39 protein-coding genes (2 of these 39 running past the window's edge) are annotated in these 57,671 nt (G+C 35.2%); 16 read left to right on the plus strand and 23 right to left on the minus strand.

The window, feature by feature from the left end; translation table 11 throughout:
* The 12 genes from F3J23_RS00830 to F3J23_RS00885 form a co-directional block, all read right to left on the minus strand.
* Positions 1 to 709 carry the 5' portion of a T9SS C-terminal target domain-containing protein gene (locus F3J23_RS00830; protein WP_167022657.1) on the minus strand. It extends 467 nt beyond the left edge of the window, so 709 of the gene's 1,176 nt are visible here — the first part of the coding sequence; it begins with the start codon at positions 707 to 709; its stop codon lies beyond the left edge, outside the window.
* Positions 710 to 872: 163 nt separating this feature from the next.
* Positions 873 to 1,445 (minus strand): hypothetical protein, encoded by a 573-nt coding sequence (locus F3J23_RS00835; RefSeq protein ID WP_167022660.1) that lies wholly within the window; start codon positions 1,443 to 1,445, stop codon positions 873 to 875.
* 484 nt (positions 1,446 to 1,929) lie between these two features.
* Positions 1,930 to 2,958 carry a hypothetical protein gene (locus F3J23_RS00840; RefSeq protein WP_167022663.1) on the minus strand — a complete coding sequence of 343 codons (1,029 nt, stop codon included), beginning with the start codon at positions 2,956 to 2,958 and terminating at the stop codon, positions 1,930 to 1,932.
* Positions 2,959 to 3,097: 139 nt separating this feature from the next.
* The gene (locus F3J23_RS00845; RefSeq protein WP_167022666.1) at positions 3,098 to 3,808 is read right to left on the minus strand and encodes a hypothetical protein; all 711 of its coding nucleotides are present in this window, start codon (positions 3,806 to 3,808) and stop codon (positions 3,098 to 3,100) included.
* 824 nt (positions 3,809 to 4,632) lie between these two features.
* Positions 4,633 to 5,625: a phosphotransferase gene (locus F3J23_RS00850; RefSeq protein ID WP_167022669.1), complete on the minus strand. Its 993-nt coding sequence runs from the start codon at positions 5,623 to 5,625 to the stop codon at positions 4,633 to 4,635.
* A gap of 351 nt (positions 5,626 to 5,976) precedes the next feature.
* Positions 5,977 to 6,546 carry a hypothetical protein gene (locus F3J23_RS00855; protein WP_167022672.1) on the minus strand — a complete coding sequence of 190 codons (570 nt, stop codon included), beginning with the start codon at positions 6,544 to 6,546 and terminating at the stop codon, positions 5,977 to 5,979.
* 222 nt (positions 6,547 to 6,768) lie between these two features.
* Positions 6,769 to 8,394, minus strand: a complete 1,626-nt coding sequence (gene groL / locus F3J23_RS00860; protein ID WP_121489082.1) for a chaperonin GroEL — start codon at positions 8,392 to 8,394, stop codon at positions 6,769 to 6,771.
* Between the two features lie 110 nt (positions 8,395 to 8,504).
* Positions 8,505 to 8,783, minus strand: a complete 279-nt coding sequence (groES, locus tag F3J23_RS00865; protein ID WP_167022675.1) for a co-chaperone GroES — start codon at positions 8,781 to 8,783, stop codon at positions 8,505 to 8,507.
* A 115-nt stretch (positions 8,784 to 8,898) separates the two neighbouring features.
* On the minus strand, positions 8,899 to 9,690 hold the full coding sequence (locus tag F3J23_RS00870) for a TerC family protein (RefSeq protein ID WP_167022678.1): 792 nt from the start codon (positions 9,688 to 9,690) through the stop codon (positions 8,899 to 8,901).
* Between the two features lie 4 nt (positions 9,691 to 9,694).
* Positions 9,695 to 10,891, minus strand: a complete 1,197-nt coding sequence (locus F3J23_RS00875; RefSeq protein ID WP_167022681.1) for a cation:dicarboxylate symporter family transporter — start codon at positions 10,889 to 10,891, stop codon at positions 9,695 to 9,697.
* Positions 10,892 to 10,938: 47 nt separating this feature from the next.
* Positions 10,939 to 12,225: a CitMHS family transporter gene (locus tag F3J23_RS00880; protein ID WP_167022684.1), complete on the minus strand. Its 1,287-nt coding sequence runs from the start codon at positions 12,223 to 12,225 to the stop codon at positions 10,939 to 10,941.
* A 29-nt stretch (positions 12,226 to 12,254) separates the two neighbouring features.
* A complete protein-coding gene (locus F3J23_RS00885) occupies positions 12,255 to 12,947 on the minus strand; it encodes a DUF2490 domain-containing protein (protein ID WP_167022687.1) in 693 nt (230 codons plus the stop codon).
* A gap of 151 nt (positions 12,948 to 13,098) precedes the next feature.
* On the opposite strand from F3J23_RS00885, the gene F3J23_RS00890 reads away from it, so the two are divergent.
* Positions 13,099 to 14,211, plus strand: coding sequence for a sensor histidine kinase (locus tag F3J23_RS00890; RefSeq protein ID WP_228455242.1), 1,113 nt, complete (start codon positions 13,099 to 13,101; stop codon positions 14,209 to 14,211).
* Positions 14,204 to 14,902, plus strand: a complete 699-nt coding sequence (locus F3J23_RS00895; protein WP_167022690.1) for a LytR/AlgR family response regulator transcription factor — start codon at positions 14,204 to 14,206, stop codon at positions 14,900 to 14,902. The genes F3J23_RS00890 and F3J23_RS00895 overlap by 8 nt, the downstream gene beginning before the upstream one ends.
* 53 nt (positions 14,903 to 14,955) lie before the next feature.
* Here the strand turns inward: F3J23_RS00895 and F3J23_RS21695 are convergent, their stop codons facing one another.
* The 5 genes from F3J23_RS21695 to F3J23_RS00915 all read right to left on the minus strand — a co-directional run bounded on the left by F3J23_RS21695 (position 14,956) and on the right by F3J23_RS00915 (position 19,435).
* Positions 14,956 to 15,090 (minus strand): hypothetical protein, encoded by a 135-nt coding sequence (locus F3J23_RS21695; protein ID WP_262888135.1) that lies wholly within the window; start codon positions 15,088 to 15,090, stop codon positions 14,956 to 14,958.
* A 240-nt stretch (positions 15,091 to 15,330) separates the two neighbouring features.
* On the minus strand, positions 15,331 to 15,471 hold the full coding sequence (locus F3J23_RS00900) for a hypothetical protein (protein WP_167022693.1): 141 nt from the start codon (positions 15,469 to 15,471) through the stop codon (positions 15,331 to 15,333).
* Positions 15,472 to 15,622: 151 nt separating this feature from the next.
* On the minus strand, positions 15,623 to 16,345 hold the full coding sequence (locus F3J23_RS00905) for a hypothetical protein (RefSeq protein WP_167022696.1): 723 nt from the start codon (positions 16,343 to 16,345) through the stop codon (positions 15,623 to 15,625).
* Between the two features lie 56 nt (positions 16,346 to 16,401).
* Positions 16,402 to 18,789 (minus strand): M1 family metallopeptidase, encoded by a 2,388-nt coding sequence (locus tag F3J23_RS00910; protein ID WP_167022699.1) that lies wholly within the window; start codon positions 18,787 to 18,789, stop codon positions 16,402 to 16,404.
* A gap of 67 nt (positions 18,790 to 18,856) precedes the next feature.
* Positions 18,857 to 19,435: a HupE/UreJ family protein gene (locus F3J23_RS00915; protein ID WP_167022702.1), complete on the minus strand. Its 579-nt coding sequence runs from the start codon at positions 19,433 to 19,435 to the stop codon at positions 18,857 to 18,859.
* A 150-nt stretch (positions 19,436 to 19,585) separates the two neighbouring features.
* Here F3J23_RS00915 and F3J23_RS00920 point away from each other — a divergent pair, with 150 nt between their 5' ends.
* From F3J23_RS00920 to F3J23_RS00930, 3 genes are all read left to right on the plus strand, one after another.
* Positions 19,586 to 22,807: a S8/S53 family peptidase gene (locus F3J23_RS00920; RefSeq protein WP_167022705.1), complete on the plus strand. Its 3,222-nt coding sequence runs from the start codon at positions 19,586 to 19,588 to the stop codon at positions 22,805 to 22,807.
* Positions 22,808 to 22,893: 86 nt separating this feature from the next.
* Positions 22,894 to 23,412, plus strand: a complete 519-nt coding sequence (locus F3J23_RS00925; protein WP_185156417.1) for a DUF6702 family protein — start codon at positions 22,894 to 22,896, stop codon at positions 23,410 to 23,412.
* A gap of 348 nt (positions 23,413 to 23,760) precedes the next feature.
* Positions 23,761 to 24,573 (plus strand): hypothetical protein, encoded by an 813-nt coding sequence (locus F3J23_RS00930; protein WP_167022708.1) that lies wholly within the window; start codon positions 23,761 to 23,763, stop codon positions 24,571 to 24,573.
* A 111-nt stretch (positions 24,574 to 24,684) separates the two neighbouring features.
* Here F3J23_RS00930 and F3J23_RS00935 read toward each other — a convergent pair whose 3' ends face one another.
* Entirely contained in the window at positions 24,685 to 25,278 is a 594-nt protein-coding gene (locus tag F3J23_RS00935; protein ID WP_167022711.1) for an ACP phosphodiesterase, read from the minus strand.
* Between the two features lie 174 nt (positions 25,279 to 25,452).
* On the minus strand, positions 25,453 to 26,802 hold the full coding sequence (gene radA / locus F3J23_RS00940) for a DNA repair protein RadA (RefSeq protein WP_167022714.1): 1,350 nt from the start codon (positions 26,800 to 26,802) through the stop codon (positions 25,453 to 25,455).
* A gap of 138 nt (positions 26,803 to 26,940) precedes the next feature.
* On the opposite strand from radA, the gene F3J23_RS00945 reads away from it, so the two are divergent.
* From F3J23_RS00945 to yidC, 3 genes are all read left to right on the plus strand, one after another.
* Complete coding sequence (locus tag F3J23_RS00945; RefSeq protein ID WP_167022717.1) at positions 26,941 to 27,510, plus strand: YceI family protein; 570 nt, start codon at positions 26,941 to 26,943, stop codon at positions 27,508 to 27,510.
* A gap of 253 nt (positions 27,511 to 27,763) precedes the next feature.
* Positions 27,764 to 29,371, plus strand: a complete 1,608-nt coding sequence (locus tag F3J23_RS00950; RefSeq protein WP_167022719.1) for a CTP synthase — start codon at positions 27,764 to 27,766, stop codon at positions 29,369 to 29,371.
* Between the two features lie 204 nt (positions 29,372 to 29,575).
* Positions 29,576 to 31,399, plus strand: coding sequence for a membrane protein insertase YidC (yidC, locus tag F3J23_RS00955; protein WP_167022721.1), 1,824 nt, complete (start codon positions 29,576 to 29,578; stop codon positions 31,397 to 31,399).
* A gap of 121 nt (positions 31,400 to 31,520) precedes the next feature.
* Here yidC and F3J23_RS00960 read toward each other — a convergent pair whose 3' ends face one another.
* A complete protein-coding gene (locus F3J23_RS00960; RefSeq protein WP_167022723.1) occupies positions 31,521 to 32,105 on the minus strand; it encodes a ribonuclease HII in 585 nt (194 codons plus the stop codon).
* A gap of 545 nt (positions 32,106 to 32,650) precedes the next feature.
* Here F3J23_RS00960 and F3J23_RS00965 point away from each other — a divergent pair.
* The 8 genes from F3J23_RS00965 (at position 32,651) to argS (ending at position 49,685) form a co-directional block, all read left to right on the plus strand.
* Complete coding sequence (locus tag F3J23_RS00965; RefSeq protein ID WP_167022726.1) at positions 32,651 to 35,686, plus strand: SusC/RagA family TonB-linked outer membrane protein; 3,036 nt, start codon at positions 32,651 to 32,653, stop codon at positions 35,684 to 35,686.
* Positions 35,687 to 35,699: 13 nt separating this feature from the next.
* Positions 35,700 to 37,277, plus strand: coding sequence for a SusD/RagB family nutrient-binding outer membrane lipoprotein (locus F3J23_RS00970; protein WP_167022729.1), 1,578 nt, complete (start codon positions 35,700 to 35,702; stop codon positions 37,275 to 37,277).
* Between the two features lie 699 nt (positions 37,278 to 37,976).
* Positions 37,977 to 40,937, plus strand: coding sequence for a SusC/RagA family TonB-linked outer membrane protein (locus F3J23_RS00975; RefSeq protein ID WP_167022732.1), 2,961 nt, complete (start codon positions 37,977 to 37,979; stop codon positions 40,935 to 40,937).
* Positions 40,938 to 40,943: 6 nt separating this feature from the next.
* Positions 40,944 to 42,404: a SusD/RagB family nutrient-binding outer membrane lipoprotein gene (locus tag F3J23_RS00980; RefSeq protein ID WP_167022735.1), complete on the plus strand. Its 1,461-nt coding sequence runs from the start codon at positions 40,944 to 40,946 to the stop codon at positions 42,402 to 42,404.
* A 54-nt stretch (positions 42,405 to 42,458) separates the two neighbouring features.
* Positions 42,459 to 42,905, plus strand: a complete 447-nt coding sequence (locus F3J23_RS00985; protein WP_167022738.1) for a lipocalin family protein — start codon at positions 42,459 to 42,461, stop codon at positions 42,903 to 42,905.
* A gap of 379 nt (positions 42,906 to 43,284) precedes the next feature.
* Positions 43,285 to 46,353, plus strand: a complete 3,069-nt coding sequence (locus F3J23_RS00990) for a SusC/RagA family TonB-linked outer membrane protein (protein ID WP_167022740.1) — start codon at positions 43,285 to 43,287, stop codon at positions 46,351 to 46,353.
* Between the two features lie 11 nt (positions 46,354 to 46,364).
* Positions 46,365 to 47,789, plus strand: coding sequence for a SusD/RagB family nutrient-binding outer membrane lipoprotein (locus F3J23_RS00995; protein WP_167022743.1), 1,425 nt, complete (start codon positions 46,365 to 46,367; stop codon positions 47,787 to 47,789).
* Between the two features lie 135 nt (positions 47,790 to 47,924).
* A complete protein-coding gene (argS, locus tag F3J23_RS01000; protein WP_167022746.1) occupies positions 47,925 to 49,685 on the plus strand; it encodes an arginine--tRNA ligase in 1,761 nt (586 codons plus the stop codon).
* 59 nt (positions 49,686 to 49,744) lie between these two features.
* Here the strand turns inward: argS and F3J23_RS01005 are convergent, their stop codons facing one another.
* The 3 genes in view from F3J23_RS01005 to F3J23_RS01015 are tightly spaced (at most 11 nt apart) and all read right to left on the minus strand, a layout consistent with a single transcriptional unit that may run on beyond the window.
* Positions 49,745 to 50,692, minus strand: coding sequence for a YihY/virulence factor BrkB family protein (locus F3J23_RS01005; protein WP_167022749.1), 948 nt, complete (start codon positions 50,690 to 50,692; stop codon positions 49,745 to 49,747).
* An 11-nt stretch (positions 50,693 to 50,703) separates the two neighbouring features.
* Complete coding sequence (locus F3J23_RS01010) at positions 50,704 to 53,031, minus strand: BamA/TamA family outer membrane protein (RefSeq protein WP_167022752.1); 2,328 nt, start codon at positions 53,029 to 53,031, stop codon at positions 50,704 to 50,706.
* On the minus strand, positions 53,031 to 57,671 hold the 3' portion of the coding sequence (locus F3J23_RS01015) for a translocation/assembly module TamB (RefSeq protein WP_185156418.1). The gene runs 381 nt beyond the window's last position; only the last 4,641 of its 5,022 coding nucleotides appear in the window; its start codon lies off the right edge, out of view; it ends in the stop codon at positions 53,031 to 53,033. Before F3J23_RS01015 ends, F3J23_RS01010 begins: the two co-directional genes overlap by 1 nt.

The raw sequence follows: 57,671 nt of genomic DNA on the forward strand, positions 1-57,671 counted from the left end.
CTGCAATAAAAATCTTATTACCAGATACTGCTAATGAGTGGCCTGATATACCGGCTGGCATTGTATATTGCTTAATCCAGAGATTAGCGTTGAGGTCGTAAACATTAACCAGACGGGATGAGGTACCGTTAAAACCCCCAATGACATAAAGCTTATCATTCACAATTTTACCCTTTGCTTCTCTGGCTGTGGGCATATTGGGTAACGGGTGCCAAGTATTGGAAGCAATATCATAATATTGGAATCTATCAGAAAATACAGTGCTTTTGGCTCCGTTTAGTCCGCTGCCACCAAACACATATATTTTACCATTATAGATTGCAGAACCTGCATTTCCTGTATAGGAATGATTAACAGCGCCTTTCGTTATGGTATTAGTTGCAAGGTCAAAAATTTCAAGGTGGCTGTTTCCCCAACCATTAAAAATATAAATTTTATTATTGTAAGTCTCCGAGTTAGCAAATTTTTTGGGAATCAGCGTGGAATTGAGAACACTCCATTTGTTATCAGTAATATTATATTTTTCAATAAAGTTCGCATTACCGCCGTTTTCCTGGTATCCATTGCTCACATAGATATTATCATCCACAATTACACTGGTTATAGCACCTCTGCCCGCAGACATATTGGCGAGATGTTTAAAATCAAGGGTTTGTGCATGGGCTAGTAGTGAGCCCAAAAATGAAAAGAATAATAATTTTGTTTTCATTGGTGTTATTTAATCCTGCTCAATGTTACTACATTTTTTGCAATAGCAATGAAAAGTATTTCGTTGACAAATGTTCTGAATTCTTCTTTATATTTAGGCGTAAATCCGAAACTATGTTTTGTAGATATTGTTTTTTAGTAGTTTTTTAAGATGTCCTCCATTTTTATTTTATTTTTTCAGGATGTTTTTTATACCACTTGTATAAAGCTAAGCTTAATAATATAGGCATAATGATCCTATTCGTTATCAGTAAAAAAAATAATCTAATGATTTGGAACTCTGAAAGTATATTGATAAGTAGTAAATAAGGGTATTTAATAAAAGCATTAAAGGGCTCGTAGCTGGGAGCAGAATAGTCTTCACCATTGAGAAGATTTTTTAACCGATCCATATTATTCTGAGTTACGATTTTATCTGTTTCATCAATGTAATAATATTGAATGTATCCTGCTAAAAAACTAAGATTGTAAGTAACGAAAGAGATGGCTAATGATGTTACGATCAATTTCCCAAGTTTCAATTCTTTACTTTCAAGTATGGTTTTTTTCAGCGCAAAGTATATGATTAAAATATCAGAAAGCAATAATCCATACCAGTAAATAGAAAATAATAAAGTATTTCCTGTTGAAAAGCTTCCTAATTTGAAATAGCTATAATAAAAAGAAAGGACCCTATGGGAAAGAAATAAAATGATGGAAAAGATGATTACATTTTTAATGTAGATTTTATTTTTCATTTGAATGTTGCGCTCCGGGGGAGAGGTTATTAGTTTATTATTATTTACCGGTAAATTTAAGTAAAATTTGGCTTAGTTTTCCGGGATATGAATAAGGTTAGGATTTTGAGCAGTATCTTTTTCTTTCGGCATTTTTCCCCTGATGTTCTTTTGTTTGCATATTTATACGTTATAGAAACAAACATAAGTGAAAGTTGGGGGATAGGAAATGGGAGAGTAGGGGTATTCTATGTGGATAGAATTATAAAGAATCCGAAGTCGGGAGACTTCGAATTTTTTGAAGAAAGTCTTTTTCAGTGTATTAAGTTATCAAATAATCAATATGAAAATTAATTTTTCAAATGTTTCAGCTTGGGCTTTGTACATAGTTTGCAAAATCTATGTTAATTTTTAATTTTTTTCAATATTATTTCTTCAATGTTTTTAAAATCTAAATAAGAAATTCTAATTAAATCTATTTTATTATCAATAGAATATTGATTTTTTATAGCGTCTTTTCTAATTGTTGTTGAAATGATTTTTTGCCTCCGAATGTTTCAATTGGATGAAAGTGTTGAACACCATCATATTCTATAGCAAGATTTAATTTAGGAAGATAAAAGTCAAATATTAATTTTTTGATATAAACACAATCATTGAATTTTTTTTGAAATTCATATTCAATATTCAAACTTTCTAACAATAATCTAATTTTCCTTTCACCAATTGTTTCAGTACATTTTGGACATCCTTTTCTATTTGAATAAATATGATCACTTGGTGTTTGTAAAAAATAGTCATGACTTTTACAATCAATTTTTACTTTTGTATGAGCATTTTTATAATTTACTTTTGCATAGTTATAAATTTCTCCATGAGTATTTATAGCTTTTACAGTAAATTCTTCTTTTGTCATTGGAACATTGCCGGTACATTTGGGGCATTTATGTCCTTTTAAATGTGATTGTGCTGTTTGTTCCCATTCTCCATGAATAAAACAAACAATAGTTATTTTTTCATCAGCTCCGTTATAAATAGATTTTGAATAATCATATAATTCTCCATGGATTTTTTTAGCAAGTGAAATAAATTCTTCTTGTGTTCTGGAGAAATATTCTGATAATTTATTTAAATCACAATGATAACATCCTTTATAGTTATTTACATGATTATTAGGAGTTTGCTTGAAAACTCCATGTTTTTTACAAATGATCTTTATTTTTGTAAATGCACCATCATAATCTGTTTCTGAAAGAGAATAATCGTATTGATTTCTATGTGTTTTTTTGGCTTGTTCAATAAATTTTTTAAAAGGTTTGAGTCTTTTATTTCGAGCCTTTTCAATTCCGCATTTAGAACAGCCTTGCCTTCTTTTAATGTGTTTATAAGGAGTCCGTTCAAATTCTCCATGCTTTGGACAAATAATTTTTATTTTAGTATCAACATTTACATAATTAGAAAGTTTATAATTGTAAAAATTTCCATGAATCTCATTTGTTTCAAAAATAAACTTCTTAAATCTTTCTGCTTTCATGAAATTTTACTTAACGTTTTGTGGTGGATAGGAAATCGAAACACAAATATTGAATTTATTACCAATGTTTAATTAAACAATGACTGTTGAGTTCTACACTTAATTATATTTGATATAAATTCCTTGTTAGCAATAGGTCTTATTTCTTTTTTAGTATTTTAAAAATCGCAAGTGTAGTTGATGCCAATATTGCTATAATTATGCTTGATATTATTCCTATATAAAAGTCATTTTTTTGAAGAAAATCATATAATGGTTTTGATACGTTGTCATATTTTTCTTTACCAATAAATATTAATCCTGATGCTAACGCTGTCATGATACCTGCAATTATTGCAAAGCTTTCAGATGTTCTAAGGACTCTTCTATATCTATTTTCAATGCCTTTATTTATTTCTCCCCGCTTCTCGATTATTGACTTAATTTCTTTTTCGATGTTCAAATCATTTGTTTTTTTCTCACTTTCCGTTCGAGTTTCCAGTTCAATATTGTCAATACTTGTTAGTAACTCTCCTTTAAAATATATTTTCTTTAGTTCAATGATAATATTTTCTTTAATTGATTTCTCAAGAAGCGGGTTAGAAATTGTTTCAGACACAAGGTCTTCGATAATATGATTGACAGTGACTTTTTCATTGTCAATTTTTGTTTCCCTTGTTTTAGAATTAATTACTGTTTGAATTTCAAAGGTTGTTAATTGTCTTCTGTCTCCAATTTGATGAGATAAGATTCGCACAATGTCTCTTTTTACTTTATCAATATTATTTTCTTTACTTTTTATAAAGATGTATATTGATAAGGGAATTGAACCTATTGAGGCAATTGTTCCTATAATTGAAAAAAAGTCCACTTGTTTATTATTGGTGTTTTAAAATTGCTATTTATATTCAAATTTACATATTGCGTAAATATAAGATATATACAATTGCTTAATGTTGTTTTTGGTTTTAGCTATCTATTTGTTAGTCGCTAAATATAGAATATAAATATAATATTTCCTTACGGGAAACCATAATCTAACAAAAAAAAACACTCTGCAAGAAGTAGAACGGTTAGCATATTAATTTGCCACTCAGCTACCATATGAGTTCTTTGGTGTTGTTTTTTAGTATTGTAAATTCTAAAAACAGCCTTCTGTCTTTTTATTTTAACCTTACTTCGCGGTTCCAGAATATTCTTTTGAGGTTCTAAGCCCATCCGAAGCTATATAAAACCTATCCGGTGGGGTTCGCCAACCGGAAATTTAATATTGTAAACCTATCAACAGAACCTTAAGACCTAAAAGGAATATTTCAGAACCCCAAAATAGTGTTTCAAGACCTCAGCTTAGATATCCGGAACCTCAGAGGATGAGGTAAGGGAACTTTTTTTCATCTGAAGTAATCGTAATTTTATAAAAAACTGGATCTTTTAAAAGAAGCTCCTCACTATCTAGTGAATCCTTTCATATGGTTTAGTATTATGAATTAAATATTCTAACAACAATATGATCTAAAGGACCTTTTTCATAAGCAGAATTTATTGTATTGTTGTATTTAAATATCCTTGTCAAGGTTTTAAACCTTGACAAGGATGTCAATCCAGGCTCCTGTCCCTAAAACTTAAACCTTGTAAATAAAAACCGCTCTAGAAAGTAGAACGGTTAGTATATTAAATTACTTCGGTCGCCGACCGTTATTCTATTTCAATTTTATGGTACGCGATCCATCGTTTTAAATTCCCGACCATTCGTTTTAAATGATCTTCATTCAGGAAAATATTGGTCCAATATTCAAACCTGTCACACTGCACACTAATGTAATAGGTCATAATGGCTAAACAGGCGAAGGGTAAAAACTGCTTTTCTTCGTTGCTGATTTTAGTTACTGTTTCATAACCTTTCAAGAAGCTTTCTACTTTTTCTTGATATTCTTCTTCGTTTAAATGAGTGGCAAGTAGTTGGAACATAAAATAAGAAATGTCAAAAGATAAATAGCCGTTGCCACAAAAATCAAAGTCAAAAAATGTTATTTCCTTTTCCTCATCAATGTGTAAATTATCAAACCAAACATCAAGATGAACACTTCCATGTCTCATTTTCGATAGGTCAGCATTCTGGATTTTCAGCGTTAAAAAAGCAGAGAGTTTTTCTAAAAAATCAATTTCGCTGTTGGTTGTATTAAAGAACTTTTTTATTCTTAGAACAGGATCATGAAGCAGGTTTTGAGTAGTGTAAGATATTCTCGATAGTTCAAAATTCTCTGTCGATTGATGAACTTTGGCTAATGCTTGTCCGATGAGAAAACTTGTCTGGGGTGAAAATTTTGCGGTCTTTGTGCCTTTGGCAAATGAAAATAAAACACCAAATCTTTTTCCTTCCGGTGCTTCAATTTCCTGTACATATTCGCCCGATTTGTCGGCAATTGGATAAGCAACCTGTTTGTTGTTTTCTTTTAAGTGAATCAATAATCTTAATTCTTCTTCAATTTCTGATTTGGTCCGCCAATTGTGAGTGTAAACTCTGAAAACATATTTCTGTTCGTCATCCTGAACAATATATAAATGGTTCATTGCCAATCGGAAAATGCGGCATTCGGTTTTGTTGCTTAGTTTGTATTTTTGTTGAATAAGTTGGCTAAGTTCATTGGGTGAAAGAGTGCTGTTTATGGTTGGGAATTTAGTGGTCATTAATTCTTGGTTTGTCTTTGGTTAGGGCTTTCTACAATGGCGGCTGACATGCAAATTTACGTATTAAATTAAAATATATTTAAATATCCTTGTCAAGGTTTTAAACCTTGACAAGGATATCAATCTAGACTCCTTTCCTAAAAATTGAACCTTGTAAATAAAAAACCGCTCTACAAAGCAGAACGGTTTATATATTAAATTGTCTTAGCGACTCGCTACTAAATCATTCCTGGCATTCCACCACCCATTGGTATAGCTGGTTCAGCGCTCTTCACTTCAGTGATTACACATTCAGTTGTAAGAAGCATTCCAGATACAGAAGCTGCGTTTTCAAGGGCAACTCTTGTTACTTTATTCTTTATAAATTGCTAATCTTATTTGATCGAACCCATTTTTTCCCCTAAAACGGAATAGATAGGCATTCAATTTCTGACTTTGCCATTTGATATCATCTCTTACTGTTTCTTCTTTGGATTTTTCCAAATCTTCATATACTTCCAGGTATGGTTTTCCAAGATTTTCATTTAAATATTTTTTGATTTCGTGGAATTTTTCATCAAACTGATTAGTAGATATTTCAGCTTTTTCATTTTCATTCCATTCATAGAACTTGAATTGGGTTTGGTCATCTTTTGTAAAAAAATAATCTACTTTAAGAATGAAGTTATTTTCATTTCTTTGATAAGATTTAGGAATTTCAAATGTATGCTTTTCAAAAGTTGGATAAATATCTTCTCCAATTCCCCAAAAATATCCAAGCGTGATATCTTTTGATTTTTTACTTATTTCTTCTTTCTTAATTTCGGTGAATTTTTTAAAAGAAAGATCAACTTCATTTTGAACAGGAACATTATTGAATCTACCTAATGAACAGCTGTAAGATATTAGTATAATAAAGACAAAGAGAATTGTGGTTTTCATTATAGCACTATGTTATTGTGAGATACTACGTATAATTTTTTCATAGTTAGACTTTGTATTTTTATACAAATTTACGCATTAAATTAAAATCCTTGTCAAGGTTTAAAACCTTGACAAGGATGCCAATTCAGGTTCCTTTCCTAAAACTTAAACCTTATAAATAAAAAACCGCCCTGCAAAAGCAGAGCGGTTATATATTAAATTTGTCTTAGCAAGATGCTATTACATCATTCCTGGCATTCCACCACCCATTGGCATAGCTGGTTCAGCGCTCTTCACTTCAGTGATTACACATTCAGTTGTTAAAAGCATTCCAGATACAGAAGCTGCATTTTCAAGGGCAACTCTTGTTACTTTAGTTGGGTCAATGATTCCTGCTTCAAGCATTTGAACATACTCGTCAGTTTTAGCATTGTATCCAAAGTCACCTGTACCTTCTGCTACTTTAGCAACGATTACAGAACCTTCACCACCTGCGTTAGCAACGATTTGTCTTAATGGCTCCTCGATAGCTCTCTTAACGATTTTGATTCCTGTAGTTTCGTCAGAATTGATTCCTGTAAGGTTATCTAAAGCTGAGATTGCTCTTACTAAAGCAACACCACCACCTGCAACAATACCTTCTTCAACAGCTGCTCTTGTAGCGTGAAGTGCATCATCTACTCTGTCTTTTTTCTCCTTCATTTCAACTTCAGAAGCTGCTCCTACATAAAGAACTGCAACACCACCAGCTAACTTAGCTAATCTTTCCTGAAGCTTCTCTCTGTCGTAGTCAGAAGTGGTAGTTTCCATCTGAGCTTTGATCTGAGCTACTCTTCCTTTGATTTTCGCTTCGTCACCACCACCGTTTACAACTGTTGTGTTGTCTTTGTCGATGGTTACTTTCTCAGCAGTTCCAAGCATATCTAAAGAGATGTTTTCCATAGTGAAACCTTGCTCTTCAGAGATCACCTGTCCACCTGTAAGGATAGCGATATCTTCTAACATTGCTTTTCTTCTGTCTCCGAATCCCGGAGCTTTTACAGCAGCAATTTTAAGAGAACCTCTTAGTTTGTTTACCACTAAAGTAGCTAAAGCTTCACCTTCAACTTCTTCAGAGATGATTAATAAAGACTTACCACCTTGTGCAATTGGCTCAAGAACCGGAAGTAATTCTTTCATTGAAGAGATTTTCTTCTCTACTAAAAGGATATATGGGTTTTCTAGTTCAGCTAACATTTTCTCAGGGTTAGTCACAAAGTAAGGTGACTGGTATCCTCTGTCGAACTGCATACCTTCTACAACATCTACCGTTGTATCGATACCTTTAGCTTCTTCTACTGTGATTACTCCTTCTTTACCAACTTTTCCGAAAGCTTCAGCAATTAAAGCACCGATAGTTTCGTCGTTGTTAGCAGATACAGAAGCCACTTGCTTTACTTTATCTGTAGAATCTCCAACAGCCTGTGACTGTGCTTTAAGGTTTTCAACAACTGCAGTTACTGCTTTGTCAATTCCTCTTTTTAGATCCATTGGGTTAGCACCAGCAGCTACATTCTTAAGACCTTCTCTTACGATAGCTTGTGCCAATACAGTAGCGGTAGTAGTACCGTCTCCTGCGATATCATTAGTTTTGGAAGCCACTTCTTTTACCATTTGTGCCCCCATATTTTCTACTCTATCTTCAAGTTCGATTTCTTTTGCTACAGAAACACCATCCTTAGTTACGTGCGGAGCACCGAAAGATTTTTCGATTACCACATTTCTACCTTTAGGACCTAAAGTTACTTTCACTGCATTAGCCAATGCATCTACTCCTCTCTTTAGAGCGTCTCTTGATTCAATATCGAATTTTATTTCTTTTGCCATTTTATTTAGATATTAGATGTTAGACGTCAGATATTAGACGCCAAGCATTATTTGAAAATTATTTTTTATTCAGTTTTAAATCTGAAATCTGATGTCTTATATCTGGAGTCTTATCCAATAACCCCCAATAAATCAGCTTCTCTTACGATTAAGTAATCTTTACCTTCTAACTTCAATTCAGCTCCTGAATATTTTCCATAAAGAACTTTGTCACCTACCTGAACAGTTGTAGGCTCATCCTTTTTACCAGGACCTACTGCCACTACAGTACCTTCTTGCGGCTTTTCCTTTGCAGTATCCGGGATGATAATACCTGAAGCTGTTTTAGTTTCTGCTGCGATTGGCTCTACCAGAACTCTGTCTGCCAATGGTTTAAAGTTTACTGACATAATATGTTTATTTATTAATTATTTCTGCATTGTATTTCTCTAAATGTATGCCATGAGACGCTGATGGCTGAAATGGCAGACTTTTATTTCCGAATGTGAAAATTTGGCAGAAAAATTATTTTTTGCGAGAAGGAAACCCGAAAAGATAACTGGTTGCTACAGGTACTACAAACAGAAGAACGGTAATGGTGGAAACCAGAATTTCCATCGTATGGCTGCTTAAAAAATGGGCAAAAGCTGTGGAAGGGTAGAAGTGTTCATATAAAGAGAGACTAAGTTTAATCCCTAAAATAGCAATAACAATAAATGCTGCCGTTTCCAGAAAAGGGAATTTTTGCATGAGACGAACAAACCATTGAGCAATAAATCTCATAGCTAAGATCCCAATGAAAACCCCAAGAGTAATAAGAAGCAGATTATCTGAAAAAGCCACAGCGGCAAAAACATTATCAATAGAAAAAGCAAGGTCCATTACTTCTACCAGTGCAACGGTAGCCCAGAATTTACCCATAAGCCCAATGGAATTTCTATACAGCCAGCTGGATTCTTTGTCAGGATTTTCTTCCTGCTCCTCTTCCTCGTTTTTATTTTTAAATTTCTTGATAAACCAGTCAACGGCAATGTAGATCAGATATACACCTCCCAAAGGTTTTAACCACCATACGGAAATCAGTACGGATGCGAAAATAAGGGCCAGTCCGCGAAAGACATAAGCTCCCAATATTCCGTATTTTAAGGCTCTTTTTCTTTGATGCTCCGGCAGGTCCATCACAATAGTGGCCAATACTGCGGCATTGTCTACGGAAAGTAAGCTTTCAATAAGGATCAGATTGGCAATAATGGCCATAGATTTTGTAGGATTTTGAAGAATATCATTAAGGAGGTGTGTAAAATCAGGAAGTATCATTTTTTTAAAGAGTAGTATTTTGATTAAGTTTGGAAATAATGGCAGCAGAAATAGTGATGCCAATGAAATTGGTAAGAGATCTGGCTTCATTCATAAAGCGGTCTACGCTGTAGAGTAAAGCAAGATCGGTAACAGGAATTTTTCCGAATCGGCTCAGAGTGAATATTAAGGCAAGAAAACCCGATCCTGGCACACCTGAAGCTGTTTTCGATGCAATTGAAATGATGATGAAAAGCGAGAAATAATCTTGTATATTAAGAGAAATATTATAAAACTGAACAAGGAAAATAGATGAAATAGAAAGGTAAATACATGCTCCTGCCAGGTTGAAATTATAACCGAGAGGGATCACAAAACGAAGAATTTTTCGATCATACCCCTGTGATTCCATCTTGTCAAAAATCATAGGGAAAGCCGTCTTGGAAGAAGAGGTAGCTACCACCAGAATGATTTCTTCTTTAATGCTGATCAGAAGATCCCATAGGTTAATTTTAAAATAAGCGGTAACTACTCCCAATATTCCGAAAATAAAAAAAAGGCAGGCAAGATAAACAGTCGCTACAATCTTACTGAGCGGCAATAAAGTATTAATTCCATACACGGATATAGCATAAGCGATATTGCAGAAAATAACGATGGGAAGGAAGATATAGACATATTTGATCAGTTTAAAAAAGAAATTTTTCCCTTCATCCAAAAAATGAAGAATTTTATCTTTTCCCTTAGAAATGCCTATAAAAATACCTGTTGAGATTGATAAGAGAAGTAAGATTACATAATTGCTGAGATATAATGGATTGTGAGTTTGGATCAAAAAACGCTCCGGCAAACTTTTATTAAGAGTTGCCAGGTTAATTCCGGTATTGGCCCCCGGTTTTAACAGAAAAGCAAAAGAAAACCCTAATACGATACTGACAGAAGTAATGATAAGGAAATAAAGGACCATTTGCCCTACAATTCTGAAGGCGTTTTTAATACTGAAAATATAACTTATCCCATAAGTCACTGCAATGAAAATTACAGGAACTATCAGAACCTCAAGAAGTACAAAAAAATAATGACTTACTTTTTCCAGGCGTTTGCTGATTTCCGGAAAATAATAACCGGTTAATGCTCCACAGATAATGGCTGTGAATACATACAGAGTAAGGTTCCTTAAATAGGAGTCTGTAAAAGTTTTTTGCTTGAATAATGGTTTCACCCTATTTCTTTTTGTTAAATAAGAACACGAAATTTACAGAATTTACCTTAAATAATCCCAAGAGCCAATGCGCTAAGCAGCATGACGATAGAAGACCCGATTGCCCATTTCAACGTAAATTTCAAATGGTCAGAAAACTCAACACCAGCCAATGATACCAATAAATAAGTTGAAGGAACCAAAGGGCTTAACAAGTGAGATGCCTGGCCCACAAGACTTGCACGGCCTAAAATATCGGGAGAAATACCTAGTTGATGACCGGTGGAAGTAATAACAGGCAAAATTCCAAAATAGTAAGCATCATTGGTAAGGAAAAAAGTTAACGGAACACTGAATATGGCAGTAATAACATTCAAATAACCTCCCCAGCTTTTAGGAACAATATCAATAATACTGTTTCCCATAGAGGTCATAATTCCGGTACCGTTCAGAATTCCCGTGAAAATTCCTGCTCCAAAAATCATTCCTGCAACAGATAAGGCATTGCCAGCATGTTTTGAAATAATCTTCTGTTGGTCTTTCAGTTTAGGATAATTGATGACAGAAGCTATACAGAAAGCAATCATAAAAGCAATTCCTAAGGGAATAATATCAAGAATCATTACGGTTAAAAGAATCATTGTCAAAATCAGATTAACAATAATTAATTTGGGACGGCGTAAAGCAGGATCATTTTCGCCAGCAATATCCTGGCCGCTATATTTTGTATATTTTCCATGTGCTGCTATTCTTTTTTTCTCCCTGATCCCAAGGATATAGGCAACAATGATTACCCAGACAATTCCTATCAGCATTACGGGAATCATTGGAACAAATATCTCTGTGTGACCGAGTTTCAGAGAGCTCATCACCCTTGCAGTAGGACCTCCCCAGGGTAAAATGTTCATAATTCCTCCGGCCAGCATAATAATACAGGTGAGCACCAAAGGGTTCATGCCTTGCTTTTTGTAGAGCGGAAGCAAAGCAGCAACAACAATAATATAAGTAGAAGAGCCATCGCCATCTAAAGAAACCAGTGTTGTAAGAATGGCCGTTCCAATGGTGGTTTTTACCGGATTATCTCCTACCGCTTTCAATATCGTATTGACAAGCGGTTCAAAGAGCCCTGTATCAATCATCAGACTGAAATAGAGGATCGCAAAAATGAGCATGACTCCGGTAAGGGCAATTTCTTTTACCCCATCTTTCATCATTTTGCCCAAATCAGGACCAAAACCCGCAATCACAGCAATAAGTACGGGAATAAGAACGAGAGCAGTAAGAGGCGTCATCTTTTTGTTCATGATGAGGATCATGAAGATGAAAATCATTAAAAAGCCGAGAAATGTAAGCATAGTTAGTTTTATATAGATTTAAGATGGTGTTATTGATTTTTCTTTCTCCAGTCAAAAGTATTTCTGAAACCTATAAAGCCGTAGTTACTTGTTTTTCCGGTTTCCAGCTGATTGATAAAGGCAATTTCCAAAGCAGAATTTTTCCCCGTTTTTATGCCAAGGCCTGCGGTAATACGGTTGCTGTCGAAGGGTTCTTCCTTATCAATGTTCATTCTTATTTCATTTTTAAGAATACCGTAAAGCCTTTCCTTTTCCCCTTTTTTATTGAAAGGAATTCTGACGGAAATCAGATATCGGATCCTTACCTCGAATTCATCCGGATTGCTGAGAAATCGTTCTTCCACTCTGAGTCGGTTTGATATTGAAGTTCTGCCAATGTAATAATCAGCAGTTACCTGTTGAAAAGGTCTTTTTTCATATCTTATTTTTTTAGAATCATCAGTATTATAAGACTCTAGAATTAAAAACATAAACCCCGCAGCAGGCTTTATATTTTCTACGACTTCATAGTCTACATAGGCATTCACAAGAAAAAGTCTTGTATCATAGGCCAAATCAAATGAACGGTATTGGGTAAGGGCAGTTAAAGTACTTTTATCAGTAATCTTTGCTGACATCAGGTACTGAAACCACATATTATAATTATCCTTACTCTGGGCATTAAAAAGTCCACTTACCAGGCAAAATGATAAAATAAGCGTTAATTGTATATTAAGTTTCATGTAATATTTGATTAATATTGTAGTTTCTCAAATATATTTATTAGAAGAAGCGGCTTTTGATTTTTTCAATCAATGGCAGTTTTTCTCAACGAACTGCATTTTGAGACAAAAAGATATTATATTTGATGCGTTTCAAAATAAGGTATGGACTATGTTTTTAATCATTAATTTTATTATTATATTATTGATTATCAGAATTTTATTTAATGGTAAAATTCTGGAAAGCCTTATGAAGTATCGTTGGAAATTCCTGTTGAGGTTTCAGCATATTTTTTTCCTTTTTATCTTCATTTTGATGACTTATTTCACCGAAAACTACTTCCTGGATTCTACTGAACTGGCAATAAGCATTATTTTAAACACGATTTTTAATATCGGAATTTATTATCTGGTGTATTATTATCTTGTACCCCGGTTCTATCTATCCAACAGATATCCGGAGTTTATACTCTATGCTTTAATCTGTTTTTTGATTTCCAGCCTTTTCCGAATTCTTTGGGAACCTGCAATCTTTGAAATGGATTTCAGTAAACAAGGATATCATGTAGGTTTTCTCTATAATGTTTACATTTCACAGGGAATCGTTATCCTTGTTGCTTCGTTTCTGGGAATTACCAAAGACAAATTTTTAATTGAACAGGATGTAATCAGCCTTGGAGAAGAGAAGGACCAGCTTTATCTTGATTTACTGAAATCTAAGCTGAACCCTCATTTTTTACTGAATACTCTTAATAATATATATGCCAACAGTTTTACTCATTCTGAGAAAACCTCGGATTCTATTTTGCAGTTGAGCAGGCTTCTTAAATATATCATTTATGACAGTGGGAAAGAAAAAGTAACGGTTTCTCAGGAATTTTCTTCATTGAAAGCTCTTGCGGCTTTGTATCAGCTTAAATATAATAATCAGCTTGATATTGCCATGGATATTGAAGATCAGGAAGAATTTGACATTGCAGAAATTCCGTCTGCAATACTTCTTACTTTATTTGAAAATGCATTAAAACACTCGGCAATAGGAGAAGATGCTGATGGTTTTATAAAATTATTCTGTAATATTGAGCGTTCTGAATTGTATTTTGAAATTATAAATTCTGTCGGGAAAGATAGAATTGATGCGGTTGAATCTAATTATCACGGATTGGGTAATGAAGCAATTATTCATATATTGGAAAAATTTTATCCGGATCAGTATGAATTTTATTCAGGGCCTAAAGAGAGTGATCAATATAAAATTGCTTTAACAATTACTATCAATGGCTAATCTTACTATCGTTAATGTAGATGACGAATATCCTGCATTGCAGCTTGTAAAACAATATTGTGAACAGCTTGAAGATGTTGAGCTGCTGGCTTCATTTCAGAAGCCGGAAGAAGCACTTGCTTTTCTGAAAACGAATAAAGTGGATCTGGTTGTTTTCGATATCAATATGCCGGGCATTAATGGAGTTGAACTTTTGCAGCAGCTTTCAGATCCACCTCTATGTATTTTCCTTACACTGGAATCAAAATATGCAGTGAAAGCATTTGAATTGGATGTTGTTCATTATCTTATCAAACCTGTGGATTTTGATACTTTTAAAAAGGCGGTCAACAAAGCAAAAGATTTTTTTCAATTTAAAAATTCGGCTAATCATCAACATCAGGAAGACTATATCATGTTTAAATCCAATTATGTGATGAATAAAGTGTTTCTTAAAGATATTCTTTGGATACAGGGATTTGGAGAATATATTGTTTTGATGACCCCATTGAAAAAGTACATGATTTTGGAGAGAATGTCAAATTTTGAAGAGAAATTTCATCATTTCGGTTTTATCAGAATTCATAAATCCTATATTGTACTTTCCAGGCATATCAATTCCTATGATTCTAACAGTGTTTATCTTAAAAACGGAGAGCAGCTTCCGTTGGGAAGAACCTATAAAAAGAATCTAAAAGAGTATTTAAGCTAAAAAATAAGGCCGGAAAATTCCGGCCTTATTGTAATTTGTTTTCAGAGAATTAATTACGGGCATTGTTGTCCCGGTCCAATCCACAGGATGCATAGTCCTTTGTAGTTGTATTCACAACAAAAGCGTCCTCCTGCTCCTCCATTGATTGCTTTCTGAAGCTCTCTGCTTAATGGTTTTGCATTTTTCATAGTTAATAATATTTTGATTTGTAGATTCCTGAGCATTTAAAGTCAATCAGGACTTTGACATTTGGTGTAAAAGAAGTGAATCAAAGATAATATTTTTCCTTATTATGTGATATATTTTATTTCTTTTTTTTTAATAAAATTTTGATTATCAGTTACTGACGATTAATAAGCAGAAAGGAATGTAAACAAAGAAAGCCGGAAACTTCCGGCTTTCTAGTCAATTGCTATCAAATGATAGAACTAAGGACAATGTCGTCCCGTTCCTATCCATAAAGTACATTTTCCGTTATCATCACGCTCACAGCAAACGATTTTTGCCGCAGAAGCACCTCCATTGATTGCTTTCTGAAGCTCTCTGCTTAATGGTTTTGCATTTTTCATAATTAATATAATATTTGATTGGTATTTCCTGAGCATTTAAAGTCAATCAGGTTTTTGACATTTGGTGTTTTTTGTTGAATCAAATATAACGTGTTTTTAACCAGGTTGTTATGTTGTTTATAGACGAGAGCCGGTTGTTTGTAAGCCGTATTTATTGAATAAGTTCTAAAGACATTTTTCTTCCATTCATATCCATATCCTGCTTCAGAGCTTTTCTGGTCTGAACATCAATATAATAAGTAGTAGTGGTCATCTTGTTGGAAATATCATCAGTAGTTTTTACAACCCATGTAGGTTTACCTTTATAATCTGATTTTTTTACTTCCAGAATATAGGCTTTCATCATCCCTTTTTTCTCAGATTTGGGGTTGTAATCAAAAATAGAAATATCAGCAGTATAACCTTCTTTTAAAGGGAGAAATCTTATCAGCATAGGGTAGCTGCTGCTGTCAAAATAATTTTTTACCTGGGTATCGATAACGTCTTTTTTACCGGACTTTTTATCCAGATAATATCCGGTTACTTTATCCCTATCAGATTTAAGAACCATATCTCTCATCATATTGAAAGAAGAATGATAGACGGGTAGAAAATCAGATGCTTTTACAATAGTGGAATCTGTCCAAGCAGCATCCGGAGCTTGTTTCAGCTTTACGGTGGTCCTGATAAGAAGATCCGTTTTATTTAACTTTCGGGTTTCTGTAATAATGTTCCCTACTTCTATTCTTGAACCTGCATTCTCGGCATACCAGACCGTTTCAGAAGTTTCGTCTTTTATTCGCTTGGAATCAATTCCGGAGTTTTCCGGGGTAAGGAGTTTTTGAGAAAAAAAATGAGCACTACTTAGTAGCAAAAGGAAAAGAAATGTTCTCATAGTCTTTTTACTAATAAGTAGTGCTGTATAGATTGAACGTTACAACCTTTTGATTTTTAGCTTTTTCCAGCTGCCTGCATTGGATTTACCTTACCATTCGCACCTCCTCTTACAGAACCGGCTTCCTGCTTTTGTTTAAACAGTTGGAATTTTGAAGTTTCCGTACCAGACCCTGCGCTGCTCCAGAAATTATTGGTCGTATCAATATCTGCTGTTTCTCTCATTGGGTCAAGCTGAATTGATTTTAATTTCTTATCAAAATAATAGGTCTTCGAGACTTTTTGTTCATTCAGTCTCCAGATCTGTGCTGCAGATTTATCATATAATTTTGAACCGTCTTCAAAAGTAAATTCAAGAATAATCGGCATTACAAGCCCGCCCTTGTTGACAAAATCGATCTGATAAGCGGTCAGGTTTTTGAATTTATCTTTATCCTTCGCATCCAAAGGAATTCCTGCATCCGTTTTAATAGTATATTCCTTTGTATTATCAACCTTCTCCTGTCCTCTGTCATATCTGTAATAGAAATCCTGAGCTTCTTTATCCTGATCAACATAGAATTTAATATTCTTATCTTCTCTGTTTCTGATTTTTGAAAGGTCCTCAAAGCTGCTGACTAATGGTTTTTCTACCTGATACTTCATTTCTGAAGCTGCTTTTGGATTGGTTGTTAAATCCGGAACAGCTACTGTTACTTTGTCAATAGCGATGTCTACAGGATCTGTACCATAGAACCAGCCTCTCCAGAACCAGTCAAGATCTTCACCGCTGGCATCTTCCATCGTGCGGAAAAGGTCTGCAGGTTCAGGATGTTTAAATGCCCATCTTTTAGCATAGGTTTTAAAAGCTTTATCGAAAAGTTCTCTTCCCATAATGGTTTCACGAAGAATATTCAATCCTGTAGCCGGTTTTGAATAAGCATTCGGGCCATACTGAACAATATTTTCAGAATTGCTCATGATAGGTTCCAGTTGATCCTTCGGAAGTTTCATATAATCTACGATCGTCCATGCCGGCCCTCTTTTAGATGGAAATTTATTATCCCATTTTTCTTCCGTAAGATATTCTGTGAATGTATTTAGCCCTTCATCCATCCATGCCCATTGTCTTTCATCAGAATTAATGATCATAGGGAAGAAGTTGTGTCCTACTTCATGGATGACTACACCAATCATTCCGTTTTTAATTCCTTCAGAATAGGTTCCGTCTTTCTCGGTTCTTCCGAAATTGAAGCAGATCATTGGATACTCCATTCCGTTAGCAGCCTCTACAGATTGAGCTACAGGATATGGATATGGAATAGTAAATTCAGAATACGTTTTAATGGTATGTGCTACCGCTTTTGTAGAAAACTTTCTGTACAGGCCATAAGATTCTTTAGGATAGAAACTCATTGCCATTACCTTATTATTATTTTCAGGAATGATTACACGCATTCCGTCCCAGACAAATTTTCTGGAAGAAGTCCATGCAAAATCACGAACATCCTTAGCTTCAAAAACCCAGGTTTTTCTTTGTTTTGAATGATTTTTCTCTGCTTTTTTAGCCTCATCCAGAGTTACAATTTCTATAGGTTCAGATGCATTTTCTGCTTTTCTGTATCTTGATAACTGGTCAGAAGTCAATACCTGATCGTAGTTTTTGCATTCTCCGGTTCCCCCTACAATGTGATCGGCAGGAACATTCATTGAAACTTTAAAATCTCCGAATACCAAAGCGAATTCTCCTCTTCCTGTAAACTGATGATTCTGCCAGCCCTGGAAGTCACTGTAAACACACATTCTCGGGTACCATTGAGCCATTGTATAAAGATCATTGCCATCTTCAGGGAAGTTTTCATAACCGCCGCGGCCACCCATTTTCATCCTGTTGGAAATATTGTAGTTCCAGTCTACTTTGAAAACGAATTTTTCACCTTTCTTCAAAACTTTTGGAAGGTCAATACGCATCATGGTTTTGTTGACGGTATATTTTAAAGGATTACCGGAAGCATCCGTTACCTTTTCAAGATTTACTCCATAACCGTTATCTTTTACGGGAAGCTCAGTTGCTTTTAGCTGCTGATCTGTAGTGGAAGGGCGAAGAACAGAAGAAGCATCATATCCTGCGTTTTTTATGCTTGAGTGTTCATTTTCATCAAGCTGTAACCAGATATAATCAAGCTCATCCGGAGAATTATTGTAATAAGTCACCGTTTCCGAACCTTTCAGATTCCTTTTATCTTCATCGAGATAGGCGGTAATGTTGTAATCCGCCCTGTTTTGCCAGTATCCGTGTCCGGGAGCTCCGGAAGCGGTTCTGTAAATATTGGGTGTCGGGAGAATGGTTCCCAGCTGCTCAAACCTATTTCCATGATTGCTGCCGGGATTATTCTGAATATTTTGTGCGGTGAAACCTGTATAAGTAAATACAGAAAGTGAAAGTATAACAACTTTTAGTTTCATAACCGAATTGATTTTTTAATGATCAAAGATAGTAATAAGCTATCGAAAAAATAAAAATATTTCATTTTTAAAAAGGAATCCTTTCCAAAGTCATTTTTAGAGATAAAGCAAATACTCCGGAAGAAACAAATAGAATCCAGTCTTTTTTATTCACTTTAAAAAGATTGAGAAGAATAAAGAGGATAATCAAAATAGCAGCAACAATCACGATTTGCCCCAGTTCCAGACCAATATTGAATCCTAAAAGTGGTACTGCAATACTTTGGCTTTTTGCAATCATAACTCTTGCTGTGTTGGCAAATCCCATTCCGTGGACGAGACCGAAGATTAAAGCAAGATAATAATTAGCCCGCATCAGTGTTTGTTTTTGATTTTTCATGATGATATTATCCAGTGAGGTCAGAACGATAGTGAGGGGAATTAAAAATTCAACCCAATCGGAAGGTACTCTGAAAACATCAAGAATACTTAGAGCCAGTGTAATAGAATGCCCGATAGTAAATGCGGTGACAAGAATCAGAATCTTTTTCCAGTCACTGTAAGAATAAACAGCAATCAGTGCCAGTACAAATAACTGATGATCTAAGGCATCCAGAGAGATGATGTGCTCCCACCCAAGGTGTAAGTAAAATAGAAAATCCTGCATTTTGAATATGAATTATTAGAATTTGAATATTTTGTTAAAAAGGTTAATTTACTGTATTTGTTTTATTTTTTGTTTGTTTTTAATTGTTGATATGGTGAAATATCTTTGTGTCGAATAAAAATTGTATAATTGTATTGCAAAAAAATAACAATGGATATTAAAAAATTATTCTTTACAAAAGTAAACATTTCACATGGAGGAGCGAAGCTTCTCAGAAATGCTACTGCAGCTTTTTTAGGATTGTATTCCTACGCTTTTTACGGTCAAGTACAAAAACTTGATTCCAGATTTGATGTTTTATTGAAGAACAAGGAGAGTATTGCAAAAGGGAGAGTCATAAAAGAACTTGAACGTGCTGATATGAAACTGGATCAGCATTTGGTGGTAACCTCTAAAGGAGCACAAACCATGTATTCATGTATTATCTATACAAAAGAACCGGAAAAATTGAAATCTGACGGTTTTTTGGTTCAGAGCCAGCTGCCAACCTTTTCTACGGCTTTAGTTACTATTGATGACATCGAAAGACTAATGCAGCTTCCCTATGTAACCTCTGTAATGGCTCCTGCTTTTGATGAACTTCACAATGATGTAAGCAGAGCACAATCCGGGGCGAGTCTTTTACAAGATGGAGCTTTTAATAATACAGCTTATAACGGAACTGGTGTTTTGGTTGGGATTTATGATACCGGAATAGACTGGAAACACCCGGATTTCAGAAAAGCAGATGATCAGACAAAGAGCCGGATTGTTTCCATTTGGGATCAGACCTTAACAGCACAATCGGGAGAAACAACACCAACAGGGTTTTCAACAGGGGTAGAATATACAAGAGCACAGATTGAGGACGAACTTGATGGTACGCCTACAGGTTTTGTTCGTGAAAATGATACGAACGGACATGGTACTCACGTTTCAGGAACGGCAGCCGGAAATGGTGCTGCTTTTGCAGATAAAAGACATAAAGGATTTTCCTCTGATGCAGATATTGTATTTGTAAAAGGTGGTAACGGATCTTTTCCTACTACTAATACGATCAATGCTTTAACTTATTTCAAAAATGTAGCAACAGCTCTCAATAAACCCATCGTTGTCAATATGAGTATCGGAGGGCAGGGAAGTGCACATGACGGAACAGCTTCTCATGAAGTGGCGGTTAATAATTTTACAACTTCAGGCCCGGGAAGGGTAGTGGTTATTTCTGCCGGAAATGATTATGGAGCCAATCTTCACCGAAAAGTAGATATAGAACCTAATGCTGCACAGACTTATAGCTTCACAGTGGCAAGTAATACTTCTGCAGCATCTGTTTTTTCTTTTTTAATGTATGCTAATGATAATACAGCTGTTACGGCAAAACTAACAACACCGGATGGCCAGCAGTATACCCAGAATATAAGTACAACCACAAACCATAGTATTTTAGGGGGTGGATTTATAGCTGCAATGTATAATTATTGGAGTACAGATAACAATAAACGATATGTTCAGCTGGTGATTAGCAGAGTTTCAGGTTCTACAGCTAATTGCCAGGGTAATTATACATTGGAAATTACCAACAATGGAGCCCAGCAGATCACTACCCACGGCTGGCTTTATAGCCAGGGAGTAACAACAACACTTCAAAACGGAGATAATGAGTATATTGTAGGAACTCCCGGAAATGCTTCCAATGCCATTACTGTGGCATCTTACATGGGAAGGGCAAGCTGGTATAGCGGAACAAGTGGTTATTATACACTGACTCCGCAAGAATCAATATCTTCATTTAGTTCCCAAGGCCCTAGAGCTGATGGATTTCTGAAACCAGATATTGCGGGCTCAGGGCAGAATGTCATTTCTTCGAGATCAGCAGATTCTTCTCCCGGAACAACAGATATTATTGCCGGTACCAATTATTATGTAAAAAACCAGGGAACGAGTATGTCTTCGCCTGGAATTGCAGGAGCTGTAGGATTACTGCTTCAGGCCAATCCGGCATTAACGGCGGCACAGGTAAAGGCACGTCTTACCTCTAATGCCAGAATGGATGGGGCTACAGGAACTGTTCCCAACACAAGATGGGGATATGGTAAATTAGATATCTATAAAGCCGTTACTGATGAATTAGGATGTGTGAAATCTAATTTTGAAGTTGTAGGTTATGATGAACCTTATGTTATAGCCAATACAGAAGCTAATTATTACTTTGATAACACTGCTTTAGCGGTTCGGTATACCCCTGCATTAACTGGAAAGCTGGGAGGTTTCTCCTTTTTAACAGGAACCACGCTTACTTCAGATATTCCGGTAGATATTCAGATCAGAAAAGTGGATGCGAATGGAAATCCGGGAGATATTATTGCCACTAAAACCATTACTTCCTGGCTGAATAATACACAAAGATTTACCTGGAACTACATTAATCTTTCAGATCTGAATGTACAAACCACAACCGGAAAAGAATTTTATATTGTAGTTAACGGTTTAGGAGGAAGAATTGCTATGAAAGCAGAAAATGCGGTGGTTAATAACAGATCTAAAACTTCTACAGACGGTACAACCTGGACTTCCCGAACTTTTGATCTTAAAATGAGAGCAACAGTATATGAAAATATTGCAGAAGTAAAGAATCTGGCAACATCCAATCAAACTAAAGCCATTACAGTGGCAAACGGGTATAATTATTTTACCAACTCCTGTCAGCTTATTTCGAGAGTTGAAAAAGAAGCAGCAAGTACTGTAACAGGAAGTGTGACTTCAAAAGTATGGGTAGACAATGCTCAGCCAAATTATGTTTCAAGAAGATTTGAAATCAATCCGGCAGCCAATGCATCCTCAGCAACCGGAAAAGTAACTCTTTATTTTAAACAGGCAGAATTTGATGCTTATAACCTTACAAATACAGTTAAGCTGCCTACTTCTCCTACTGATGCCGCAAACAAAGCTAACCTTATTATTGAAAAATATGATGGAACGAGTAATACCGGTACAGTAGCTTCTTTTGGAAGTGCTGCAACGATTATTACTCCGAATATTGCCGATATTATGTGGAACGATACTTACCAATATTGGGAAGTGAGCTTCCAGACCACAGGATTTGGTGGGTATTTTGTGAAGACAAATTCAACATTGGGAACAGCTGATGTTAAGCTAAACTCAGAAGTGAACATCACCCCGAATCCGGCAAAAGATTTTGTAAATGTAAGCTTAGGAAGATATTCTAAAGGTTTGATAACCATTTATGATGTTTCAGGAAAACTGATTAAAACGGTAAATGTAAATGCTAATTCTACTAAAATTGATGTTTCTGAACTAATAAGAGGAACCTATCTGTTTACCATTACATTGAATGATAATACTGTGGTTACTAAAAAAATAATTAAACAATAAATAAATTATATACCAGTACAGGATAAAAAAGCAGCAGTTTTATAACTGCTGCTTTTTCTATATTTGTTATCTAAATACAGAATCAAATGTTGCGTAAGTTTTTTGGTGGATTTCTTTTATTGTTAACAATCATGGTTTTTCAGGGTTTTATGAGAGTTGATGCATTGCATCCTTATCATGTGGGATCTGTGGAAATTAATTATAATTCAAAATCAAAAACATTTGAAATTATTGGAAGATTTTTTCTTGACGACCTTGAGAACGGCTTAGGGAAGAAATACGGTGAAACTTTCCACTTCAATGATGAAAAATATAAAGCCAAACTGAATGATGCATTACAAAAATATTGCACAGAATATTTTAAATTAAAATCAGATAATAAATTCCTGAAAGTAAATTATGTAGGCTATGAAGAAGATCATGAATCTGTAAATGTCTTTTTGGAATCTGAGCCGGCAAACCCTCCTAAAAAAGTAGAAGCTGCCGTAAGTTTTCTGTACAATCTTTTTGATGACCAGATTAATATTGTTCATATCATTGTGAACGGAGATAGAAAAAGCGAAAAGCTGTCATATCCCAACCGGTATTTGTATAAACAATATTAATCTTTCGATAGTATTTATAATTAAGCAGTTACATAATAGTAACTGTTTTTTTTTGAGAATGTTGAAATTATGTAATATTAGTTCACTATTTGTTGATTAATTTTATTGAAGATTATTTAATGATATTTTTTTAAAATTATCGTTATCTATTTATTTTTTTATTAGAAACTATTATCATCTTTTAAAGAATTATGTTTTATTGTCATTTTTATTTGTGATTATGATTTTGGATATGATGTTTTAGATCTTAGTTTTTTTATATGTATTTGTTTTGCATAATACTTTATAAGTGATCTTTTTTAAATTGGATTTAGACTTTACCGATAAGATTAACCAAATTATCATATCATGAAACCAAAACATTACTATTCGGCATTCGTGCTGCTTTTTACAACTACATTTTTTGTTGCCCAAGTAGGGATAAATACAACTAATCCCCAAGGGGTTTTTAATATTGATGGAGCGAAAGATAACCCCACTACCGGAGTTCCAAATGCTGCCCAGCAGGCTAATGATGTGGCTGTTACCACAGCGGGAAATATGGGGATAGGTATTACAGTACCTACAAACAAGCTTCATGTAAACGGAACAAATCCTTTACGTTTACAAGGAACCACAATCGGAAATACGATGACAGACCCTCTCATGGTATTGGATGCTACCGGTGTGGTTAAAACCATTGGAACACTTAGTGCTCTGTCTATCCCAACGCCGGCAGTATTCAGATTAGAAACCGGACAGACAAACTTTTTGAATGGGGTAGCAGCAGGAGGTTCTCAAGTTGTTCCGATGTCTGTGGTTAAAAACTCAATTCCGGGATTAACTTATAATACAGGATCAAGTGTCATAACTTTTCCGGCAGGAACTTATCAGATGACTGTGGTGTATGAAGCTACTCATAATAATACAGGATGTACTATCAGTTCTTATTTTGTAGACTTCCCCCTTAATGCAACCACAACCAGAATTCATAATACAGCATCTCATACCGAGGGAGCTCTATCTAATCATGGAGGTACAATTACCTATGCTACAACAGTTACGGCTAACGTAAACTGGCAGATTCATTTAGGAAGAGGGCAGTCTGGTAATTGCAGCGGCCCCGGAATGTCTTTAGCAGCAAATTCAACCCAGTTATTGGTATTCCGAATCGGTGATTAAAAAAGAAATAAACAGGTTAAAGTAAAAATTCCCGTTTACCAAAACCTGCGACAAAAGATTCTAATAACACAAATCTGAAAACACTTGTTGATACAGGTGTTTTTTTATGAATCAATTTTCCATCTGCAGCAGATTATTGATTCCTTTTGTGTGAGCCAAAAGGTCTGGGAAGAAGTCATCATAACACTGTTGAAGATGGTCTTTATTATTTAAAAATGCCTCAAAAACGGGAATATCTTTATCCAGATATTTTGCTTTATTCAATACATTCTGGATGCTGAACTTAATACCCCAGTCTTCACGATAGTTATAGAGCCAGTCGTCCTGCTCCATTTTAATCAGCATTCTTTTAAAGTTTTCAGGCAGCCATTTCATATTGTCATTTAAGACCCTATAAACTTTGAGAGAATGAGCTTTCCATTCAGTCTGAGAATGGAGAGAAAGATCATTGGCAACAAAGTAATCCATAGCTACATCTACAAAAGCGCCGGCATAGAGTCTTACAAGAGGAGCGAATGCTTTTTTGGCTTCATGAATGGCAGGGTGAGAGTCTGTAAAAGTATCAATTGCTCTGTGCATCGTAATTCCGTCCTGAATATCTTTTGGGAATGAAAAACGCTCTCTGTTGCGGATAAAATCCTCGAGAAACTGCCCCACGATCTGCCCGTCGGTAAAAGAAAGAAAAGAGTGCGCCAGATAATTCATAATTTAAAGGTATGAATTAAATGTGAATCATGATATAATAATAAAATAGTGAATGGTGAATGGTGAATGGTGAATAGTGAATCCGCTTCGCAAGTGAATTTTTATATATAACCTAATTGACGATTCACTTGCGAAGCAAAACGGGCAATTCACATTTATTCATAGTTTTTCATTCTAAAAAAGCCTTTCATGGAAATCCTCAATCTTACTCACTTCCTCAATCTTTATCCCAAATTTTCTCTTCGGAATTTTATTAAGATTGGAAACAAATATTTTTTCATATCCTAGTTTTTCCGCTTCGGTAATTCTCTGTTCAATCTGGGCAACCGGACGGATCTCTCCGCTTAATCCAATTTCTCCGGCAAAGCAATAATGTTCAGAGATGGCAATATCTTCGTTTGAAGAAAGAACTGATGCTATGACCGCAAGATCCAGAGCAGGATCATCAGTCTTAATACCTCCGGTAATATTCAGGAAGACGTCTTTGGCTCCCAGTTGGAAACCTGCTCTTTTTTCCAGTACGGCCAGAAGCATATTCAGCCTTTTGGAATCAAAGCCGGTAGAACTTCTCTGAGGAGTACCATACACTGCTGTACTTACCAATGCCTGAATTTCCAGGAGCATAGGCCTGTTGCCTTCCAGAGTTACAGCCACCGAATTTCCGGAAAGCTCCTCAAATTTCTTGGTGATAAGGATTTCAGATGGATTTTTTATTTCTTTTAAGCCCTGTGAGATCATTTCGTAGATCCCGATTTCGGATGTAGATCCAAAACGGTTTTTATTGGCTCTCAATAATCTGAAAAGATGATTTCTGTCTCCGTCGAAATTTAAAACCACATCTACCATATGTTCCAGAACCTTTGGCCCGGCAATTTGTCCATCTTTTGTAATGTGGCCTACCAGAAATACAGGAGTGTTATTTTCTTTGGCATATTTAATGATTTCATTGGAACATTCTCTGATTTGTGAAACCGTTCCCGGAGAACTTTCGATCAACTGGGATTGCAAAGTTTGAATAGAATCAATAATCATAAAATCAGGTTCCAGTTTTTTAGCCTCATGAAGAATTTTTTCCAGAGAGGTTTCAGTAAAAAGAAAACAGTTAGGATTTTGAATGTCCGTAAGTCTGTCTGCTCTCATTTTAATCTGGGAAGCACTTTCTTCCCCGGAAACATAGAAAACCTTTTTCTTCATTTTTAAAGCAAGCTGAAGCAGAAGGGTAGATTTTCCAATGCCGGGTTCACCACCAATAAGGGTAACAGAACCAAGAACAATTCCTCCACCAAGAACACGGTTAAGCTCCTCGGAAGGTGTTTTTATTCTTGGCTCTTCACTGGTTTCCACTTCAACAATATTAATCACATGCTGCTTGGATTTTGAAAAAGGCGGAGTTTTATGAGAAGGTTTTTCAACCACTTCTTCTACCAAAGTATTCCATTGTCCGCAGTTTTTGCATTGTCCCATCCATTGAGAATATTGCGTACCACAATTTTGACAGAAATATGCTGTTTTCAGTTTTGCCATACTGCGAAGTTATAAAAAAAGCATTTTTTTTCAGGACTTAAATTGATTTAATATTAGTAAACAAATAGAATCATGGTCGAAATATCTTTCATATCTTAGCTCCATTCAATTGAAATATTAATGTAAAATATCATTACAATGAAAAAAGTATTTTTATCTTTCTTATTTGCGCTTTTAAGTGTTGCCACATTTGCACAAGGAACCTGGGAAGCGGATCCAATGCACTCTTCAATTAATTTCAATATTAAACATATGGGAATTAGCTTTGTACAGGGGAGATTTGATAAATTCGACGGAAGAGTGGTTAACAGCGCCGCTAATCTTGATAATGCTGATTTTAATTTTGCCGTAAGTGTTCGTACCATTAATACAGGAGTAGAAATGAGAGACAAACATCTAGTAAGTGAAGAATTTTTTGATGCCGCGAAATATCCTGCCATTGAGTTTAAAAGTACTTCTATCACGAAGGATAAAAATAATAGTTATATTCTTAAAGGGAAACTGAGCATGAAAGGAGTGGAGAAGGAAATCAGTGTTCCTGTAACATTTGGAGGAATTACAAAAAACCGGGAAGGAAAAGAGATTATGGGGATTCAGGCAAAATTTACAGTAAACCGTTTGGATTATGGTATCAAATATGATCCTTCCGGGGCTGGTATTGCAAAAGATGTTGAAGTGAATGTCTATTTTGAATTGATTAAGCAATAATTTTTTAAGATAAAATTAATAAGAAGGTTCTCCAGTTTATCCGGAGAACCTTTTTTTATTGATTTCTTTCAAAGTATAAAGGATCTTAGCATCGTAAATGATAAAATTTAATTTGTAATCAGCTTTAAAAATTTATTTTTCCATACAATTTTAATCAGGTTTTATAATTGTTTGAACACTGTTTTCCTAATTTCAAAATCTAAAAGATTGCTTTGTGTTTCTTTTTCCCATAACTTTGCACAAACCTAATCTAATGAGTAAAAAGAATACAAAATACATCTTTGTGACAGGAGGTGTAACTTCATCTTTGGGAAAAGGAATCGTGTCTGCTTCTCTGGGACTATTGCTAAAATCACGCGGTTTTAACGTAACGATCCAAAAACTTGATCCTTATATCAATATCGACCCGGGAACTTTGAATCCTTATGAGCATGGAGAATGCTATGTGACTGAAGATGGTGCGGAGACGGATCTGGATTTAGGTCACTACGAGCGTTACCTTGATGCTCCTACATCCCAAAACAACAACGTTACAACAGGAAAAATCTACCAGACTGTAATTGAAAAAGAGAGAAAAGGAGACTTTCTCGGAAAAACAGTTCAGGTAATTCCTCATATTACTAACGAAATCAAACGTAGAATTAAAATTCTTTCCAAACAGAACTACGATATCATTATTACTGAGATCGGAGGAACTGTGGGAGATATTGAATCTTTACCATACATTGAAACTGTTCGTCAGTTGAAATGGGAATTGGGAGAACGTAATTCTATGGTGATCCACCTGACTTTATTGCCATATCTGGCTTCAAGTGGAGAATTAAAAACAAAACCATCCCAGCACTCCGTTCGCCAATTAATGGAAAGCGGAATTATGGCAGATGTCTTAGTGTGCAGAACGGAACATAAAATTCCAAAAGATCAGAGAGCAAAGCTGGCTCAGTTCTGTAATGTTCCTTTAGATAATGTAATCGAATGCAAAGATCTTGAAACCATCTACGAAGTTCCAATGTATCTTCAGAAGCAGAACTTTGATGATGTTGTATTGAAAGAACTGGATCTGAAAAGCGATAAAGATGCTGACCTTAAAGACTGGAAAAGTTTCCTTAAAAAATTCCAGAATCCTAAGAAAACAGTTGAAATTGCATTAGTAGGTAAATATGTTTCCCTTCAGGATTCTTATATTTCTATTGCTGAAGCTTTCAAACATGCAGGAGCTGACCTTGAAACTGAAGTAAAAGTAAGATGGGTGTACAGTGGAGATATTACAGAGGAAAACATTAAAGATACGCTTAAAGGAGTAAATGGTATCCTTGTAGCACCAGGTTTCGGAGACAGAGGAATTGAAGGAAAAGTTCTAACTGCAAAATATGCAAGAGAAAATAAAATTCCGATGTTAGGAATCTGTTTAGGAATGCAGATTATGACGATTGAATTTGCAAGAAATGTTTTAGGACATACCAAAGCAAACTCAATGGAGTTTGATACGGCTACTCCGGATCCTGTAATTTCATTAATGGAAGAACAGAAAAACATTGTGGATAAAGGAGGAACAATGCGTCTTGGAGCCTGGAAATGTTCTTTGAAAAACGGTTCTAAACTATTCGATATCTATGGAAGTAAAAATATTTCCGAAAGACACCGCCACCGTTATGAATTCAACAGTGATTACCTTCAGGAATTTGAAAAAAATGGTTTCTTGGCAACAGGAACTAACCCTGAAACAGGATTGGTAGAAGCTCTTGAACTTCCTGACCATCCGTTCTATGTAGGGGTTCAGTATCACCCGGAATATAAGAGTACGGTAGCTACTCCTCATCCTTTGTTCAGAGCTTTCATTAAGGCCTGCGAAAAGAAATAAGGTAATTTATTATCATAAACGTCTACAAATAAACTCAGGTTGATTTTTCTCAGCCTGAGTTTATTATATACTAATGTATTATAGTATAGAGTTTTGATAAAAAAACAGTATTTTTGTCAGCTCAAATTTGCTACAGATTTATCAGTTTTCTTATAGTTCTGTAGTAAGCCAGAAATAGGAAATTTTAATTATAATAAAAATAAAATGCAACAAAACAACGGAATCGATAAGAAGCAGATGATTAGTTTCGCGGTTTTATGCCTTGTTCTTTTCGGTTTTATGTTCTATTTCCAGAACAAACAAACGAAAGAAGCAGAGTTGAAAGCTCAGCAGCAGAAAACGGAACAGGTGAAAAATGCCGTAAAACAAACTCAGGCAAATAATATCAATCCAAATGTAACTCCTAATTCAATCCAGACAGCAAGTCTTGGAAACAGTGAATTGAAAATTGAATTTTCAAGCTTAGGAGGACAGGTTTCCAAAGTGGAGCTTTTAAAATATAAAGCATACAACCACAAAACTGATAACGCAGATCAGCCACTTTATCTGATCAATAAAAATAACTCAAACTACGGCTTCCAGTTTAAAGATAAAACAGGAAAGGTTGTTAATACTAAAGATTTAGTTTTCTCACCAGTTGTAAACGGAAATTCACTTACTTTAACAGCTGATTATAATGGAGCTGTAATTCAATTTATTTATACTTTAAACAACAATCCTAAAGCAGAGCTGAAAGATCAGTTTGCTCTTGATTTTAAAGTAAGAACACAGGGGCTTTCCAAAATTACTTCTGACAATAAAGCAGATTTCATCTGGGATTATAGTGTAAGAAATCTGGAGAAAGGTAGAGCACAGGAGCAATCTCACTCAGAATTCTCATATGCCTTCAATAATTATAAAGATTATGATTATGACGGAAGAACAACAATGACGGAAGAAAAGGAAACCCTTAACTGGATTGGTGTAAAACAGCAGTTTTTCTCTTCCGTAATTGAAGCTAAAAACGGATTTACCCAAAGTAAAGGAAACCAGGAAAATGTAGAGGAAGGAGAGTATCTGAAGAAATTCAACTACGAAGGTTTTGTTCAGATGACCGGAAGTGAATTGAATCAGGATTTTACGTGGTATTTTATGCCATTAGATTTACCATTGCTTAAATCTTATGATAAGAACTTTGATGAAATTCTTCCGCTAGGATGGTCATTTATCGGAGCAATGAACCGTTATTTCTTTATGTGGCTTTATGCTATCATCGCCGGCTGGGGATTATCTGCCGGTTGGGTAATTTTTGTAATGACAATCATTGTTAAGTTAATTCTATCGCCAATTATGTATAAGCAACATAAGCTGAGTGCGATGATGAAAGTAATCCGTCCGGAAATTGATGAGGTGAATGCGAAGTTCAAGGATGCAGATCCGATGAAAAAACAGCAGGCAACCATGGAGGTCTACAGAAAAGCAGGTGTGAACCAGATGGCAGGATGTTTACCGGCATTGGTTCAGATTCCTATTTTCTATGCTTTATTCCGTTTCTTCCCGAACTTTATTGATTTGAGAGGACAAGGCTTCTGGTTTGCAAAAGATTTAACGGCTTATGACGACTTGATCAAACTTCCATTTAAAGTTCCTTTCCTTGGAGATCACTTAAGTATATTTGCATTGGCGTGTACCGTTGTTATTTTAATTTATACGGTAATGACTTCAGGAAATATGCAGCAGCCTCAGCAAGAAGGAATGCCAAATATGAAGGTATTAATGTATATCTTCCCGATTACATTCCTGTTCTTCCTTAACACGTCTGCATCTGGTCTTTCATGGTATTATTTTGTATCGAATGCGATCAACATTCTGATTATTCTGGTTATTAAATACTGGATTCTGGATGAGAAGAAGATTCACGCTCAGATCCAATCTAATAAGGAAAAACCGAAAGCAGAAGGTAAATTCCAGAAGAGAATGAGAGAGATGATGGAGAAAGCTCAGGAGCAGCAACAAACTCAGCAGCAAATGAAAAACAAAAAGAAATAATCTGTAATAAATAATAGAATAGAAAAGAGAAGTAATGATGTATTACTTCTCTTTTTTATTTAGATTGAATTTAAATTTTTCCATTAAATGTGAAAAATTGATAATCCTTTAAACCTTACTTTTAGTCATACTTCAGTCTGAAAGAACGTCTGTGGTGTATGGTGGGACCATATTTTATAAGCGCTTCCTGATGCTTTTTTGTAGCGTATCCAAAATTGGTATCCCATCCGTATTCCGGGTGCTCTTCATGAAGCTTGATCATTAATTGGTCCCTGTAGTTTTTAGCAAGAATAGAAGCCGCTGCAATGGATAAAACCTTTGAATCTCCTTTAATAATGCATTGGTGTGGAATATAATTGTAGGGATGGAACTTATTACCATCAACTAAAATAAGCTCCGGTCTTATGACCAGTTGATCTAATGCACGATGCATGGCATGGATACTTGCATTAAGAATATTATGTTCATCAATAAAGGAAGGCGGAAGTTCTGCAATAGCGTAATTTTTTACATTGTCTTTGATATAGCTGTCTAAATCCATCCTGGTTTTGAAGGTTAATTTTTTTGAATCATTCACCAGGCTCTGCTTGAAATTATCATCTAAAATCACGGCAGCAGCTACAACCGGCCCGCTTAAACATCCTCTTCCTACTTCATCACATCCGGCTTCGATGTAAAGATTTGACCAGTTTTTTATTAATTCCATGTTTTACCAAGATAAGACGTAAAGTTAAAAAAAATAAAAATATTAGCTAAAGAGCCTAATGATTTTGTTAAATATTATAAGAGTTAGATTGTTGTTTTTTTAGATTATTTTTCAATGTTTATTAATTAATGTCTATTATCAAAATGACATTTTTTATTGATGAAAACATTATTATGTTTAGTTACTTGTGTTTTATCTCTCTTTAGTGATGAAAAAAATATGAATAGTTGTATTGTATATTTTATAAAGTTATTTTGTTTTGTTTGAGTTGTTTTGCTTAAATATTTATAAATCAATTGGTTTTGCTGTGTTTTGTTTCTTTTACTTTGAATTGTTTTTAATGAGTGGGGTATTGGGGTATTAAAAAAAAAAGATTTCTTTTTCTTTTGATTATTTGTTAAATGTTGTTGTTTTAGCAAATATTGAAGTTTTTATTGAAGTTTTTATTGAAAAAAATACAATCTTTTATAATTTTTTAAGAAAATATTTTGTGTTTTTAAGAAAGTTTTACAAATTTGTAGCCTGTAAAAAATAATTGAATTAACATGAAGAAATTAACAACTAGTGTACTAATTGTAGCACTTTCTTCGTCTTTTTTTATTGTAAATGCTCAACAAAAAGGAACAGATACAATAAAAACAAAGACAATTGAAGAAGTTGTGGTTACCGGTGCCTTAGGTATTAAGAAAAAGGCAGATGCCGTTACCAATGCACAACAAGTAGTAGGCACTAAAGAATTGAACCAAGCCTCTGCTCCAAATGCTGTTCAGGCTCTAACGGGTAAAGTGTCAGGATTGCAGATTACACAAACTGATAATAGTGTAGGAGCTTCAAGTAGGATAGTGATCAGAGGAAATAAATCAATCTCAGGAGGTAATGAAGCTCTAGTTGTTATTGATAATGTTATTTCTTCTGCTTCAGTATTAGCTCAGTTGCCTCCTGAAGTTATTGAAAACGTTAACGTAATTAAAGGACTTCAAGGTGCAGCACTTTATGGGCAGCAAGGGGTGAATGGGGTTATTATTGTAACTACTAAAAAGGGAGCGAAAAGTGAAAAAATGCAGTTTACGCTAACTTCTTCAATTCAGATGACTCAAGCTTTTAAATTTCCTATAATACAGAAGCAATATGGTAAAGGGTATCCTCATGAGCAAGCTTTTAGTGCGGGAGATATAGATTATAATGGTACAACGTATGTGCCTTTTGAAAATATGTCCTGGGGCCCTGCTTATAATGATCCGAAAATTGCAGGACAAATGATGCCATCGGGGCTTCCACAGGGAGATGATCGATTTATTTACGAAAAATATGCTCCTATCGATAATCATTTCTCTAAGTTTTTCAAGAACGGAGTAATTTTCCAAAATGGACTTACCATTAATTCAGGAGGAAGTGATTCTTATGCTATGTTATCAATTAACAGGTTAGAAAATGACTTTGTTGTTGATGGAGATAGATTAACACAAAATAGCTTTTTATTAAAAGCAGGGAAAAAGCTGGATAAATTAAGAATTGATGGAACAGTTAATTATATTAGTAAAATAACAAACCAGTCTAGTTCAGATTTATACAGTGATATTCTTCAGATGCCTTCAATGAATGATATTAGAAAATATAGATATTCTGGTATTCAGGGAGGGCCTTCTGCGTTTACAAAAAATCCTTATTATCAAATCGAACATACAAGACAGAATACCGTTAATGATTACTTATCGGGTATTTTAGCTTTACAATATGAATTTAATAAGAATATCAATTTAACATATACTGGTAACTTATACTTAAATAATTCAAGATCTGACAACCATGATGACGGTTTCAAAGCCACTCAGGTGTACATGGGTAGTGGGTTAGTATTGGATGGTGGAACATTACAGGATTACACAGGAAGTTCTAATTATGATTCATATTATATCAATCGTACGGTAAGTACAAGAAGTTACTACGGAGATCTAATGTTGAATTTTAATTATGATCTTACGGATGATGTTAACTTAAAGTTGAATATTGGTAATAACATTCAGGATAGCTACAGAACTGCCAGATCAATGGGAGGAACAAATTTGGTGGTTCCAGGATGGTATGATATTCGAAATGTGACCAATCTTATTCAACCTGGAAACTCAACAGGAGCTACAGCATTAGACAATATCCTTTTTGAAAATACAACAACAAGACAAAGGACTGTTGCGGGATTTGCCAACTTGGATTTATCATACAAGGATTACTTATTCTTAAACTCTACTTTTAGAATTGAAGAAAGTTCTGTACTTTCTACTTATTATAATGGGCAGGTTCATAATAAATCATATCCTTATTATTCTGTTGGTCTTTCGTTTATTCCTACAAAGGCTTTCGAAGCTCTAAAAGGAAATAATATCATCAATTATATTAAAATCGCTCCGGGATATACCAAAGTTGGAAATACATCTGCAGTATTGCCTTATGATACTTCTAACGTAGGTGTTGCGCCTGCTGGTTATCCTTTCCCTAATCTACCTGGGTATGGTGTAGACGCAACACAGACAAACAGAACAATTAAGCCTGAGTTTATTTCTACTTACGACTTAAATGTTCAGTTAGGATTTTTAAATGACCGTATTACTTTAGAAGGTTCCATCTATCAGTCTGATACTAAGGATTTGATTACTAATGCTAACGTTTCAAATACATCGGGGCTAAGTAACCTAAAAGATAATTTTGGTAAAACCAGAATGAGAGGGTTTGAAATTGATTTAGGTATTACGCCGTTTAAATCACAAAACTTTACTTGGAATATGAGAGCTTCTTTTGCTAAGTCAAGATCTACAGTACTTGATTTACCAAATGGTTTAGATGAAGTTGCACTTGCAGTGCCATATACAACGGTTGGAATTGGAGTGTTTGCTATTAAAGGATCTGATTTACAGGTTATCAAGGCTACTACTTTCCAGAGAGATGATCAGGGAAGAATTATTGTAGGAGCGGATGGTGTTCCATTACAAAATACCGCTTTAAGCAGTATGGGTAGAGTAACTCCGGATTATACGCTTGGATTTAATACTTCTTTAAGGTTCAAAGGCTTTACACTTTCAGCTACTATGGATTACCGCAAAGGAGGTAAGTTCGCTTCATTGAGTAAAAGTATCTTAACATTTGCTGGAGCTAGTGAAGAAACGGCTGGCTTTGACAGAAGTCAAGGGTATGTGATTCCTAACTCTGTTCAGGTGGTAAACGGGCAGTATGTTCAGAACTCTACACCAGTTGGAGGTACAGCAGATTATGATGGTGTAGCAGGATATTTTAGTTCACAGTCTTTACAAAGACTTGGAGAACCGATGGTTTTAGATGCTTCTGCATTTAAGGTGAGAGAAATTGGTTTGTCTTATGATGTTCCGAAATCAGTCTTATCATCAACTTTTGTAACTGGTATTACTGTGGGATTATTTGCAAGAAATCCATTCTTTGTGTATTCAAAAGAAAACAGAAACTATGCTGATCCTGAGACTTCTTACACAAGTGGTAATGGTGCAGGTATTGCCCTTGCAGAACAATATCCTTCTCAAAGATCTTTTGGAATTAACTTAAAAGCTACATTCTAAAAATTTTAAAAAAATGAAAAATATAAAAATAACGACAGCAATTTTATCTATATCAATGTTATTTGCTTCTGTGTCATGCGACAGATATCTTGATATAAATGAAGATCCTAATAATATTTCAATTGATAAGGTTACTCCTAATGAATTACTTCCAGTTGGTATAACATCAACCTATGCAAAACAATCTCAGACATTGAATAGGTTTGCTAGCGTAGTGATGAATTCTACAGCAGGAAACTCTTTAGTGTATGGTGCTCCATTTATTGATGATTATAAACCTAATGTTTCCAATACATTTTATAATGATGTTTGGGATAATATTTTTAGAGGAATAGCTAATTTTGAAAAGGTTATTACATATAATGATCCGGGTAATCAATATGTTCAGCATAAGGCGATTGCTAAAATTATGAAAGCTAACTATGTGCAAATATTAACGGATTTGTATGGTGATATGCCTTATTCTCAAGCTTTTAAAGGGCAGGATAATCTGACGCCAAAATATGATAAAGGAGAAGATATTTATAAAGCTTCTATTGCAGATATTGATAATGCAATAGAATTATTTGAATCTGGTTTAGGGGACACACCTACTAGTGATATTGTTTTTCATGGAGATAATGATAAATGGATAGCTTTTGCCAACACTTTAAAACTAAGATTTTTATTAAGAATGTCTAATGTTACGGGTGATTTGGCTGCTTATAGAGATCAAAAATTGGCATCCCTCAGTGGAGCTGACTTCATTGATGAAGATGTTTTAGAAAACCCTGGATATTCTGCAGCTAATGATGCACAGCAAAATCCATTTACCAACTTCTATGTGTATGTGAGTTCTGGGACAAGGGCAGCGAATTATTCTATCAATGTTGCTTCTGAGCATATGGCAATCGTTTTGAACGGTAATCCAGGTGGAGATTCCCGACCTGTATATCAAAAGTTTAATACAATTGTAGATGGTAGAAGATCAAGAATGTTCACTCTTGTTGGAGGAGAGGTGTCTGGAATTAGACAAGGAAATTTACCTGGTCAGCCAGGAGTGCCGACAGCTATTTCTAGATTTAATTATGGTATTACTATTGGTGCTGGTACACCTACTACTACAAGAGAATATGTAGAGATGGCTTCAGCTAAATCAGGTTGTATTATGACGAGAGCGGAGTCTAAATTCTTACAGGCAGAAGCTGCTTTAAGATATCCTAGCTTATTCTCTAATGCCGCAGGTAATTTTACAACTGCTGTTACTGCGTCTTATAGTTTCTTTGGTGCAAGTGGTTCTGCTGCTTACCTTACTGCGATACAAAATGTTGCAGGTCTGGGTTGGACAGGAACTGACGCTAATAAATTAGAAGCAATTATGACTCAAAAGTGGATTGCGTTGACTGGGGTTAATCCTGAGCAATCATTCTTTGATTATACAAGAACAGGTTTCCCTGTAACCCCATTAGCAACAATTGCGTCTAATCCTAAGCCTAATAGATTAATATACCCTCTTTCTGAGTATATTGGAAATGCTAGTAATGTTCCGGCGATAAGTAACGCTGACGTTTTCAGTAAAAATCAGTTCACCCCGTTCTGGGCAAGAAACTAATTCAATTTGCTTACAAATTTCAATATATTTTACACCGCCTTCGGGCGGTTTTTTTATTTAAATAATTAAGGATTTTTATCATTTGCTTCTATTTACGGGAAGCTTAAATATACTTTTTTCATCACATCCGGCTTCTTGTTTATTTGAAAATAAGAGTGATGAATTAGTATAAATAGATTTTTTTTAGGGGTGTATTTACTGTTTTTTTAGTTGTTTTTCTTTCTCCTATTCTCATATAAATACATTTTTGAGGCGATATAACTATATGCTTTTATTTGTTAAATAAGTTAATTTAATTATGATTTCTCTTTTGTGTTTGTTGGTTATAGGCGAGTTTTACGAATTATTTTTCACTTCTTGATGATGAAAAAAATAAATATGCATAGCATTGTATATTTTTGTGGTACTTATTTTTTATTACTAATATCTTTTTTATGTTACTGTAAATCAATGTTTTATTTTTTATGTTTTTTGTTTTTACTTGTTGAAAAAAATATAATTGATATGATTGATATTTCTAAAAAAAAATATCAATTAATTTCATTTGTTTTTATTAAAAAATATATTTTTAACTTAATTTAGTAGTTTTTTTGGCGTTTTTATTTATAATTTTTAAATAATTAATATTTTTTTTAGAATTTATTTTGTGTTGTTAATAAAGTTTTACAAATTTGTAAAGTCACAAAAATTAAATTTGATATGAAGAAACTAACAACAGGTCTTCTTGTTTTAGTATTGTCATCTTCGATTGCTGTAGCACAAGCTCAGCAGAAGAATGACACAATTAAAACAAAAGAGATAGAAGGTGTGGTAGTAACTGCACTTGGAATTAAAAGAGAGAAAAAGTCTCTGGGGTATGCTTCTGAAGAAGTAAAGGCGGCGGAATTAACAGGCGGTACTACTAATACAGGAAACGTAGCCTCACTTCTTTCAGGTAAAGTTGCCGGATTACAAGTAAATACAAACAATAACTTTGGTGGATCAGCGAACCTTTTGATCAGAGGGTATAAATCTCTATCAGGAGGGTCTCCGCTTATTGTAATCGACGGTTCACCTGTTAACAATACTACAGTGACAACAGGGGCGCCGTTTGACTATGGTAACTTTTTGTCAGATATCAATCAGGAAGATATTGAATCAATCAACGTGCTAAAAGGTGCTGCAGCATCTGCCTTATATGGAGAAAGAGGTAGTGATGGGGTAATCTTGATCGTCACCAAAAGTGGTAGAGGAGGTAATGATGGAAGTTGGGGAGTTACTTTAAATTCAGGAATTACAGCTGGTTTTATTGATAAGTCTACTTTCCCAAAATATCAGACAAGGTATGGTGCCGGATATGGAGGGGAATCCTGGAATGAAGATCCCGGACCTGGAGGATATAATTACGCTAACTTCGGAGATGATGCATCGTACGGACCTGCATTTAATCCTAATTTATTAGTGTACCAATGGGATTCATTTGACCCTTCCTCACCTAATTATGGAAAGCCTACTCCTTGGGTAGCTGCTAAAAACGGACCAATCAAATTTTTTGACACACCGGTTACTTACGTTAATACATTAACCATTGAAAAAGGAAATAAAACTTCAAACCTTTCCTTGTCATATTCTAATATGCTTTCCAATGGTTTGATGCCTAATTCAGAGTTAAGAAAAAACACTATTTCTGCTAAATTCAATCATGATTTTACAGATAAATTACATGCTTCTGTTTTCACGACCTTAACTTTACAGGGGACAAGAGGGCGTAATGAAACAGGATATTCGGATAACATTGTTTCTGGTTTCAGACAATGGTGGCAGACTAACTTAGATGTTTATGCTTTGAAAAATGCATATGCTAACAATGGTAATAGTAACTTTTCCTGGAATAGAACTTCAGCGACTGATGGGACTCCTCAATATTGGAATAACCCTTATTTCCAAAGATATCAGAGTTATCAATCAGATGACAGAACAAGGATTTTTAGCTATGCACAATTAAAATATGATGTTTCTAAAAACTTTGGGATAACCGGAAAATTATCTTATGATGATTTGCAGATGGTTGTAGAAGAAAGATTAATGAACGGATCGTTGCCTCAGGTTTTTGGAGCTTCAGGACTTAACGTTGGATCAGGGTATGCTAGAACAAATGTTAAAAATTCTGAAATGAATTTTGATTTGTTTGCTAACTATAAATTTGATATCACTCCAGATTTAAATGTAAGTGGTATTGCGGGAGGAAACGTTAGAAGAAACCTGATCGATAATATATACATGAGTACAGAAGGTGGATTGTCTAAACCAGGTTTATTTGCTATTTCGAATTCAGTAAGAACAATACTTCCACCTGATGAAAATTACGCTAAATGGGTAACTTCGAGTTTATATGCTACTGCATCTTTCGGATATAAAAACTTCTTATTCATTGATGGTACTTATCGTGTAGATCAGTCTTCTAATTTACCAAAAGGAAATAATAGTTATGATTATTATTCAGCAACAGGAGCTGTTATTTTATCAGAATTTGTGAAGCAGCCATGGTTGAGTTTCTGGAAAATAAGAGGTAACTATGCTGAAGTAGGATCTTCTACTACTAACTATAGATTGGCAAATACATTCAAAGCAAGAGGAGAAGGATTATTTGATCAGCCTTTCTTCCTTGCCAACCCTAATCTAAAACCGCAAAGATCTAAAGAAACTGAATTTGGTATGGAGGCGCAGTTCTTCAAAAACAGATTAGGATTTGATGTGGCTATTTATAAAACAAGAACGCTTGATCAGATCATCAATTTACCGGTATCTTCTGCTACAGGATATAGAACATTCTTGGTTAATGCAGGACAAATTGATAACAAAGGTATAGAAGTTCAGTTGAATGGTACACCATTTAAAACTGATAACTTTAGCTGGGATATAAATGTGAATTGGTCTAAAAATGAAAACAAGGTGATTTCACTAAATGGCAATTCTCAAAACTACTTAATAGCAACTTATCAAAACGGAGTTTCTTTGAATGCTCGTGTTGGACAGGCCTTTGGAGCTCTTGTAGGATCAGATTATCAATATGATGCCAACGGTAATAAAATCGTTGACCCTGTAAGCGGAAACTATTTGAGAAATAACAACCAGGTTATCGGAAATATTACACCGGACTGGGTAGGAGGTGTAAGAAACAGTTTCCGTTATAAAGAATTCTCATTGAGTTTCCTTATTGATGTGAAGCAAGGTGGAGATGTCTATTCACCGGATATGGCATACGGTACAGCAACAGGATTGTATGTGGAAACTGCCAATTATAGAGAAACCGGAGTAATCAATCCGGGGGTTAATCCAAATGGAAATGTAAATACAACTGTTGCAGGTGATCCTTCATCTGCAGGAAGTGTAGACGGATATGGTGTTATGCCAAATAAGAGATTCGTATACGATGCTTCTTATGTGAAATTAAGAGAAGCTAGTATTGGATATTCTTTGCCAAAATCTATTTTAGCGAATACTTCTATTCGAGATGCAAAAATATCTATTGTAGGAAGAAACTTGTGGATCATACATAAGAATTTACCTTATGCAGATCCGGAAGCAGGAACAGGAAACGGGTTAGCTGCTAAAGGGCAGTCTATCGGGGTATTACCTACCACTCGTGATATAGGGATAGATATAACTTTAAAATTCTAAAAAAAAATGAAAAAAATATTTTTAATTATAGGTTTGGCTTCATTAGCATTAACTTTCACGTCGTGTGAGAGGGAGATAACTTCATTAAATGAAGATCCAAAGCACCCAACAGAAGTCCCTTCGGGTGTGCTTTTTGCAAGTGCAGAACAAGTTTTGCTTGATCAGATACTAAACGTTAACGTTAACCGTAATATTACCAGATTCTTTACACAGCAATGGTCAGAAACAACATATATTGATGAGTCAAGATATGATATGGTATCAAGACCTATTCCCCGAAACCATTACAACCGTATGATGTCATCAGCATCTGCTACTGTAAACTCTCCAGGAGTTCTTTCTGCATTGAGAGATGCAAGAAGATTCCTCGAAACTGAAGGAGTAGATCCTGTTAAGAAGAATAATAATATCGCTATGATTGAATTGGTAAATGTATATGCATGGGCCAATCTGGTAGATACCTATGGGGATATTCCTTACTTTGGAGCGTTGAAAGCAACTGCTGATAATCCTGGAAATGCAGAAATTCCTTATGATGATGCTAAAACTATCTATCTTGATCTAATTAAAAGAATTGATGCTGCTCTTGCTATGATCAATACCACTACAACAGGGTACTCTAATGATCTGATCTATAAAGGAGATATGTCTAAATGGGTGAAAATGGGTAATTCTTTGAAATTCAGGATGGCTGTTTCCCTTGCGGATGTAGAGCCTGCATTAGCTAAAACTTATGCAGAAGCGGCATATAGCGGTGGATTGTTTACAGGTAAGTTAGATAATTTCGGGTTGCAGACTTTTCCTTCCGGTTTGTTGTCTAATCCCGTATATCAGGATGTTATACAATCAGGTAGAAATGACTTTTTACCTTCAGATGTCTTGATGAACTTTATGAATGGGAAGAACGACCCAAGAAGAGCAATCTGGTTTACAATGGTAAACGGAGCGTATCTTGGAGGGAAATATGCTAAACAGAACGTTTTTGGACAATATTCGCATTTTACGGATGCCATCTCCGGAGAAAATGCACAAGGATTCTTATTAGATTATACGGAGATTATGTTCTTAAGAGCGGAAGCTGCACAAAGAGGATTTAATGTAGGAGGAGCTGCGGCTAGTCTATATTCAGATGCTATTATGGCTTCCATGACAGAATACGGAGTAAGTGCTGGAGACGCTACAACATATATAGCTGCTAATCCATATGATGCTGTCAATTGGAAAAAATCACTTGGAGAACAATCTTGGGTAGCAATGTTTAATAAAGGTTTCCAGGCTTGGAACTTTACAAGAAGACTGGATTTTCCTGTATTTGTGAATCCACCTAACTCAAGAGTAGAAGCAGTTCCTATTAGAATGCGTTATTCTGATCAGGAATACCTTTTAAACTCTGCTAATGTAAATGCGGCAGCAGCAAAAATAGGTGGAGATAAGGTTTCTACAAAAATCTTCTGGGATAAATTTTAATTGAATAATAATCCGGTGAACCTATAGATTCACCGGTTATGGAAAATACTTTATATGAAATATTTAATTGGAATTGCTTTATTGATGGGAATTATTTCATGTTCTAATAATGATGATAATCCTGTAGTCGTAGATAATGCAAGCATAAATGGAGCATGGAGACCGTTTAAGTATGAATTTAGAGGCAAAAGTATTGTGCTAAATGATTGTGAAGACAAAGGTACATTGTTAATTAATGCAGATTTCTCTGGAGCATATGATCGATATGAAACAGCTGCTTCGGGCAATTGTAACTTATCAGATTCTTTTGTTGGAAAGTGGAATTATGACAATCTATACAATGTTCTGACGCTTACTTATACAGAAGACGGAGCTACTAAAACCATGAAAAAAGAAGTGCAGTCTTACTCCAATACGGAACTTCGAATTCATGATAGTAGTAAGAATCTGGATAATGTACCAGGAAATGATGATGCGATACTCGTTTTTAGAAAAGAATAAATATCTTTAAGAGATATAAAAACCGCCTTCGGGCGGTTTTTTTTGTTCAATACCATCGCTGTTTGCTTTTCTTAATGAAGATAATGTAGATGTTAAGTTAGTTTTTTATTGAATTAAATTCTTAATTTTTTGTTTTTTATCTTAATTTTTTAACAATGTGTGAGTGATTTATTATTTTATTTTGTGTTATTTTAAATTTTTATTTACTTCTATTGAATTATAGTATTTTTTTATCATATATTTTTAAATTGATTTATTGTTTTGGTTAATTTTCATTATTTGATTTAATTTATTGAGGAATTTATATTTTTTTAGCATTTGTTATTATATTATTGAATAAATATGTCAAATTTGTGCCAAAATAAAATTAATTTGATATATGAAGAAACTAACAACAAGTCTGCTTGTTTTAGTATTGACATCTTCGATGGCTATTGTAAATGCACAAGAGAAGAAAAACGATACTGCTGCACAGACAAAAGAGATTGAGGGGGTTGTTGTAACAGCACTCGGGATTAAAAGAGAAAAGAAAGCACTAGGTTATGCTTCCCAAGAAATAAAAGGGGATGTATTGAGAGAAGGAGCGAATACAGGGAACTTATCTAGCCAAATGGCAGGTAAAGCAGCAGGTGTGCAAGTTGTAACAAGTGCAAACTTTGGCGGGGCATCAAGTGTAGTTATAAGAGGAATGAAGTCTATTGGAGGAAATAATCAGGCATTATTTGTAATCGATGGAGTACCAGTAAGTAATAATAATAGTACCATCTCTTCTAGTTATACAATTTTTGATGGAGGAAACTCAATCTCCGACATTAATCCTAATGATATTGAAAGTATTAACGTACTAAAAGGAGCAGCAGCATCCGCTCTATATGGTGAAAGAGCTTCTGCAGGAGTTGTAGTAATTACAACAAAAAAGGGGAGATCTAGAAAAGATAAAGAATGGGGAGTAACACTATCAACGGAATATCAATATGGTGAAATTGACAAATCAACATTTGCGAAATATCAAAATAAATATGGTTCGGGCTATGGAGGATCAAGCTTTCTGAAGAGAGATGTAAACGGAGATGGTATAATAGATTTAGTAGTAGGAACTAATAACGATGCATCAGTAGGAACCGCTTTTGATCCTAATTTAATGGTATATCAGTGGAATTCTTTATATCCACAATTGCCCGGATATCACAAAGCAACTCCATGGGTTGCAGCAAAAAATACTCCTGTCGATTTTTTCCAAGCTGCACAAACAACCTCTAATTCTATTACGATAGAAAAAGGAAATGAAAATTCAAGTGTTTTAATTAACTATAACAATTTTCTAACTACAGGAGTAATGCCCAATTCTGAGCAGAAAAAAAATACTATTTCTGCTAAATTTGATTATAAAGTTACGGATAAACTTACTGCTACAGTATATTCTTCTTTAACTATGCAGAATACTAAAGGAAGAAATGCTACAGGATATAATGATAATATTCTAACTGGTTTTAGACAATGGTGGCAGACAAATACTGATATATATGACTTGAGAGATGCCTATTTTAATACAGGACAGAATATCACCTGGAATCTAAACGGTTATAGTGACCCGGATAAATTTTTTACCCCTGCATACTGGAACAATCCGTATTTTGACAGATACCAAAACTATCAAAGTGATAGTAGAAATAGATTCTTTGGCTATGGTATGTTAAACTATAAATTTTCTGATGCTATTAGTTTGACAGGACGAGTTTCTACTGACTTTGCTTACCAAACTAACGAGGTTAGAAAAGCAGTAGGAAGTAAAGCCGAAGCATTTGGTTTATCTCAGTTAAATGCATCATCTGGTTACTACAGGAGTAATTTGTATACCAATGAGCTGAATTTTGATTTATTTGCAAATTATAATAAAAAGTTTGACAATGATATTAGTTTAGGAGGAGTATTAGGAACATCTATAAGACGTAATGTTATAGAAACTATAGATGCATCTACTGAGCCAGATTTATCTGGTGAAGGTTTAATTGTGCCTGGTCTTTATGCAATAAGAAATTCCGCAGGACAGGTTCTGCCAGCAAAAGAGTTTAAGGCTGCTTCTACACTTCCTAGAGGATATGCACAAGCTTCATTCGGATATAAAGATACATATTTCTTAGAAGGTACTGGAAGTTTAGATTTATCTTCAAATTTACCAGATGGAAATAATCTTTATTTCTATCCATCGCTTTCAGCTTCTGTTGTATTATCCAATCTAGTAAATCAAAGTTGGTTATCTTTTTGGAAAGTTAGAGGTAACTGGGCTCAAGTGGGTAAGACAACAGATAATTACAGATTAATTGACACTTATAATATTAGAAGTTTATATAATGGTATTCCTATTGTAGACCCATTTAGTTATAAGAATAATTCAAATCTTAAGCCTGAGCGGTCAACAGAGATAGAAGTAGGAATGGAAGCGAGATTCCTTAAAAATAGAATCGGATTTGATATCAGTGCATATAAAACCAATTCAAAAGATCAGATTCTACTAGTTCCTATTTCAGGAGCTTCTGGATATACAAGAAAATGGTATAATGCTGGAGAACTTGAAAATAAAGGTATAGAAGTTCAATTGAACGGAACTCCTATTAAGACTTCTGATTTTAAATGGGATATGAATGTCAATTGGGCAATCAATAGAAATAAAGTTCTGAGTCTAAGTGAAGGAATTAACAATTTGCAGTTGGGGCTTGGTGTAAATTCGGTGACATTTAATGCGGAAGTGGGTAAACCATATGGCGAAATTCATGGGACGGATTTTGTGTATTCTCCTGATGGGCAAAAAGTTATTGATGCTCAGACAGGGGCATATATGATTACGACATCAAGAAATAACAGTATTGGTAATATTATGCCAGATTGGACTTGGAGTGTAAGGAATAGTATAACTTATAAGGCTTTTACATTTACATTTTTAGTTGATGGACAGCAAGGAGGTAGTGTATTTTCGGGTGACATGTTATATGGAACAGATACAGGTATTTATCCTGAAACATTAGCAATTAGGGAGCCAGGGGTGATTCTTCCAGGAGTAGTTATGCAAAATGGACAGTATGTACCTAATAATGTTCCATTGTCGGCAAGTAATGCTCCTTCTGAAACAGGTTCAATATTAGCTTCAGGGAATTATCCATCTAAACAGTTTGTTTATGATGCAACTTTTGTTAAACTAAGAGAGGCTGCTATCTATTTTGATATTCCGAAGAGTTTATTTGCTAATACATTTATTAAGTCCATGAAGTTTGGAATTTTCGGACGAAACTTATGGATTATTCATAAGAATTTACCCTATGCTGATCCTGAAGCGGGCTACACAGGAGGCTCTTCTTTAGGGGTAAATGGAGGTAACCTTTCCCGAGGTTATTCTATTGGGGCAATGCCAACAACCAGAACTTTTGGCGCAAACTTTACTATTAACTTCTAAATAGCATTACAATGAAAAAAATAATAATGGGAATTTCTGCAGTAGGTTTATTATTAATATCATGCGGAAGAGATATAACGAGCCTAAACGATGATCCCAAAAATCCATCTGAAGTGAATACTGATTTTATGTTTACTTCAGCAAGTGTAGGACTAGTAACACAAATGACAACTCCTAGTGTAAACTTGAATAATTTTAGATTTTTTACCCAACAATGGACAGAAACTCAATATATAGATGAAGCTGTTTATAATTTAGTAAAACGGAGTGTACCCGATAGTAACTGGAATAACATGTATTCTCAAATGACAAAGTTGGAAATGGCCAGAAATACAGCGAATTCTCTTTCGGATACTTCTCTTAAAGCGAGTAAAATAGCTGCAATTGAGGCATTGGAAATTTATATCTTCAGTACTCTTGTAGATACCTATGGAAATATTCCTTATTCTCAATCCCTTCAGGTTGATAAGTATCCTACACCAGCTTATGATGATTCAAAAACAATTTATATAGATCTGATTAAAAGAGCAGATGCAGTTTTGGCAACTCTGGACTCAAATACGTCTAAGGGATTTGGAACTTATGACCCAATTTTTGGCGGAAGCTCTGAGAAAATAAAACTATTTTTAAATACTCTTAAGCTTAGAATGGGACTAAATTTAGCAGATGTAGATAATGCTTTAGCTAAAACAATCGTTGAAAGTGCATATGCAAAAGGGGTTGTTTTAGCCAATTCACAGAATTTAGGACTTAAATTTACTTCCTCAGGGCAATTTACAAGCCCTGTATATCAAGAAATGGTTACAAGCGGAAGAAATGATTTTGTTCCCGCAAATACTTTTGTAGACGTATTGAATGCATCATCAGACCCAAGAAGAGCTAAGTATTTTACCCTTAAAGATGGAGCTTATGTAGGTGGCTTATATGGTAAGCAGAATGTATTTGCGGAATTTTCCCATGTTCAGGATAGTTTTTTAGTGGCAGATAGTATGGCTTATTTATTTGATGCAGCAGAAACAAGATTCATGCTTGCCGAAGCTGCTGAAAGAGGATATAATGTTGGTGGTGTAGCTGCTACACACTTTACTGCCGGAATAAAAGCTTCTATGGATTTTTGGGGAGTCACTCAAGCAGATCAAACTACTTATCTTGCAGCAAATAATTATGCTGCTTTACCTGGAACTTGGAAACAAAAAATTGGAAACGAGGCTTGGATTGCAGCTTATAACAGAGGTTTTGAAGCATGGGAGTTCTCAAGGAGGCTTGATTTCAGAACTTTTATTAAACCTGGATCTAGAGCAGTTCCTGTAAGAATGCCTTATCCTGTAAATGAGACGAGCGTTAACAACATAAACAGATCACAGGCTGCTGTGGCTCAATGGGGGGCTGCGACACAAGATGTACAGGCATCTAAAATATTCTGGGATAAAAACTAGCGTATATTTAACAATATTCATATTACACCGCCTTCGGGCGGTTTTTTTATTTCCTTATATTTGTACTTCAAATTCTGAGATGAAGCATTAAGTGAAAATATTTTATCTCAAACCATTAAAATTGAATGTAAGAACATGAATATTAAAGATATTATAGAAGAAAAACTTTCGGAGATTATTTTAAATGTATATCAGTTAAAAGACATCAAGCTGGAAGTTCAGGAAAATAAAACGGAATTTGAAGGCGATTTTACTATTGTCACATTCCCGTTGGTAAAACAATTGAAAAAAAATCCTGAAAGTATCGGGATTGAATTAGGAGAAGCTTTAACTGAGCAGACAGAGCTTTTTGAGAGCTTTAACGTAGTAAAGGGGTTCCTGAATGTTAAAGTGAAAAATCAGTTGTTTATTGATAACTTCAGATCCGTAAGCAAGAATTTCTCAACTATAGAAAAGAAAAATTCTACGGTTATGGTAGAATACTCTTCACCAAATACCAATAAACCGCTACACCTTGGACACATCAGAAATAACCTGTTAGGATTTTCTGTAGCCCAGATTTTAAAAGAAGCAGGATACGATGTGATTAAAACTCAGATCATTAATGACAGAGGGATTCATATCTGTAAATCTATGCTGGCATGGGAAAAGTTTGGAAACGGAGAAACTCCTGAAACAACTAATACAAAAGGAGATAAGTTCGTAGGAAACTACTATGTAGAATTCGATAAAAACTACAAAAGCGAAATTGCAGAGCTGGTTGCAGAAGGAATTACAGAAGATCAGGCTAAAAAAGAAGCTCCGGTGATGAAAGAAGCTCAAAAAATGCTTTTGGATTGGGAAAACGGAGATGAAACTGTAAGAAATCTTTGGGCTGAAATGAATTCCTGGGTGTACAAAGGATTCAATGAAACGTATAAGAGATTAGGTGTTGATTTTGATCAGGTGCAATACGAAAGCAATACTTACATTTTAGGAAAAGACCTTATCCAGGCAGGATTGGAAAAAGGAGTATTGTATCAGAAAGAAGACGGATCTGTTTGGTGTGATCTTACAGATGAAGGTCTTGATCAGAAACTATTGCTGCGTTCAGATGGTACATCGGTTTACATGACACAGGATTTGGGAACTGCGGTTGAGCGTTTTAAACAAAATGATATTCAAAAGCTGATTTATACTGTAGGAAATGAGCAGGACTACCATTTCCAGGTCTTATTCAAAATCCTCAAAAAATTAGGATATGAATGGGCAGACCAATTGTATCACCTTTCTTATGGAATGGTGGAGCTTCCTGAAGGTAAAATGAAATCCCGTGAAGGAACTGTAGTGGATGCTGATGACCTGATGCAGGAAATGTATGAAACAGCTAAATCTAAAGCACAGGAACTAGGAAAACTGGAAAATCTTTCAGAAGAAGATAAAGAAGCATCTTATGAAACAGTAGGATTGGGTGCATTGAAATATTTCATGCTGAAAGTTGATCCGAAGAAAAAAATGCTTTTCAATCCGGCTGAAAGTATTGATTTCAACGGAAATACAGGGCCATTTATCCAATACACTTACGCACGTATCCAGTCATTACTGTCCAAAGCAGAAAATATACAGGCAGAAACGGCAGATGTATCTTTAAATCAATCTGAAAAAGAGCTGATTATGCAGTTGACCAACTTTAAGACTGTAGTGGCAAAATCTGCGGAAACATTAAGCCCCGCTCTGGTAGCCAACTATGTGTATGATCTTGTAAAAGCATACAATTCCTTCTATCAGAATAATCCGATTCTGAATCAGGAAGATGAAAATGTAAAACAATTCCGTCTCAATATATCCGATCTTACGGCAAAGACGATCAAAAAATCATTAGAGCTGCTGGGAATCGGAACAGTAAACAGAATGTAAAATAAAAAAGACTCTTGAAAAAATTCAGGAGTCTTTTTTTATACTTAAGTAAAAATATATTAGAGGTCGGGTTTTTCTTCTGTATTACTGCTCATCTCTTTCAGACTGTCTGCATACAATTTCGCAGGAGTCCATCTTGCGTGTTTTGAAAGGATAACTTTATACCCTTTTTTATAAGTATACACCTTGGTGAATTCGGCCCCAAAGAATATCAGCATACAGGAATAGTTGATCCACATCATGATTAAAATTACTGTTCCGGCCGCTCCAAAAGCGGAAGTCGGTTTTATCTGATTGAAATAAAGACTTAACAGGAATTTTCCCAGAGTAAATAGGACGGTTGTTAGAAAAGCTCCTCTCCATACAGGTTTCCAGCTCACTATTACGTCGGGTAGGACTTTAAACATTAGCGCAAACAAAAGCATGACAAGTCCGAAACCTACTCCAAAATTGATCAGCTCCACCAGCATATAAGTCTCAAGTCCGAAATATTGAGTAATGATCTTACTGAAAAGACTGATAAGAGAAGACAAGATCATCGTGATCATCAGAAGAAATCCCAGAATAAGAATCATTCCCAGAGAATTTGCCCTGTCCAGCAAAAACTTAACCAACGCTTTTTTGGGGGCAGCTTCTACTTCCCAAAGGGCATTTAGTGAATGCTGCAGCTGAAAGAACAAAGTAGTAGAACCATATACCAACGATCCGACTCCCACTGCTTTCATAAAGATATTTTTTTTGTCAATCAGAGCACCGGCGAGCATACCTTCTATACTTTTTGCCACATCAGGTCCCATAATGCCGCTGATCTGAGTACTGATCTGCCCGCGTATTGCTTCCTCACCAAAAAAATTTCCAAGTACCCAGATAATAATGATCAGTAATCCCGGGATGGAAAAGATAGCATAATAGGCCAGACTTGCCGAATCTTTTGATGCGGAAGAATTATTCCATTCTGTAAACGTATCTTTCAGAACTTCCCAGAAAAACTTAACATTGTTGATCATAGTATATCATATTAAAATGGATATCCGATAGCAATATTTAAAACCAGATTATCTTTTCTCCAGCTTGGGTCTCCGAAATTGATTTTATCAAATGCCCATCGGTCTCCTTTTGCATAATAAGGAACTCTCAAAGGCATTGCCAGGTCTAACCTTAAGATCAGAATAGAAAAATCAAGCCTTAAACCAACTCCGGCACCTACAGCAATTTCATTTAAAAAATCTTTGGAAAATTTGGCTCCCGGTCTCAGGTCATCATCGTGAAGTAACCAGATATTTCCGGCATCTACAAATACAGCAGCATTTAAAAACTTGTAAAGATTAGCACGATATTCGGCATTCAGTTCGAGTTTAATATCCCCGGACTGATCAAAATAAACTCCTGGAGGGATCGTTCTTGGATCAAAACTTCCAGGGCCTAATGTTCTTGCACGGAAAGCCCTTATACTGTTACTTCCTCCGGAGAAAAACTGTTTGGAAAAAGGAATGAATTCTGAGTTTCCATATGGATAAGCAAGCCCTGCAATGAATCTTGTGGCCAAAGAAGATTTTTCTGTGAATTTATGATAGAATCTCACATCATTTTCAATCTTGGCATATTGACTGAAAGGTATACCAAATATATTTTTTTGCTTATCTTTTTCTACGTTGGCTCCTGTTATTAATCCTGTTATATTTCCTGCCAAATCAAGCGTACCTTTATAATAAAAAGTATTTTTTCTCGGAAGCATGGTATTGGTATAAGTATAAGAATAAGTAGGGCCAAAAATAAGCTGTTTCTCTACAATTCGCTGCATGGCAGGGTTTCCGGCAGATGCCTGGATATATTCTTCAGTTACATTTGCAGGAGAAACCAAAGTGATGTCAATCACTTTCAGTTCATGTTCTTTTCTTATATTTTCTTTCCATGCATATCCGAATGAAGCTGTGAAATTATTAAGGGTATAATATTTTGTTCTGTTCTGGAATTCATATCCCAACGTTATATTCGTTCTCGGAACAAATGCACTTGATGAATGAAAACGGAATGGAGCCACAATCCTGGGAATTGAAAGCTGTACATTCGTTCCTGCTCGGAACATATTATTCGCATTTTCCGGACCACCCATCTGGAAATCAAAAGCCCCGTAAATCGAAGCTTTGAACTGTTCAGCTCCCCGGAAGAAATTTCTGTGAGTCCAGTTCAAGTTGAGTTCACTACCCGCATAATTTGCTGAGTTTGTTCTTCCTAAAGCTTCCAGACGGAGCGATTGGATCTGTCTTGGAGTTAATAAATAATAAGCATCAAATTTATGACTTAAAGAATCAGAGGTGATGAATTCATTTTTTACAAACTTGAAAACCCCCAGACTGATAAGCCTGTTTAACGTAAGATTATGGTTGGAACGGTTATAAAGATCTCCCTTTTTAAAATATAAAGCTCTGTCGAAAATTTTCGGTTTAAATTTATGTTGAGGATCAATTACATAAATGTCATCAAAAGCATATTTGGAAAGAGAATCCTTATCCATCGGAATGCTGTATTTCCCGTCTTTTACATCCTGTATATTATAATTAGGAAATACAACAACTTTGTCGATACTGAATTGTTGTGTCGCCAGATTTGGAGTATTATCTTTAAGTTTTACATTAAGCTCAACCTTATGGTTTTTGTTTACAGTACTGTCTGCCTGTACAATGATATTATCCGGATGGAAATAATAAAAACCTCTTTCCTTCAATCCATTATCAATTCTTTCTCTTTCTGCTTTGATAACATCAAGGTCAAACGGTTTTCCGTTCTTAAGAAGAGTCTTATTCGTTAAACTTTGTATTTCCTGATTCACGAGAGTAGAATCTTTCTGAAATTTTACCCCATCTATAAGGTATCTCGCTCCAGGTCTTACCGTATAAATAACCTGAGCTCTTTTATTTTTGGATACTGTATCATAAGTAGCCCTGGCATTAAAATAACCTTTGTTTTCAGAATAGTTTTCAATAATATCTTTATTGAACTCTCGGTCTACATCCCCTAATAATACAGGTTTTTCACCCATTTTATATTTAAGCCAGTAATTGAAACCCTTATCTTTTTTAGGTTCTTTAGCTATATTGTAAAAATAGAGTTTGGGGCGCATTCCCAAAAATGTAGAATTGGGTTTTGGAGTGAGATTGGCTTCCAGTGCAGACTGAAGATCTTTTTTTTCTTTTTTCGAAATAGTGTCGTTTTCGATCTTTACCTTAGCTCCCGTGTACAACATCTGGCCTTCTTTCAGAAATCTTGTATTGCTGCAAGAAATAACGGTTGTTGCCAGCCCGGAAACAAAAATATATTTACAATAGGTATGGAATGTCTTACTCATTATTTAAATTCTACCACTTGATTGTTTTGATTCTTTTTGGGTTTCTTCTCTCTTGATTTTTGGAAAATCTCCCGGAATTTATCATAATCCAATGTAATAATAAACCCAACTCCGGTTTCTATGATCTGCCCCTGAAGCGCAACCTGATATTCATCCTTACGATAGGCGCGCAGCATATACCTTCCATCTTTGGAAAGGCTGTAATCTACAGAAACATTACCTGCAATATTGGTCATATTTTCATTCTGACGGGCTTGTCCCTCCAGTCCGAAATTACTTCCCACGGTCACTTTCAGTCTGTCGTTTAACAGCTTTTTACTGATATCCACATTCAGGTCAGTTCTTGTATTTTTTTGTCCGCTCGAATAATCTTCTGAAGAATCAAGTCCAAAATTAAGGTCAACACCTTTAATCAGATCTGCAGCAAGATTGTTCAGCTGCTGAGAAAGAATTTTACTCACACTCTGTCTTGCCATAGTTTCTGCGGACATTCCTGCACCACTTTCAAATGGATTTTCCCCGATGAAGCGATTCAATAGCAATAGCGCAAAAACCTGTTTGTTCAGCTCGGATTCCTGAGTTCTTAGCTGAGCAAGTTTCTGATCTACCATTTCTGTTACATTGGTGGAAACAGAATTGTTTTTTTCTGATGTAGTAATATCAAAAGTAAGCTGAGGTTTCAGCAATTCACCTTTCATTTTCAATAAAGCATTAAATGGTATTCTTTGCTTAAGCTGATTGGCTATGTTGGTACTTCCTTCACCGCTTACCTGTTGCTCTACGAGGTCAATGGGAGCTGCTTCGGTTTTATATACCGCTGTAATGTCCATTATTGCTGTCGTAGGTTCACCTGTCCAGGTAATTGTGCTTCCTTTCTGAATGTCAAACTTACGTTTCAGAAAGCTTACAGAAAGATCATAGCTTCCCTTTTCCACTTCGTAAACCCCTACCAGAGTTGTTTTTCCTGAAGGATCTATACCTCCTGTTAATTCAGCCTCACCCTGAAGCTGTACAAAGTCTCCATTGGCTTTGTCAATAATAAGAGAGAGTTTGGCTTCTTTGCTTACCTCAATATTCACACTTACATCCATCCCTTTGATACGGCTCTGTGCCTTAAGGGAATCTTCCTTAATTGTTTTATTTAAAACCACCTGATCCTGATCGATGAATTCAACAATACCGTCTCTTTCTTGTAATGAAGGAGTAGATTGAGGAAGAACGAAAGTAAAATCAGTATTGTCAGCAACGCTTAATTTTCCGTCAACCTTTGGTAAATCAAGATTTCCCCGGATATGAAGGCCTGCATCAATCGCAAGAACTCCGTACATTATGGCATCGTTAGATTTTTCTGAATTTACCACTTTGAAATTTTTTGCATTTACATTAAGATTAAATGCGAAATCCCTGTAGGTCTGGGTTAGAACCTGTCCGTCCACAACAAGAGCATTTCCGTCCTTATCATTGATTTTGAATTGATCAAACTCAATACCACGGCTGGTGAAGCTGATTTCATCATTCAGTTTTCTGAAGTCGCTTCCTGTTTTTGCAATTTCCAGTCCGGCATCATTGAATTTTACCTTTCCTAAAATATTGGGTTGATTAGCTGTACCTGTAATCTTTAAATTTCCGGATAGATAACCTTCCGTATTGGTAATAGCATTCATTGAGAAACCCTGAATACTCTTCATTTGCAGTTGGTTGATCGCCATATTCAGGTCGAATGTACTGGAAGAAGTATTGTAGTCACCAAGAATTTTTACATCATTATTATTTCCGGAAAGAGCAATGTCAGCATTTAAAATTTTAGGTGAAGAATTATTCACTTTTACAGCAAGATTTCCGACAGGGCTTCCATAAACAATCAGATCTGAAATATTCAGATCAGAAGTAAAAGTCATATCCTTCATCACATCACGCAGCTGTGCAGTTCCGTTAATAGTTCCTCTTGCCAGAACCGTATCTTTTTTAATGAGTTCCGTAATCGTTTCGATCTTAAAATCTTTCAACGAAATATTCAAAGGACTGCCAGGATTATTGCTTTCAGACTGAATGGAAATTTCACTGCCGGCATTCGAAAGCCTGAAATTATCGGCAAGAATTCCCTTACTGCTGATCTGGATCTTATTGTTTTCTGCAATATTCCAGTCGGCATAATTAAGTTTTAATCCATTCGGATGTAAAGAAATTTCCGTAATGTCATTCAGAGATTTTGCATTTCCAGCAATAAGGAATCGGGTAGCGTCTTTATCATCTTTTGTAGTGATATTGTAATTAATCGTATTGTCAGCAACATCTCCTTCAATATTGATTTTATTTAAAGAAAAACTGGAACTTTTCAGAGAAGCTACATTGAGGCTGTATTGCAATGCCTGATTTTCATTGGTTACCTTTAAAGCTCCTTTTTCAATGGCATTTTCACCATACAACAACTGTGGAATCTGCCCGTCAATTTCAATTTTTTGAGAATCTGCATCGTAATTACCGGTTAAGTTGATGGTTTCAAAACTTTTCAGATCCGGAACAAATTTTCTGATGATATCATCATTTTTGATTTTTGCTGTAAAAGCAAAATGCTGTCCGGGATCAATTTTTTCAGTTTTACCGGGTTTCTGGAACTGATAATACTGATTCACAGTTTGGGTTAAAGCTCCAAAAATCTGGGTAAGTTTGTATTTTCCTTTCAGCTCTACGTCTGCCACCTGGGAATTGAACATAATCTGTGTTGAATCCTGGGTAGATGAAGCTTTCAGATTGACCTCCTGCACCGGATAAACCTCCTTGGTATCCGAGAATGCAAAATCTTTAAGATTTAAATATCCGTTCAGGTTATTCGGATCCAAACTGGTAAAATCACCGTCAATTTTTCCGGCAATGATCATTGGTTTTTCATAGAAACCAAGTTTGTTGACATCTAATTTGATCACTTCTCCGTTTATTTTTACCGTAGGATTTTTTTCATCATAAACCCCTGAAGCAGTAAGTTGGAGACTGGCATTCGGGTCTTTTGAATCTAAAATAACATGATAAGCACCTTTGTTGATTTTACCGGTTAAATTCATATTCTGATAGTGATAACCTTTGTAAACGGCTGACGCAACATGTCCTTTTAAATCCGCATTGGCATTTTTGAAATCGAAACTTTCTCCTTTCGCTGCAATTTGTGCTGTGATAGGGCCAATATCTTTATTCTGAATGATCTTTCCAACCTGCACCCCTTGAAGATTAGCTTTTACATCATAAACTTCATGATTTTTTCTTCGCATATCAACATTGGCAACAACAGCAGCGTTTCCAAGAGTGGAGTAGAGGTTGAGGTCTGCATCAACTACTTTTGTTGTTCCTTTTGCATTTCCTTTAATACTGAAACTGGAGGGAAGTGAAATATTGGATGGAATCGTATTTTTTGGGACAAGATTAAAGATTGTTTGGGCATTCGAAGAAAATTCTCCTATTCTCAGATCATAATACAGCTGATCAGGATTCATTGCATTTTTAATCTTTCCGGAAGCAGCCACTCTCAGCTGATCCAGCCCGGAAACTTTCAGATTCTGAATGAGAAGGTCATTCACGCTGCCCTTGACATTGGCATTCACATTTAAGATGGCGTTCGGATATTTGTTAAACGGAACAGTATTTCTTAAGGTAGGAACTAAATTCAGAATATCTGAAAATCCGATTCGGGAATCTTTGATATTGGCAGAAATTTTTACAGCCCCAAGGTTTGAACTAAGCTGATCAATGGAGTTGTAATTTAAAATAACCTCATCACGCAGCAATGTTTTCGGTGTCTGCAGATAAAGATCTTTAAGATAAGCTTGCTTTTCAGCATATACAAAATCCGTATTGAACTTCTGGATGTTCAGGCCTCTTGCTTCCTGTATTTCTGCAGAATTAACAGTTCCTGCGAAGGTATTGTTTTCCATCTTGAAACTTCTCACTTCCACATTCATTTTTGAAAAATTGAGGTGGTTGAAATCCATTCCCTGTTTGGTTGGAGCAATAGCTGTATTATTGTAGGTTGCCTTTACGTCATTAAGAACCAGTTTTCCCAGAAGAAGCTTCATTGCTTTATTTTGCTCGGAAGCTTCAGGTTCTTTTGATGATTTAGGGTTTGCGTTTTGGGCAGGAAGATAAAGGTTTGCGTTAATGTCTGCCCCGGAAAGGAAGATGTTGGCAACATTATAGGTATTGTTTTCAAGATCAAGCTTATTCACCTTAGTACTTAGTTCCTTGAATAAGACCTTTGCAAATGTTTTGGTATTATCATCTCCGTAATCAATATCGAAATGGGTCAGTTTGATTCCTCTCAATCCAATATTCATCGGTTTTTTTTCATTGAGTGAATCTACTTTTTTCTCTACCTTTTTCGAAACTTCTTCTACGAGTCCCTGCTTTAATTTTAATTTTAATCCGTCAAGATTAATATCATTAACAGCATAGGTGTTTTTATTGAGATCAAATTTTTTAACCCTTGTATCAAAAGACTTAAAATAGAGCTTAATATCATTTCTTGACTGCTGGTCGTTGAAAGTAACTCCGATATCTTTTAAATTAATTTTGTCAAGGGAAATAATAAATGGTTTAGAAGAGCTCTCTTCTTTATCGTTGGTAGCAAAAGCATTGATAATATAATCGAAATT

Source organism: Chryseobacterium sp. Tr-659 (genome assembly GCF_011752975.1).
GTDB lineage: Bacteria > Bacteroidota > Bacteroidia > Flavobacteriales > Weeksellaceae > Chryseobacterium.

Coding starts and splice junctions, on each gene's coding strand:
- F3J23_RS00900 (WP_167022693.1), bottom strand. CDS start 15,471: ATGAAAAATGCAAAACCATTAAGCAGAGAGCTTCAGAAAGCAATCAAT.
- F3J23_RS00885 (WP_167022687.1), bottom strand. CDS start 12,947: ATGAAACTTAATATACAATTAACGCTTATTTTATCATTTTGCCTGGTA.
- F3J23_RS00855 (WP_167022672.1), bottom strand. CDS start 6,546: ATGAAAACCACAATTCTCTTTGTCTTTATTATACTAATATCTTACAGC.
- F3J23_RS00995 (WP_167022743.1), top strand. CDS start 46,365: ATGAAAAAAATAATAATGGGAATTTCTGCAGTAGGTTTATTATTAATA.
- radA (WP_167022714.1), bottom strand. CDS start 26,802: ATGGCAAAACTGAAAACAGCATATTTCTGTCAAAATTGTGGTACGCAA.
- F3J23_RS00920 (WP_167022705.1), top strand. CDS start 19,586: ATGGATATTAAAAAATTATTCTTTACAAAAGTAAACATTTCACATGGA.
- F3J23_RS00930 (WP_167022708.1), top strand. CDS start 23,761: ATGAAACCAAAACATTACTATTCGGCATTCGTGCTGCTTTTTACAACT.
- F3J23_RS00935 (WP_167022711.1), bottom strand. CDS start 25,278: ATGAATTATCTGGCGCACTCTTTTCTTTCTTTTACCGACGGGCAGATC.
- F3J23_RS00840 (WP_167022663.1), bottom strand. CDS start 2,958: ATGAAAGCAGAAAGATTTAAGAAGTTTATTTTTGAAACAAATGAGATT.
- yidC (WP_167022721.1), top strand. CDS start 29,576: ATGCAACAAAACAACGGAATCGATAAGAAGCAGATGATTAGTTTCGCG.
- F3J23_RS00990 (WP_167022740.1), top strand. CDS start 43,285: ATGAAGAAACTAACAACAAGTCTGCTTGTTTTAGTATTGACATCTTCG.
- F3J23_RS00970 (WP_167022729.1), top strand. CDS start 35,700: ATGAAAAATATAAAAATAACGACAGCAATTTTATCTATATCAATGTTA.
- F3J23_RS01005 (WP_167022749.1), bottom strand. CDS start 50,692: ATGATCAACAATGTTAAGTTTTTCTGGGAAGTTCTGAAAGATACGTTT.
- F3J23_RS00910 (WP_167022699.1), bottom strand. CDS start 18,789: ATGAAACTAAAAGTTGTTATACTTTCACTTTCTGTATTTACTTATACA.
- F3J23_RS00850 (WP_167022669.1), bottom strand. CDS start 5,625: ATGACCACTAAATTCCCAACCATAAACAGCACTCTTTCACCCAATGAA.
- F3J23_RS00945 (WP_167022717.1), top strand. CDS start 26,941: ATGAAAAAAGTATTTTTATCTTTCTTATTTGCGCTTTTAAGTGTTGCC.
- F3J23_RS00975 (WP_167022732.1), top strand. CDS start 37,977: ATGAAGAAACTAACAACAGGTCTTCTTGTTTTAGTATTGTCATCTTCG.
- F3J23_RS00895 (WP_167022690.1), top strand. CDS start 14,204: ATGGCTAATCTTACTATCGTTAATGTAGATGACGAATATCCTGCATTG.
- F3J23_RS01010 (WP_167022752.1), bottom strand. CDS start 53,031: ATGAGTAAGACATTCCATACCTATTGTAAATATATTTTTGTTTCCGGG.
- F3J23_RS00915 (WP_167022702.1), bottom strand. CDS start 19,435: ATGCAGGATTTTCTATTTTACTTACACCTTGGGTGGGAGCACATCATC.
- groL (WP_121489082.1), bottom strand. CDS start 8,394: ATGGCAAAAGAAATAAAATTCGATATTGAATCAAGAGACGCTCTAAAG.
- groES (WP_167022675.1), bottom strand. CDS start 8,783: ATGTCAGTAAACTTTAAACCATTGGCAGACAGAGTTCTGGTAGAGCCA.
- F3J23_RS00960 (WP_167022723.1), bottom strand. CDS start 32,105: ATGGAATTAATAAAAAACTGGTCAAATCTTTACATCGAAGCCGGATGT.
- F3J23_RS00905 (WP_167022696.1), bottom strand. CDS start 16,345: ATGAGAACATTTCTTTTCCTTTTGCTACTAAGTAGTGCTCATTTTTTT.
- F3J23_RS00980 (WP_167022735.1), top strand. CDS start 40,944: ATGAAAAAAATATTTTTAATTATAGGTTTGGCTTCATTAGCATTAACT.
- F3J23_RS00985 (WP_167022738.1), top strand. CDS start 42,459: ATGAAATATTTAATTGGAATTGCTTTATTGATGGGAATTATTTCATGT.
- F3J23_RS00870 (WP_167022678.1), bottom strand. CDS start 9,690: ATGATACTTCCTGATTTTACACACCTCCTTAATGATATTCTTCAAAAT.
- F3J23_RS00965 (WP_167022726.1), top strand. CDS start 32,651: ATGAAGAAATTAACAACTAGTGTACTAATTGTAGCACTTTCTTCGTCT.
- F3J23_RS00835 (WP_167022660.1), bottom strand. CDS start 1,445: ATGAAAAATAAAATCTACATTAAAAATGTAATCATCTTTTCCATCATT.
- argS (WP_167022746.1), top strand. CDS start 47,925: ATGAATATTAAAGATATTATAGAAGAAAAACTTTCGGAGATTATTTTA.
- F3J23_RS21695 (WP_262888135.1), bottom strand. CDS start 15,090: ATGAAAAATGCAAAACCATTAAGCAGAGAGCTTCAGAAAGCAATCAAT.
- F3J23_RS00890 (WP_228455242.1), top strand. CDS start 13,099: ATGTTTTTAATCATTAATTTTATTATTATATTATTGATTATCAGAATT.
- F3J23_RS00950 (WP_167022719.1), top strand. CDS start 27,764: ATGAGTAAAAAGAATACAAAATACATCTTTGTGACAGGAGGTGTAACT.
- F3J23_RS00880 (WP_167022684.1), bottom strand. CDS start 12,225: ATGCTTACATTTCTCGGCTTTTTAATGATTTTCATCTTCATGATCCTC.
- F3J23_RS00925 (WP_185156417.1), top strand. CDS start 22,894: ATGTTGCGTAAGTTTTTTGGTGGATTTCTTTTATTGTTAACAATCATG.